45 protein-coding genes and 1 rRNA gene (1 of these 46 running past the window's edge) are annotated in these 57,671 nt (G+C 73.5%); 16 read left to right on the top strand and 30 right to left on the bottom strand.

What is annotated here, in order from left to right; all coding sequences use genetic code 11:
- Window positions 1-291: the 5' portion of a GNAT family N-acetyltransferase gene (locus ACFV1L_RS16055; protein WP_380366289.1), read on the bottom strand. Its footprint begins 279 nt before the window's first position; the window shows 291 of its 570 coding nt (coding positions 1-291); it begins with the start codon at window positions 289-291; the stop codon falls past the left edge of the window.
- Window positions 288-2,051, bottom strand: coding sequence for an IucA/IucC family protein (locus tag ACFV1L_RS16050; RefSeq protein ID WP_380366287.1), 1,764 nt, complete (start codon window positions 2,049-2,051; stop codon window positions 288-290). The genes ACFV1L_RS16055 and ACFV1L_RS16050 overlap by 4 nt, the downstream gene beginning before the upstream one ends.
- A 254-nt stretch (window positions 2,052-2,305) precedes the next feature.
- Here ACFV1L_RS16050 and ACFV1L_RS16045 point away from each other — a divergent pair, with 254 nt between their 5' ends.
- Together ACFV1L_RS16045 and ACFV1L_RS16040 are read left to right on the top strand one after the other, a co-directional pair.
- Entirely contained in the window at window positions 2,306-3,439 is a 1,134-nt protein-coding gene (locus ACFV1L_RS16045; protein WP_380366286.1) for a trypsin-like serine peptidase, read from the top strand.
- 56 nt (window positions 3,440-3,495) lie between these two features.
- Window positions 3,496-4,647 carry a trypsin-like serine peptidase gene (locus ACFV1L_RS16040; RefSeq protein WP_380366285.1) on the top strand — a complete coding sequence of 384 codons (1,152 nt, stop codon included), beginning with the start codon at window positions 3,496-3,498 and terminating at the stop codon, window positions 4,645-4,647.
- Window positions 4,648-4,714: 67 nt separating this feature from the next.
- On the opposite strand, the gene hflX is transcribed toward ACFV1L_RS16040, so the two are convergent.
- The 5 genes from hflX to miaA all read right to left on the bottom strand — a co-directional run bounded on the left by hflX (window position 4,715) and on the right by miaA (window position 11,362).
- Window positions 4,715-6,214: a GTPase HflX gene (gene hflX, locus ACFV1L_RS16035; protein ID WP_380366284.1), complete on the bottom strand. Its 1,500-nt coding sequence runs from the start codon at window positions 6,212-6,214 to the stop codon at window positions 4,715-4,717.
- A 1-nt stretch (window position 6,215) separates the two neighbouring features.
- Entirely contained in the window at window positions 6,216-8,570 is a 2,355-nt protein-coding gene (locus ACFV1L_RS16030) for a RelA/SpoT family protein (RefSeq protein ID WP_380366282.1), read from the bottom strand.
- 176 nt (window positions 8,571-8,746) lie between these two features.
- Window positions 8,747-9,607 (bottom strand): diaminopimelate epimerase, encoded by an 861-nt coding sequence (dapF, locus tag ACFV1L_RS16025; RefSeq protein WP_380366393.1) that lies wholly within the window; start codon window positions 9,605-9,607, stop codon window positions 8,747-8,749.
- A 47-nt stretch (window positions 9,608-9,654) separates the two neighbouring features.
- Window positions 9,655-10,095, bottom strand: coding sequence for a hypothetical protein (locus tag ACFV1L_RS16020; protein ID WP_244305428.1), 441 nt, complete (start codon window positions 10,093-10,095; stop codon window positions 9,655-9,657).
- Between the two features lie 298 nt (window positions 10,096-10,393).
- Window positions 10,394-11,362 carry a tRNA (adenosine(37)-N6)-dimethylallyltransferase MiaA gene (gene miaA, locus ACFV1L_RS16015; protein WP_380366280.1) on the bottom strand — a complete coding sequence of 323 codons (969 nt, stop codon included), beginning with the start codon at window positions 11,360-11,362 and terminating at the stop codon, window positions 10,394-10,396.
- A 109-nt stretch (window positions 11,363-11,471) separates the two neighbouring features.
- Here miaA and ACFV1L_RS16010 point away from each other — a divergent pair, with 109 nt between their 5' ends.
- Window positions 11,472-11,693 carry an antitoxin gene (locus tag ACFV1L_RS16010; protein WP_035866759.1) on the top strand — a complete coding sequence of 74 codons (222 nt, stop codon included), beginning with the start codon at window positions 11,472-11,474 and terminating at the stop codon, window positions 11,691-11,693.
- A 30-nt stretch (window positions 11,694-11,723) separates the two neighbouring features.
- Here the strand turns inward: ACFV1L_RS16010 and ACFV1L_RS16005 are convergent, their stop codons facing one another.
- Both ACFV1L_RS16005 and miaB read right to left on the bottom strand, forming a co-directional pair.
- Window positions 11,724-12,416: a hypothetical protein gene (locus tag ACFV1L_RS16005; protein WP_380366278.1), complete on the bottom strand. Its 693-nt coding sequence runs from the start codon at window positions 12,414-12,416 to the stop codon at window positions 11,724-11,726.
- Window positions 12,417-12,583: 167 nt separating this feature from the next.
- Window positions 12,584-14,065 (bottom strand): tRNA (N6-isopentenyl adenosine(37)-C2)-methylthiotransferase MiaB, encoded by a 1,482-nt coding sequence (gene miaB, locus ACFV1L_RS16000; protein WP_380366276.1) that lies wholly within the window; start codon window positions 14,063-14,065, stop codon window positions 12,584-12,586.
- 74 nt (window positions 14,066-14,139) lie between these two features.
- Here miaB and ACFV1L_RS15995 point away from each other — a divergent pair, with 74 nt between their 5' ends.
- A complete protein-coding gene (locus tag ACFV1L_RS15995; RefSeq protein ID WP_380366274.1) occupies window positions 14,140-15,177 on the top strand; it encodes a TAXI family TRAP transporter solute-binding subunit in 1,038 nt (345 codons plus the stop codon).
- A 40-nt stretch (window positions 15,178-15,217) separates the two neighbouring features.
- On the opposite strand, the gene ACFV1L_RS15990 is transcribed toward ACFV1L_RS15995, so the two are convergent.
- On the bottom strand, window positions 15,218-16,651 hold the full coding sequence (locus tag ACFV1L_RS15990) for a sensor histidine kinase (RefSeq protein ID WP_380366273.1): 1,434 nt from the start codon (window positions 16,649-16,651) through the stop codon (window positions 15,218-15,220).
- Window positions 16,652-16,657: 6 nt separating this feature from the next.
- Window positions 16,658-17,389 (bottom strand): response regulator transcription factor, encoded by a 732-nt coding sequence (locus ACFV1L_RS15985; RefSeq protein WP_380366271.1) that lies wholly within the window; start codon window positions 17,387-17,389, stop codon window positions 16,658-16,660.
- Window positions 17,390-17,772: 383 nt separating this feature from the next.
- Between ACFV1L_RS15985 and ACFV1L_RS15980 the strand changes: the two genes are divergently transcribed.
- From ACFV1L_RS15980 to ACFV1L_RS15960, 5 genes are all read left to right on the top strand, one after another.
- Entirely contained in the window at window positions 17,773-18,540 is a 768-nt protein-coding gene (locus ACFV1L_RS15980; protein ID WP_380366269.1) for an amino acid ABC transporter ATP-binding protein, read from the top strand.
- A gap of 89 nt (window positions 18,541-18,629) precedes the next feature.
- The gene (locus ACFV1L_RS15975) at window positions 18,630-19,547 is read left to right on the top strand and encodes a glutamate ABC transporter substrate-binding protein (RefSeq protein WP_380366391.1); all 918 of its coding nucleotides are present in this window, start codon (window positions 18,630-18,632) and stop codon (window positions 19,545-19,547) included.
- A gap of 41 nt (window positions 19,548-19,588) precedes the next feature.
- Entirely contained in the window at window positions 19,589-20,239 is a 651-nt protein-coding gene (locus ACFV1L_RS15970) for an amino acid ABC transporter permease (protein WP_380366267.1), read from the top strand.
- A complete protein-coding gene (locus tag ACFV1L_RS15965; protein ID WP_380366265.1) occupies window positions 20,236-21,063 on the top strand; it encodes an amino acid ABC transporter permease in 828 nt (275 codons plus the stop codon). Before ACFV1L_RS15970 ends, ACFV1L_RS15965 begins: the two co-directional genes overlap by 4 nt.
- Before the next feature lie 107 nt (window positions 21,064-21,170).
- The gene (locus ACFV1L_RS15960; protein ID WP_380366263.1) at window positions 21,171-22,844 is read left to right on the top strand and encodes an FAD-dependent monooxygenase; all 1,674 of its coding nucleotides are present in this window, start codon (window positions 21,171-21,173) and stop codon (window positions 22,842-22,844) included.
- A 168-nt stretch (window positions 22,845-23,012) separates the two neighbouring features.
- Here the strand turns inward: ACFV1L_RS15960 and rny are convergent, their stop codons facing one another.
- From rny to ACFV1L_RS15920, 8 genes are all read right to left on the bottom strand, one after another.
- Window positions 23,013-24,416 (bottom strand): ribonuclease Y, encoded by a 1,404-nt coding sequence (rny, locus tag ACFV1L_RS15955; RefSeq protein WP_380366262.1) that lies wholly within the window; start codon window positions 24,414-24,416, stop codon window positions 23,013-23,015.
- A gap of 193 nt (window positions 24,417-24,609) precedes the next feature.
- Window positions 24,610-25,473 carry a regulatory protein RecX gene (locus tag ACFV1L_RS15950; RefSeq protein ID WP_380366260.1) on the bottom strand — a complete coding sequence of 288 codons (864 nt, stop codon included), beginning with the start codon at window positions 25,471-25,473 and terminating at the stop codon, window positions 24,610-24,612.
- Window positions 25,474-25,540: 67 nt separating this feature from the next.
- A complete protein-coding gene (recA, locus tag ACFV1L_RS15945) occupies window positions 25,541-26,638 on the bottom strand; it encodes a recombinase RecA (RefSeq protein WP_380366258.1) in 1,098 nt (365 codons plus the stop codon).
- A gap of 296 nt (window positions 26,639-26,934) precedes the next feature.
- A complete protein-coding gene (locus tag ACFV1L_RS15940) occupies window positions 26,935-27,858 on the bottom strand; it encodes a hypothetical protein (protein WP_380366256.1) in 924 nt (307 codons plus the stop codon).
- Window positions 27,855-28,388, bottom strand: a complete 534-nt coding sequence (locus ACFV1L_RS15935) for a SigE family RNA polymerase sigma factor (protein WP_380366254.1) — start codon at window positions 28,386-28,388, stop codon at window positions 27,855-27,857. The genes ACFV1L_RS15940 and ACFV1L_RS15935 overlap by 4 nt, the downstream gene beginning before the upstream one ends.
- A 103-nt stretch (window positions 28,389-28,491) precedes the next feature.
- Window positions 28,492-29,787: an AI-2E family transporter gene (locus tag ACFV1L_RS15930; RefSeq protein WP_380366252.1), complete on the bottom strand. Its 1,296-nt coding sequence runs from the start codon at window positions 29,785-29,787 to the stop codon at window positions 28,492-28,494.
- Between the two features lie 34 nt (window positions 29,788-29,821).
- A complete protein-coding gene (locus tag ACFV1L_RS15925; RefSeq protein ID WP_380366250.1) occupies window positions 29,822-30,016 on the bottom strand; it encodes a DUF3046 domain-containing protein in 195 nt (64 codons plus the stop codon).
- A 25-nt stretch (window positions 30,017-30,041) separates the two neighbouring features.
- Window positions 30,042-31,577, bottom strand: coding sequence for a S8 family serine peptidase (locus ACFV1L_RS15920; RefSeq protein ID WP_380366248.1), 1,536 nt, complete (start codon window positions 31,575-31,577; stop codon window positions 30,042-30,044).
- 148 nt (window positions 31,578-31,725) lie between these two features.
- Between ACFV1L_RS15920 and ACFV1L_RS15915 the strand changes: the two genes are divergently transcribed.
- A complete protein-coding gene (locus ACFV1L_RS15915) occupies window positions 31,726-36,342 on the top strand; it encodes an ATP-dependent helicase (RefSeq protein ID WP_380366246.1) in 4,617 nt (1,538 codons plus the stop codon).
- A 34-nt stretch (window positions 36,343-36,376) separates the two neighbouring features.
- Here ACFV1L_RS15915 and ACFV1L_RS15910 read toward each other — a convergent pair whose 3' ends face one another.
- The 9 genes from ACFV1L_RS15910 to ACFV1L_RS15870 form a co-directional block, all read right to left on the bottom strand.
- Window positions 36,377-36,604, bottom strand: coding sequence for a hypothetical protein (locus tag ACFV1L_RS15910; protein WP_380366244.1), 228 nt, complete (start codon window positions 36,602-36,604; stop codon window positions 36,377-36,379).
- 52 nt (window positions 36,605-36,656) lie between these two features.
- The gene (locus tag ACFV1L_RS15905; protein ID WP_380366242.1) at window positions 36,657-37,025 is read right to left on the bottom strand and encodes a helix-turn-helix domain-containing protein; all 369 of its coding nucleotides are present in this window, start codon (window positions 37,023-37,025) and stop codon (window positions 36,657-36,659) included.
- Window positions 37,026-37,340: 315 nt separating this feature from the next.
- Window positions 37,341-37,826: a CinA family protein gene (locus tag ACFV1L_RS15900; RefSeq protein ID WP_380366240.1), complete on the bottom strand. Its 486-nt coding sequence runs from the start codon at window positions 37,824-37,826 to the stop codon at window positions 37,341-37,343.
- Window positions 37,819-38,451, bottom strand: coding sequence for a CDP-diacylglycerol--glycerol-3-phosphate 3-phosphatidyltransferase (pgsA, locus tag ACFV1L_RS15895; RefSeq protein WP_380366238.1), 633 nt, complete (start codon window positions 38,449-38,451; stop codon window positions 37,819-37,821). The genes ACFV1L_RS15900 and pgsA overlap by 8 nt, the downstream gene beginning before the upstream one ends.
- Complete coding sequence (gene rimO / locus ACFV1L_RS15890) at window positions 38,448-39,902, bottom strand: 30S ribosomal protein S12 methylthiotransferase RimO (RefSeq protein ID WP_380366236.1); 1,455 nt, start codon at window positions 39,900-39,902, stop codon at window positions 38,448-38,450. The genes pgsA and rimO overlap by 4 nt, the downstream gene beginning before the upstream one ends.
- Before the next feature lie 72 nt (window positions 39,903-39,974).
- A complete protein-coding gene (locus ACFV1L_RS15885; RefSeq protein ID WP_380366234.1) occupies window positions 39,975-40,841 on the bottom strand; it encodes a helix-turn-helix domain-containing protein in 867 nt (288 codons plus the stop codon).
- A 157-nt stretch (window positions 40,842-40,998) separates the two neighbouring features.
- Entirely contained in the window at window positions 40,999-43,680 is a 2,682-nt protein-coding gene (locus tag ACFV1L_RS15880) for a DNA translocase FtsK (RefSeq protein WP_380366232.1), read from the bottom strand.
- Between the two features lie 121 nt (window positions 43,681-43,801).
- Window positions 43,802-44,443, bottom strand: a complete 642-nt coding sequence (locus tag ACFV1L_RS15875) for a two-component system response regulator (protein WP_380366389.1) — start codon at window positions 44,441-44,443, stop codon at window positions 43,802-43,804.
- Window positions 44,444-44,645: 202 nt separating this feature from the next.
- Complete coding sequence (locus ACFV1L_RS15870) at window positions 44,646-49,121, bottom strand: HAMP domain-containing protein (protein WP_380366388.1); 4,476 nt, start codon at window positions 49,119-49,121, stop codon at window positions 44,646-44,648.
- Window positions 49,122-49,627: 506 nt separating this feature from the next.
- On the opposite strand from ACFV1L_RS15870, the gene ACFV1L_RS15865 reads away from it, so the two are divergent.
- The 6 genes from ACFV1L_RS15865 (at window position 49,628) to ACFV1L_RS15840 (ending at window position 56,541) form a co-directional block, all read left to right on the top strand.
- Window positions 49,628-52,177, top strand: coding sequence for a SpoIIE family protein phosphatase (locus tag ACFV1L_RS15865; RefSeq protein WP_380366231.1), 2,550 nt, complete (start codon window positions 49,628-49,630; stop codon window positions 52,175-52,177).
- Between the two features lie 304 nt (window positions 52,178-52,481).
- Window positions 52,482-53,036, top strand: a complete 555-nt coding sequence (locus ACFV1L_RS15860; RefSeq protein WP_380366229.1) for a GPR1/FUN34/YaaH family transporter — start codon at window positions 52,482-52,484, stop codon at window positions 53,034-53,036.
- Between the two features lie 196 nt (window positions 53,037-53,232).
- The gene (locus ACFV1L_RS15855; protein WP_380366227.1) at window positions 53,233-53,622 is read left to right on the top strand and encodes a GntR family transcriptional regulator; all 390 of its coding nucleotides are present in this window, start codon (window positions 53,233-53,235) and stop codon (window positions 53,620-53,622) included.
- Window positions 53,619-54,503 (top strand): ABC transporter ATP-binding protein, encoded by an 885-nt coding sequence (locus ACFV1L_RS15850; protein ID WP_380366225.1) that lies wholly within the window; start codon window positions 53,619-53,621, stop codon window positions 54,501-54,503. Before ACFV1L_RS15855 ends, ACFV1L_RS15850 begins: the two co-directional genes overlap by 4 nt.
- Window positions 54,500-55,501, top strand: a complete 1,002-nt coding sequence (locus tag ACFV1L_RS15845) for an ABC transporter permease subunit (protein ID WP_380366223.1) — start codon at window positions 54,500-54,502, stop codon at window positions 55,499-55,501. Before ACFV1L_RS15850 ends, ACFV1L_RS15845 begins: the two co-directional genes overlap by 4 nt.
- Before the next feature lie 173 nt (window positions 55,502-55,674).
- A complete protein-coding gene (locus ACFV1L_RS15840) occupies window positions 55,675-56,541 on the top strand; it encodes an ArsR/SmtB family transcription factor (protein ID WP_380366221.1) in 867 nt (288 codons plus the stop codon).
- A gap of 74 nt (window positions 56,542-56,615) precedes the next feature.
- On the opposite strand, the gene ACFV1L_RS15835 is transcribed toward ACFV1L_RS15840, so the two are convergent.
- Both ACFV1L_RS15835 and rrf read right to left on the bottom strand, forming a co-directional pair.
- Complete coding sequence (locus ACFV1L_RS15835; protein ID WP_380366220.1) at window positions 56,616-57,500, bottom strand: phosphatase PAP2 family protein; 885 nt, start codon at window positions 57,498-57,500, stop codon at window positions 56,616-56,618.
- A gap of 80 nt (window positions 57,501-57,580) precedes the next feature.
- Window positions 57,581-57,671, bottom strand: a 5S ribosomal RNA gene (rrf, locus tag ACFV1L_RS15830); the annotation flags it as partial.

Here is a 57,671-nt window from a genome sequence, read left to right as displayed (position 1 = left end):
CGGGTCGAGGTCGGCGCGGTACAGCTCGAAGTAGCCGGTGGGCTGGCCGTCGAGCAGGGCGATCACGGGGCGGCTGCGCCCGTCGCCGGCGAGCTGCCCGGCGACGTGCGCGGCGGTGGTGGCGGGCGGGCCGGCGAGGGCCCACCAGCGGTCGGTGTCGGGGTCGTTCATCCAGCCGGTGAGCAGGTCGAGGTCCTCGTCCAGCCGCACGGCGCGCAGGACGAGTTCACCGGCGGGGGTGGCGATCGGGCCGAGCGGCGGCCCGCCCGGCCCGTCCGGTGGTGCTGTCACGCCCGGGCCACCGGGTTGTCGATCTCCACGTACACCGACTGGGTCTCCACCGGGCCGACCAGTTCGTCCAGGCCGTGCAGCCGGGTCAGCAGGTTGGCCTTGCAGCGCAGGGTGGGGGCGTCCAGCAGGTGGGCGGGCAGCGCGGAGCCGGTGGCGGTGGCGGCGGGGCCGGCCAGGAAGCGGCGCAGCGCGGCCAGCAGCAGTTGCTCGTCGGCGAGTTGCTGGGAGCCGAAGGCGCCGATCAGGCCGAGCACGTGGTTGATGCCGAGGTAGTAGGCGAAGCGTTCGTCGGCGACCTGGTCGGGGACGAAGGTGTCGCTGTGCGCGCCGAGCCCGGGCAGCAGGCGGTGCAGCCGGTCGGCGTGCGAGGCGCGGAAGTAGTAGCCCTGGTTGTCGCGGTAGCGGCCGCCGACCGGCCAGCCCTGCCGGTCGAGCAGCACCAGGCTGTTCTGCTGGTGGGCCTCCAGGGCGATGCCGGCCTGCCCGTCGAGCCACAGGACGGGCAGCACCACGGCGTCCAGGTAGCGCAGGAACCACTCGGTGGCGACGGTCGCGGTGGGGCGTCCGCTGCGGGCGGCGAGTTCGCCGAGCACCTGGGCGAGTTGCGAGCCGGAGCGGTCGACGGGCTGTTCGGCGACCAGGCCGGCCACGCACAGGGCGCGGTCGGCGGGGCCGAACGGCATCTCCCGGAGCACGGTGTCCAGGCCGTTGGGGTCGCCGAGGGCGGGGTGGTCGACGCCGATCCAGGCCGGGTCCCGGACGATGTCGAACCCGGGGTGGGCGGCCCTCCACCGCCGGGACAGGCCGGCTTCCAGCAGCCGGTGCACCTCGACGCCGCGGTGGAGCTCCTTGCGGAGGTTCTCCCGGCGGGAGTTGGTGATCCGCAGGCCCAGCGAGAGCTTGAGCATCCACGGGGTGCCGGGCCGGCAGACGGTGCGCACCGAGCTGGTGGGGTGCCAGGGCTCGCCGTGCTGGCCGAGGTCGGTCAGCAGGCCCTGGTCGAGCAGTTCGGCGACGGCCGGACGGAGCGTCAGCTCGCGGGCCTGCCAGGGGTGCAGCGGCAGGGCGGCGGTGCCGGCGGGCAGCGGGCGGCCGTACAGCTCGGCGGTGATCCGCTCGGCGGGCACGCCGGCGCCGGAGTCCGCGGCGAGCAGGCCCCGGTCGACGGCCCACCAGTGCAGCCGGAACGAGCCGTGCAGTTCCGGCGAGTACGCGGCGGACTGGGCGGGGCCGAGGCCGTCGCGGCTCTTCGGGGTGGGGTGCAGCGGGTGGCCGAGCAGCAGCGACTGCTCGGCGCGCAGGAACGGATCGGCGGGGGCCGCGGTGAGCACCCGGCGGTGGGCGAGGATCTCCGCGGTGCGACCGACCGAGTCGGCGACCCGGGAGGTCAGGTCGGCGAGCTGGCCGGGTTCGGGGCGGCCGGTGGCGCCGGCCACCAGGGCGGCGACGGTGACGGCGTCGACCGGGTGCTCGGCGGTGCCGGTGGAGAGGGTGGCGGGGCCGAACCGGTGCCAGCCGCAGGCCGACCAGTGGCGCACCGGCGCGGTCAGCCGGGCGGTGCCGCCGAGCACCGGGATGCGCAGCAGGTCGCCGTCGGGGCGGGCGGCCGCGGTCTCCCGGGCCCAGCAGCGCAGCAGGCTCTCGGCGGCGGCGTGTTCGGCGGCGATCGCCGGGTCGGGGTGGAGCAGCAGGTCCGGGGTGGGGTGTCCGGCCGACGACGGCCGGGGGGCCGGGATGACGTCGGTGAGGATGGTGGCCAAATCCGCTCCTTGAGCCGCGCGATTGCCTTCGGGTAAGGGTTACCTATCCCCGAGGGGCGGGCACAAGATCGGCTCACTCGTTCCGGTGAGCTTCCGGCGATCATGCACGGATCGGGCCCCGAGCTGGGATCCTGACGGACCGTCACCATCACGGTTCGATGACCGGACGCCAACAGGACCGCACCGCCCGCCGGCGGCCCGCCCCCGGATGAAAGACTGTCCCCGGGGGAACGGACCGTTTCAGGGGGTTGAGCGTGAGGGCACGGGGGGTGGTGGCCGCGCTGAGCGCGGTCGCGCTGCTGGCCGGGGTGACCGCCTGCGGATCGGATGCCGGCGACGGGGGCGGTAACCCGCGCAGCTTCGCCGAGTTGAAGCGCTGGGGGTTCTCCGACTGGGACCGCTGGGCGCAGCGGCACGGCTTCCGCAATCCGGCGGTGGCGGGCGTGTGGAGCGCCGAGACGATGGACCAGGCGCCGCCGCAGCAGCCCGCGCCGGCGCCCGAGGCGCCGCCGTCGGTGTCCGCGGCGCCCGCCTCGTCGGCCGCACCGTCGCCGTCCGGCGCACCGTCGCCGTCCGCGGCCGGCAGTCCGTCGCCGTCGGCCGGCGGCAGCCCGCCGGCGGTCGCGGCGCAGCCGGTGCCGCGCCCGTACACCAGCTACCCGGCGTCCGGGAAGGTCTTCCTGACCGCGCCGAACGGCGGCACCGGCCAGTGCTCCGCCACCGTGGTCGCCGATCCCGCGCACCCGGGGCACAGCAACCTGGTGTGGACGGCCGCGCACTGCGTCCACGGGGGCAAGGGCGGCGACTGGTACAAGAACCTGGTCTTCGTGCCCGCGTACAACAGCTCCGGCGCGGCCAGCGACCACCACCGGGCGACGCTCGCCGAGGTCGCCCCGCTCGGGCAGTGGTGGGCGGACAAGGTGATCACCTCGCCGCTGTGGACCACCGAGGGCACCCGGGGCGGCGACGCCGCGAACCAGTACGACTTCGCGGTGATGAAGGTGCGGGGGCCGGAGGGCGAGAGCCGCTCGCTGGAGGAGGTGCTCGGCACCGCCGTCCCGGTGTGGTTCGACGCGCCGCGCGAGCAGCTCGCGATCCAGGCCTGGGGCTACCCGGCCCTCGCGCCGTTCGACGGGCAGGAGCTGGAGCGCTGCGACTCCGGCCGGCCGGGCTCCCGCAGCTTCGACGCGGCCCGCCCGGCGATGCTGGTGATCGGCTGCACGATGACGGCCGGCGCCTCCGGCGGCGGCTGGTTCGCGGACGGCCCGGACGGCCGCCAGCGGCTGGTCAGCAACACCTCCATCGGCACCCAGGCGCACACCGCCCTGAACGGGCCCTACCTGGAGGGCGTGGCCCGTCAGGCCCTCGACTACATCTCCCGGAAGTGACCGTGCGTCAGCTTCCGCGACCCAACGACCGACCGACGACCACGGGGGAAACGCCCATGACCACCCAGCACCGGACCGCGCGCCGCGTGCGCGCCGCCGCCGCAGCCGCCCTGGTGACGGTTCTCGCCGTCACCACCGCCGCCTGCCAGAGCCAGGGCCCGAAGCCCAGCCCGGTGCCGCCGGGCAGCAGCAGCACGGCCGAGGGCATCGACGTGAAGGACATCCAGGGCGCCCTCGCCAAGGTCTCCACCTGGACCGCCGACGACTGGGCCGACTGGGCCAGCAAGAACGGCTTCAAGCCCGAGGACCTGGAGGCGATCAAGAACTTCTGGGACAAGAAGAAGCTCTCCGACGCGAAGGGCGTCACCACCGGCAAGCCGGACGCCCAGGCGCCCTCGCTGAAGGACGTGGTGTTCCCGAAGACCATCCCGGCGAAGCCGCAGCCGCACCCGTACAGCGCGGACACCGCCGTGGTCGGCAAGATCTTCTTCCAGAGCCCGGAGGGCAACATGGTGTGCTCGGGCACCGTGGTGAGCGACCCGAGCCACCCGGGCAAGAGCAACCTGGTGTGGACGGCCGCGCACTGCGTGCACGCGGGCAAGGGCGGCGACTACATGAAGAAGCTGATGTTCGTCCCCTCGTACAACAAGTCCGGCGCCACCAGCAACGGCAAGGGCGAGAACGCCACCCGCGAGCAGATCGCCCCGCTGGGCGTCTGGGCGGCCCGCTCGCTGCTGGTGATGCCGCAGTGGACCCAGGAGGCCGGCCACACCGGTTCCAAGGCCAGCCAGTTCGACTACGCGGTGGTCCGGGTGGTGAACCAGGACGGCTCCAGCCGCTCGCTGGAGGAGACCGTGGGCGGCTCGGTGCCGATCTGGTTCGGCGCGCAGCCGAGCGAGATCAACTCCCCGGCCGCGTACGGCTACCCGGCCGACGAGCCGTTCGACGGCGAGGAGCTGGAGCACTGCGACTCCGCGCCCAAGCCGACCCCGTTCGTCTTCGACCGCTCGCGCCCGCCGATGCTCGCCATCGGCTGCAACATGACCGGCGGCTCGTCCGGCGGCGGCTGGTTCACCAAGAAGGACGGGAAGACGGTGCTGTTCTCCGACACCTCGATCGGTGACGACACCTGGCTGGCCGGCCCCAACCTCGGCGCGGACGCCAAGCGGATGTTCGACGCCTTCGTCCAGGGCAAGGTGGGTCAGTAGGCGGCACGCGCGAACGGCCCGGGGAAGGGGTTCCTTCCTCGGGCCGTTCGGCGTTCCACGGGTCCGGCTACGCGGTGACGACCGCGTACCGCTCCAGCTCTCCGGCCAGCACCGCCGCGACCTTGGCGTGCAGCAGCGTGCCCTCGGCGGTGTGCTCAGCGGCGATCAGCTCGCCCTCCGCGTGCACCCGGGAGACCAGGTCGCCGCGGGTGTAGGGCACCAGGGCCCGGATCTCCACGGCGGGGCGCGGCAGTTCCTCGTCGATCAGGGCGAGGAGCTCGTCGATGCCCTGGCCGCTGCGGGCCGACACCACGATGGCGTGCGGCTCGCGGCGCAGCAGGCGCTGCAGGACCGCCGGGTCGGCGGCGTCCGCCTTGTTGATCACCACGATCTCGGGCACGTTCTGCGCCTCGACCGAGACGATCACCTCGCGCACCGCGGCGAGCTGCGTCTCCGGCTCCGGGTGGGAGCCGTCCACCACGTGCAGGATGAGGTCGGCCTCGGCGACCTCCTCCATGGTGGAGCGGAACGCCTCGACCAGGTGGTGCGGCAGGTGCCGGACGAAGCCGACCGTGTCGGCCAGCGTGTAGAGCCGGCCGCTCGGGGTCTGCGCCCGGCGGACCGTCGGGTCCAGGGTGGCGAACAGCGCGTTCTCCACCAGGACGCCGGCGCCGGTGAGCCGGTTGAGCAGCGAGGACTTGCCGGCGTTGGTGTACCCGGCGATCGCCACCGAGGGCACCTGGTGGCGCCGCCGCTCCTGCCGCTTGGTGTCGCGGCCCTTCTTCATGTCGGCGATCTCCTTGCGGAGCTTCGCCATCTTCTCGCGGATCCGCCGGCGGTCGGTCTCGATCTTGGTCTCACCGGGACCGCGGGTGGCCATGCCGCCGCCCGAGGTGCCGGAGCCACCGCCACCCATCTGCCGGGACAGCGACTGACCCCAGCCGCGCAGGCGCGGCAGCATGTACTGCATCTGCGCGAGCGAGACCTGCGCCTTGCCCTCCCGGGACTTGGCGTGCTGGGCGAAGATGTCCAGGATCAGCGCGGTGCGGTCGACGACCTTGACCTTCACCACGTCTTCCAGGTGGATCAACTGACCGGGCGTCAGCTCACCGTCGCAGACCACGGTGTCGGCGCCGGAGGAGGCGACCAGGTCGCGCAGCTCCTGGGCCTTGCCGGAGCCGATGTAGGTGGCCGCGTCGGGCTTGTCACGGCGCTGGATCACGCCGTCCAGGACTTCGGAGCCGGCCGTCTCGGCGAGGGCGGCGAGCTCGGCCATCGAGTTCTCCGCCTCCTCCAGCGTGCCGTCCGTCCACACGCCGACGAGCACCACGCGCTCCAGCCGGAGCTGGCGGTACTCGACTTCGGTGACGTCCTGCAGTTCGGTGGAGAGGCCGGCCACGCGTCGGAGCGCGGCGCGCTCGGAGCGGTCGTACTGCTCTCCGTCGTAGTTGCCGAGGCCCTCGTCGAACGCCGCGAGGTCCTCGTCCATCAGGGCTTCCGCCTTGAGGTCGGTGAGCCGGCTCGCCGACTCGCTCGATCGGGTGCGGCTGTCGAACGTGGAGGTCATTTCATCCTTGGATAGATCGGGTCGTGCTCTCGGACAACACGGCGGAGCCGCCGTGAATTCCCCACGATGGTCGCACGCCCGCTGTGCCCGAGTCATCCCTTTTACCAGCCGCCGCGCCGGCCCCGGACACCGGCCCGGGCACCGCCGCCGCCGGCTCCGGATCCGGTGACGGCCCGGCCGGCTCCTCCCCCGCCTCCGGGGCCGCGGCCGCCGCCCCGGCCCGGCCCGGCGCCTCCTCGGGCCCGCCCGGCCGGTACACGTCGTACACGCCGGAGACCCGGAGCATCGCCCGCATCACCGCGGGCAGCACGGTGGCGTCGGCGAGTTCCAGGGTGTAGCTGTGCCGCACCCGCAGCTGGCGGGGGGGCTCGACCTCGGCGGAGTGGATCGACACGCCCTCGCCGGAGATCGCGGCGGTCAGGTCGGCCAGCAGCCGGGGCCGGTTCAGCGCCTCGGCGCGCAGCGTCGCCCGGTAGCCCCACTGCGGGGCGCCGCCGGGCAGCCAGCGGACCGCGACCGGCCGGCGGCCGCCGCCCAGCATCCGGGTGCCGGTCGGACAGCCCGCCCGGTGCACGGCGACGGCCCCGCCGCGCAGCACGATGCCGGTCACCCCGTCGGGCGGCACGGGGGTGCAGCAGCGGGCCAACCGGACGGCGGCACCGGGCAGTTCGGGCACGTCCGCGGGTGCGGCGGCGGGTGGTGCGGGCGGCGCGGCGGGCACCGGGGCACCGGGCGCGGGGGGTTGTGCGGCGGCCGGCGCGGGCGCGGGCCGGACGGCCAGCCGGCGCTCCACGGCGAGCCGGGCGGCCGGGGTGCGGAGGTACTCCAGCCACTCCGGGTCGGGGCCGCTGTCCTCGTCGTCGGCGGGGGCGGTGAGCAGGCCGAGCACGTCGCCGTCGCGCAGTTCGGTGGAGAGCGCGGTGAGCCGGCCGTTGATCCGGGCGCCGATGCATCGGTGGCCGGTCTCCTCGCCGATCAGGTAGGCGGCGTCCAGGCAGCTGGCCCCGGCGGGCAGGTGCAGGGTGGCGCCGTCCTCGGTGACGGCGGTGATCTCCCGGTCGTCGCGCAGGTCGGCGGTGAGCGCGGACCAGAAGGCGTCCGGGTCGGGGGTGTCCTGCTGCCACTCCAGCAGCCGGGCCAGCCAGCCGGGCCGGGCCGGGTCGGTGCGGTCCTCGGGGTCGTCGGCGGTGCCCTGCCGGTCGGTGCGCGGGTCGCCGAGCGCGACCACGCCGGTCTCGGCGACCTCGTGCATCCGCCGGGTGCGGACCAGGACCTCGACCACCTCGCCGCCGGGCAGCGCCACGGCGGTGTGCAGCGACTGGTACAGGTTGAACTTCGGGGCGGCCACGAAGTCCTTGAACTCGCCGGGCAGCGGCGTCCAGCAGGTGTGCAGTTCGCCGAGCACGGCGTAGCAGTCGGCGTTCTCCTCGACCACCACCAGCAGCCGGCCGAGGTCGGCGGGCCGCAGCCCGGTGCCGTCCGGGCCGGCCCCGCGCTTGATCATCACCCGGTGCAGCGAGACCAGGTGCCGGGGTCGGACGGTGACGACGGAGGCGATCCCGGCCTCGGCGAGCTGGCGGCCGAGTTCCGCCGCGAAGGGGGCGAGCACGCCGTCCTCGGCGGCGGCCCGGGCGGTGGCGACGGCGTCGGTGTACGCGTACTCGTCGGGGTGCAGGGTGGCGAACACGATGTCCTCCAGCTCCGCCTTCACCACCTGGATGCCGAGCCGTTCGGCGAGCGGGATCAGCACGTCCCGGGTGACCTTGGCGATCCGCACCTGGCTGGCCGGCTTCATGTGCCGGATGGTGCGCATGTTGTGCAGCCGGTCGGCGAGCTTGATCACCATCACCCGGACGTCGTCACCGGTGGCGACCAGCATCTTGCGGAAGGTCTCGGGCTCGGCCGCCGCGCCGAAGTCGACCTTCTCCAGCTTGGTGACGCCGTCGACCAGGTACGCGATCTCGGGCCCGAAGTCCTCGGCGACCTGATCGAGCGTCACTTCGGTGTCCTCGACGGTGTCGTGGAGCAGCGAGGCGACCAGCGTGGTGGTGTCCGCGCCGAGCTGGGCGAGGATCATGGTGACCGCGAGCGGGTGCGTGATGTACGGCTCGCCGCTCTTTCGGGTCTGCCCGCGGTGGCTCTCCTCGGCGACCCGGTAGGCACGGGCCAGCAGCGCCAGGTCGGCCTGCGGGTGGTGCACCCGGTGGGCCTGCACGATCGGTTCGATGGCGTCGGGGACGGGCGTCCGCCCGGTGGCGAGCAGCGCCGCCCGGCCGGCCCGGCCGAGCGCGGCGCGGCTGAAGCGGCTCGCCTGCTGCTTGGACGGCGAGCCCGCCAACTCGGAGCGGATGGTCATCTGCACCTCCGGCAGCAACACCGGAGCGACGGCCGACCCGGTGGTCCATGCTACCGAGCACAGCACGTTCGGCGAGCCCCCGCTTCCGGTCTGCCACCCCTGTCACCCGAACGGGGGGATTAGCCGGACTGCGGCCTGGGAAGCGGGAGCTGACGGCCCGTCGGCCTGACCTGCCGTTACCTCAGCACGCCCTCGGCGACGATCACGGCGGGCCCGGTCATCTCGATCCGGCCGTCGGGGAACTCCTCGATCACCAGCCGCCCGCCGGGCAGGTCCACCGTCCAGCTGACGGCCCGTCCGGTGGCCGCCGGGTCCAGCCCGGCCCGGCGGATCGCGGCCACCGCGACCGCGCAGGCGCCCGTCCCGCAGGAGCGGGTCTCGCCGGAGCCGCGCTCGTGCACCCGCATCGCCACGTGCCGCTCGCCGCGGTCCACCACGAACTCCACGTTCACGCCCTGCGGGTACACGCCGGCGGGCGCGGTGACCGGCGCGTCGTAGAGGTTCCCGGCGTGCGCCAGGTCCGCCACGAACGCGACCGCGTGCGGGTTGCCCATGTTGACGTTCAGCGCGGGCCAGCTGCGGCCGTCGACGGTGACGGTGACGTCGTCCGGGCCGGGCAGCACGGCGCGGCCCATGTCCACGGTGATCTCGCCCGGGGTGCCGTCGGCGGCGTCCGCCGCGATCCGCACCGTCTTCACGCCGGCCCGGGTGGCGACCGCCAGCTCGCCCGGCTTCGCGTAGCCGGCGTGCACCAGGTAGCGGGCGAACACCCGCACCCCGTTGCCGCACATCTCGGCGATCGAGCCGTCCGCGTTGCGGTAGTCCATGAACCACTCGGCCTGCCCGGCCATCGCCGCCGCGTCCGGATCGGCCGCCGACCGCACCACCCGCAGCACGCCGTCCGCGCCGATCCCGGCCCGCCGGTCGCACAGTTCGGCGACGGCGGCCGCCGACAGCTCCAGCGCGCCGTCCGGGTCGGGGACGATCACGAAGTCGTTCTGGGTGCCGTGCCCCTTGAGGAAGGCCGTTCCGCTCATACCGCTGCGCTCGCTCACACCGCCGATGGTAACGGGCCGGCGGGGGCCTATCCGCGCAGGTGGTCGACCCGCCAGACGGCCAGCGCCACGGCGACGGCGACCAGCAGGGTGTAGACCACGATGGCCTTCCAGCCGGCCCGCTCGGAGCTGCCCCGACGGGGCACGCCCGGCCACTTGTACCCGGCCCGGCGGGCGGCCATCGCGCCCCAGCCGACCGAGGCGGCGGTGATCAGCAGGCCCAGCATCCCGATCATCGCGGTGGCGCCCTCGCTGCCGAAGGCCAGCGGGAAGGCGAACATCAGCGCGCCGAACATCACCGAGCCGGCGATCGGCAGGATCTGCCACCAGCGCAGCCGGCGGCGCGGCCGGATGTCCCGCTCGTGCACCACGCCCGGCGCGGCGGCCAGGTCGTCGATCGCGGGCAGCGCCACCGCGTACGAGGTGGTGGGAACGGCCAGTTCGGGCAGCGTCTCGGAACCGTCGGACACGTCGCCCGGCAGCTCATCGGTTTCGGGGCCGGTACCCGTTGACACGCGGCCTCCCCTGACGGCTCGACACGAGCTCCGGGGCTCGCGGGCGGTGAGGCCGGCCCGCGTGCCGGGCCTCGGTGCTACCGATGATGGCACGTGCCAAGACCCGGACAGGGCGTCCCACGGGGTGATCGGGTGATCCGATGCCAGGACGTGATCCTGCCGTGACCGCCGGTACCTCCTGCACCTGCGTCTGCCGGTGCAGCTGCCCGGGCGGCTGGCCGGATCGCGCCCCCGGACAGCCGAAAACCGCCGGTCAGCCGGTGTCGCCGGGACGTTCCGGGCGATTGATCAGTTCCATTGCGCGGCCCAGCAGTTCAACCGGATCGGCGCCCTCCGGACGGTCCAGCCAGTGGATCCGCTCGTCCCGCCGGAACCACGACTCCTGCCGTCGCGCGAACCGCCGGGTGGCCCGCACGGTCTCCTCCCGCGCCTCGTCCTCGGTGCACTCGCCGGCGAAGAACGCCAGCACCTGCTGGTAGCCCAGCGCCCGGCTCGCGGTCAGCCCCTCGCGCAGGCCGACCCGCTCCAGCGCCCGCACCTCGTCCAGCAGCCCGGCCTCCCACATCCGGTCCACCCGCAGCTCGATCCGCCGGTCCAGCTCGGGCCTCGGCACCTGGACGCCTATGTGCACCGCCTCGTACACCGCGCGCCGGGTCGGCAGGTTCGCGGTGAACGGCTGCCCGGTGATCTCGATCACCTCCAGCGCCCGGACGATCCGCCGCCCGTTGCTGGTCAGGATCGCCTCCGCGGCCGCCGGGTCCAGCTCGGCCAGCCGACGGTGCAGGGCGCCCGGCCCGACCCGCTCCAGCTCCCCCTCCAGCCGGGCCCGCACCTCGGGGTCCGTGCCGGGGAACTCCATCTCGTCGATCGCCGCCCGCACGTACAGCCCCGAACCGCCGACCAGCACCGGCACCCGGCCGGCCGCCAGCAGCCGGTCCATCTCGGCCCGGGCGAGGCGCTGGTACTCGGCGACCGAGGCGGCCTCGGTCACCTCCCACACGTCCATCAGGTGGTGCGGGATGCCGCCGCGCTCGGACTCGGTCAGCTTGGCGGTGCCGATGTCCATGCCCTTGTACAGCTGCATCGAGTCGGTGTTCACCACCTCCCCGCCGAGCTCACGGGCGATCGCCACCGCCAGGTCGGACTTGCCGGCCGCCGTCGAACCGACCACCGACACCACCCGGTGCGGACGTACAGGAGAAGAAGAGGAGGAACCGCTCACCCCACCAGTCTCCCAAAACCCGGGCACGTCCCGTGTCGCGGCCTCGTTGACCGGGGAGGATCCGCTATGTCTGGTGTGGATCTGACACGAAAAGCGAGGAATGCACCCCATGGGCCTGATGGACAACCTCAAGGGCAAGGCCGAGGAACTGAAGGACAAGGCCAGCGAACTGGCCGGCAAGCACGGCGACAAGATCGACAACATGGTGGACAAGGCCGGCGAGACCATCGACAAGGCCACCAAGCACAAGTACAGCGAGAAGATCGAGAAGGGCGCCTCCGCCGCCAAGCACGCCCGCGACGACTTCGCGGCGAAGCCGAAGGACGACTGACCCCCGGCCCGCGGTGGCCTGCTGGCCCGCTCAGCGCCAGGAGGCCACCAGGTAGCCGACGCCGTACGGGGCGTCCTCGTACCGCAGCTCGCCACCGAGACGCACGCCGTCCGCCGCGCCCGCCAGCACCTGCCACGGGGCCCGGCCGTCCGCAAGCAGCTCCGCCGAGAGGTCCGCGTCCAGCGCGGCCAGCGCCCGCGCGTCGGCCGCCGCCAGCGCCGCCGCCACCGCCCGGTCGTGGCCCTCGGCGCGCTCGTCCAGGTACCCCGGGGCCTTCACCGAGCGCCGCGCACTGCCGTCGCCCATCACCAACAGGCCCACCCGGTCGGCGAGTTCGGCCAATCCCCGGCCCAGGCCCAGCAGCCGGTCCACCGCCGTGTCCGGCCGGACCGCGACGGCGTGCGTCGGCACCCGGACGCCCGCCTCCTCCAGCAGCCACGCCCCGACCGTCAACGCCGGCGACAGCTCCGGGCCGTCCACCCCGCCCAGCGGCAGCTTCACCGCCTTCGGCACCCCGTACCGGCGGAACGACCCCGCCCCGCCCTCGGTCCACACCCCGGCCCGGTCGCCGGTGCCCACGACCACGACGAGATCCGCGTCCGCGAGCCCCCGCACCGCGTCCAGGCACGCCGTCCGCAGCTCCTCCGCCTCCCCCGCGGCCCCCACCGCGACCTCGGGCACGAGCAACGGCGGACACGGGCACACGGCGGCGGCAACAAGCATGCGGATCACTCTACGGGGTTTGGTTCCGAGAGCAGGCGGACGCGAAAACAGGGGCACGGGGAACTGCGCGACCGCAAGGTCGCGAAACCGTGCAGGTCATTGTCCTGCGTCGCGATCTTGCGGTTGGGTCCTTCCGCTTCGCGCAGTTCCTCGCGCCCCCAGGTTGTTCAGCCGCAGCCGCCCGGCGCAGCCGGCAGCGGAGCCGGCACGCCGATCGACGGCAGGCCGAGCATCACGCCGGCCGGCTTCGTCGCGGGTGCGGCCTGCCGCTTCTCCCACGCGTCGCCCGCGCGGGTGCGGCGCACGCCGAGTGCGGGGCCCTCCGCGAGGAGGTGGTGCGGGGCGGCGTAGGTGATCTCGACGGTCACCATGTCGCCGGGGCGCACGCCCCCCTCGGGGCGGGTGAAGTGCACCAGCCGGTTGTCGGGCGCGCGCCCGGAGAGCCGGTCGGTGCGGTCGTCCTTCTTGCCTTCGCCCTCGGCGACGAGGATCTCCAGCTTCCGGCCGACCTGCTTCTTGTTCTCCTCCCAGGAGATCTCCTCCTGGAGGGCGATCAGCCGGTCGTAGCGCTCCTGCACCACGGCCTTGGGGATCTGGTTCTCCATCTCGGCGGCGGGCGTCCCGGGCCGCTTGGAGTACTGGAAGGTGAACGCGTTGGCGAACCGCGCCTCCCGGACGACGTGCAGGGTCTGCTCGAAGTCCTCGTCGGTCTCGCCGGGGAAGCCGACGATGATGTCGGTGGAGATGGCGGCGTCCGGCATCGCGGCGCGCACCTTCTCGATGATGCCGAGGAAGCGTTCCTGCCGGTAGGAGCGTCGCATCGCGCGCAGCACGGTGTCGGAGCCGGACTGCAGCGGCATGTGCAGCTGGTGCATCACGTTCGGCGTCTCGGCCATCGCGGCGATCACGTCGTCGGTGAAGTCGCGCGGGTGCGGCGAGGTGAAGCGGACCCGCTCCAGGCCGTCGATCTCGCCGCAGGCGCGCAGCAGCTTGCCGAAGGCCTCGCGGTCGCCGAGGTCGGAGCCGTACGCGTTGACGTTCTGGCCGAGCAGGGTGACCTCGACGACGCCCTCGGCGACCAGGGCCTCGACCTCGGCGAGGATGTCGCCGGGCCGGCGGTCCTCCTCCTTGCCGCGCAGGGCGGGGACGATGCAGAAGGTGCAGGTGTTGTTGCAGCCGACGGAGATGGCGACCCAGGCCGCGTAGGCGGACTCCCGCCGGGTGGGCAGCGTGGAGGGGAAGGTCTCCAGCGAGTCGAGGATCTCGACCTGCGCGGTCCGCTCGATCGCGGCGCGCTCCAGCAGGGCGGGCAGGTGGCCGATGTTGTGGGTGCCGAAGACGACGTCGACCCAGGGGGCCTTGCGGACGATGGTCTCGCGGTCCTTCTGGGCGAGGCAGCCGCCGACGGCGATCTGCATGGCGCTGTTCGCCTGCTTGGCGGGGGCGAGCCGGCCGAGGTTGCCGTACAGCTTGTTGTCGGCGTTCTCGCGGACCGCGCAGGTGTTGAAGACCACCAGGTCGGGGTCGCCGTCGCCGGCGGCCTTGGTGTAGCCGGCCTCCTCCAGCAGCCCGGACAGGCGCTCGGAGTCGTGGACGTTCATCTGGCAGCCGTACGTGACGACCTTGTAAGTTCGCAAGCTCTCCTCCATACCCACAGGGCACAAGGGTACGGGCACCGGAAGGGGCCTCCCGCCGGGCGGGTTGGGCTGGCAGTATCCCTGCCATGGCTGTTTCGACCGACCCGCCCCGCGCCGGCACCCGGCTGCGCGCCGTGCTGCGTGCCGCGGTGCGCAGTCCGCTGGTGCGGGTGGCGGCGGTGCTGCTGCTGGTGGCGGGGGGTGCGGGCGGCTGGTGGGCGTCCTCGGCGCGGGCCGGGTCGGGGCTGCGCGGGGAGGCGGCGTTCGCGACGGGGGTCCCGCGCGGCGTGTACGACCGCTACGGGGTGCTGCTGAGGGAGTCGATGGGCGCGGCGATGCCGGGGGTGAAGGTCCGGCTGGACAACTCCGAGGGCTCCCTGGACAACCTGGAGCGGGTGGTGTCGGGCCGGGACGACTTCGCGATCGCGACGGCGGACGCGGTGGCGAGCTTCCAGAGTCCGCAGAAGCCGCAGCTGCGGGCGATCGCCCGGCTGTACGACGACTACATGCAGCTGGTGGTGCCGGCGGACTCGCCGGTGCGGCAGGTGTCGGACCTGCGCGGGCTGCGGGTGGGAGTGGGACAGCCGAAGTCGGGGGTGAACCTGGTGACCCGGCGGCTGCTGGAGGCGGCGGGCCTGGATCCGGACAAGGACGTGCGGTCGTCGATGCTGGGGGTGGGCGACGCCGCGGACCAGTTGCACGCCAAGAAGCTGGACGCGTTCTTCTGGTCGGGCGGCCTGCCGACGGCGGCGCTGACCGACCTGGCGGAGCACACCCGGATCCGGATCGTCCCGATGGGCGACCTGTCGGACCGGCTGCACCAGTTGGAGGGCGGCGGGATGGACGCGTACCGGGCGGCGACCATCCCGGCGGACGCGTACCCGCTGGTGGAGCCGTTGCGGACGCCGGTGCCGACGGTCGCGGTGCCGAACCTGCTGGTGACCCGGGCGGACGTGGACCCGGCGCTGGTGGAGGCGGTGACCCGGGTGGTGATCGACAGCCGGGACCGGATCGGCGGCGAGGTGCACGCGGCGCAGTTGGTGGACCTGCGCACGGCGGTGTACACGGATCCGCTGCCGCTGCACGACGGCGCGAAGCGCTACTACATGTCCGTGAAGCCCTGACGTCCGTCCGTCGGCCGCGCAGGACCGCCCCGAGGGCGGGTCAGCCGCGCTTGCGGCGGGGCACGGTGAGCAGCACGCTCAGCCCGTTCGGTTCGGCGGGGGCGAAGCCGAGGCTGCCGCCGCCGGCCAGCAGCAGGGTGCGGGCGATGGAGAGTCCGAGGCCGGAGCCGTCGACGTTCTGGTGGCGCGAGGAGCGCCAGAACCGGTCCCCGATGCGGGCGAGTTCCTCCTCGGTGAGGCCGGGTCCGGCGTCGGTGACGCTGGCGGTGACCTCGTCCCGGGTGATGGTGAGGCCGACCCGGACCGTGGTGCCGGCCGGGGAGAACTTGAGGGCGTTGTCGAGGACGGCGTCGAGGGCGCTGCCGAAGCCGATCGGGTCGGCCCAGGCGTGCGCCAGCGGCGGCCCCTGCCAGTGGAGTCGGACCTGCCGGCGGTCGGCGAGCGGCTGCCAGGCCTCGGTCCGGGTGCGGACCAGCTCGGCCAGGTCGACGGGTTCGGGTTCGGGCCGGGAGCCTTCGGCGGTGGCGAGCCCGAGCAGGTCGTCCAGGACCCGGGCGAGCCGGGCGCCCTCCTCGCGGACGGCGGCGATCTCGTCCTCGCTGCCCTCGGGGAGTGCCAGGCCGATCAGTTCGACCCGCAGCAGCAGCGCGGCCAGCGGGTTGCGCAGCTGGTGGGAGGCGTCGGCGACGAACGCCCGCTGCTGGTCGATGGCGAGCACCACGTGGTCGGCCATGTCGTTGAACGAGCGGGCCAGGCGGCGCAGTTCGGGCGGTCCGCCGCTGGGGGCGACCCGGGCGTTGAGCCGGCCGGTGGCGATGTCGTGGGTGGCGCGGTCCAGGGTGCGGACCGGGCGCAGCACCCAGCCGGTGAGGCGGACGGCGAGCAGGATGGCCACGATCATGGCGAGTGCCTCGCCGCCGGCCAGCACCATCCAGCGGTGCAGGATGCGGGCCCGCAGCGGGCCGGTGGGCGATTCGGTGAGCACCACGGCGACCACGTCGCCGTCGCGGACCACGGGCAGGGCGACGGCGAGCGTGCGGTCGGAGGTCCACGGCCAGACCTGCGGCGGGTTGTGGCTGCGCCGGCCGGCCAGCGCCTCCCGGTAGGCCTCGGCGCCGGGTCCGTCGGCGGGGGCGTGCCAGCCGTCGGGGGCGGCGGCGACGGAGCTCCCGTCGCGTTCGAAGACGCCGATCCGGGCGCCGTACAGCTCGTGGTAGCGGGCGGCTTCGCTGGTCAGGGCGTGCAGCCGGCCGGTGTCGCCGGGGCCCGGCTGCGGGTCGCCCTTGACGGCGGCGGTGGCGCTGGCGCGGCCCTGGGTGGGCAGGTCCTGGGCGAAGCGGGCGGCGTCGTCGATCCGGTCGACGACGACCTTGGACTGCTCGGAGGCGGCCGTCAGGTAGGCCAGCGGCACCCCGAGGGCGGCGAGGACGCAGGCCATCAGGGCGATCAGGATGCCGAGCAGGCGGTTGCGCACGGGTGGTCAGCGCTCCGCGGCGTCGTCGGCGGAGGGTTTGCCGGGCTGGTCGGGGATGAGCCGGTAGCCGACGCCGCGGACCGCCTCGACCAGGCCGGGCAGGCCGAGCTTGGTGCGCAGCGAGCCGATGTGGACCTCCAGGGTGCGGCCGTTGCCCTCCCAGCCGGAGCGCCAGACCTCGCTGAAGATCTGTTCGCGGCGGTAGACCACGCCGGGGCTCTGGGCGAGCAGCGCCAGCAGGTCGAACTCCTTGCGGGTGAGCGGCACGTCGCGGCCGTGGACGCTGACCCGGCGGCGTTCGCGGTCGATCTCGACGCCGCGGGAGGCCAGCGGGCCGTCCGGCTCGGGGCCGTGCTCGTCGGCGGTCCTGGGGGTGCCGCGGCGGGCCACCGCGTGGATGCGGGCGAGGAGTTCGCCCATGTCGTACGGCTTGACCACGTAGTCGTCGGCGCCGAGGTTGAGGCCGTGGATGCGGGAGCGGATGTCGGCGCGGGCGGTCACCATGATGACCGGGACGCCGCTGCCGGCCCGGATCCGGCTGCACACCTCGAAGCCGTCGCGGTCGGGCAGTCCGAGGTCGAGCAGCACCACCCGGTAGGGGTCGCTGCCGTCCGGGACGAGCGCGTCCAGGGCTTCGTGGCCGCTGCGGGCGTGCCGGACCTGGAAGCCGTGCCGGCCGAGCACCGCGACCAGGGCGGCGGCGACGCGGTCGTCGTCCTCGACCAGAAGCAGGCGCATCGGGGCTCCTTCCTGCGGGTTCGTGGTGGTGCGGCGGGGCCGGCGGCGCGGTCGCCGCCGGCGGGTGGTCGGCATGGCACGGTCCGAGCGGAACCGGGCCATCCTGGCATCCACTCCCATCGGGCGCCTCCAGGTCAACCGCATCGGCCGGTCCGTTACCGCTCCGGTATTCGCTACCCGGTGACTACCCGGCGTAGCCGAACCGTGATCCTCAAGTTCAGCTCAGATCGGCTGACGGGGCGGCGTGTACCTGCCTAAAGTCACCCGAGTTCGGGGGCCGAGGGCTCCGCCGGCTCCGGCCCCCGAGCATCAGACGGACCATCACCGGCTCTGCGGACCAAGCGAGTTGGCCCCGGGTTCGGAGGACGAGGGAGCGGACGGCGATGACCGAGAACAGTGCCGAGCTGCGCGATGCCGCGCCGCTGGTGGCCCTGCGCGGGGTGAACAAGCACTACGGCGCCCTGCACGTACTGCAGGACATCGACCTGGAGATCGCCCAGGGCGAGGTCGTGGTGCTGATCGGCCCGTCCGGCTCCGGCAAGTCGACGCTGTGCCGCACCATCAACCGGCTGGAGACCATCGACTCCGGGTCGATCGAGGTGGACGGCAAGCCGCTGCCCGCCGAGGGCCGCGAACTGGCCCGGCTGCGCGCGCAGGTGGGCATGGTGTTCCAGTCGTTCAACCTGTTCTCGCACAAGACCGTGCTGGAGAACGTGATGCTCGCCCAGGTGAAGGTGGGCAAGGTCGCCAAGGCGGAGGCCGAGAAGACGGCCCGCGAACTGCTGGAGCGGGTGGGCGTCGGCGCCCAGGCCGACAAGTACCCCTCGCAGCTGTCCGGCGGCCAGCAGCAGCGGGTGGCGATCGCCCGCGCGCTGGCGATGAACCCGAAGGTGATGCTCTTCGACGAGCCGACCTCCGCCCTCGACCCGGAGATGGTCAACGAGGTGCTGGAGGTGATGCGTTCGCTCGCCGCCCGGGGCATGACCATGGTCGTGGTCACCCACGAGATGGGCTTCGCCCGCTCCGCCGCCAACCGCGTGCTGTTCATGGCGGACGGCCGGATCGTCGAGGAGAACACTCCCGACGCCTTCTTCACCGCGCCCCGCACCGACCGTGCCAAGGACTTCCTCTCGAAGATCCTCCAGCACTGAGTCCCGTAGCCGACCAAGCGTCAGTAGCGTCAGTCCGCAAAGGCCCGGAGCCCTTGCCCGTGGCCCCTACCGAGGAGAAGAACGACCGCATGAAGGCCCGTCGCACTGTTGCCGCCGCCCTGTCCGTGCTCGCCCTGACGGCGGTCGCCGCCTGCGGCAAGGACGGTTCCCCGAGCGACAACGCCGCGGGTGGCGGCTCGTCCGCCCCGCAGCTGCCCACCTACACCGTCAAGAGCGACGTCAAGCTGGACGCCTCGCCGACCTGGACCGCCGCCAAGAAGGCCGGCAAGCTGAAGATCGGCGCCAAGGCCGACCAGCCGTTCCTCGGCTTCGAGGACGTCCAGACCGGCAAGCGCAGCGGTTTCGACATCGAGATCGCCAAGATGATCGCCGCCGACCTCGGCTTCTCGGCCGACCAGATCGAGTGGCAGACCATCAACTCCAGCAACCGCGAGACCGCGATCACCGGCGGCCAGATCGACTACTACGTCGGCACCTACTCGATCACCGACGGCCGCAAGGCCAAGGGCGTCGCGTTCGGCGGCCCGTACTACATCGCCGGCCAGTCGCTGCTGGTGAACAAGGACAACACCGAGATCACCGGCTCCGACACCGTCAAGGACAAGTCGGTCTGCACCGCCACCGGCTCCACCTCGGTCGCCGGCATCCAGAAGTTCGGCGCCAAGGTCACCCAGTTCGAGAGCTACTCGCTCTGCGTGGAGAAGCTGCTGACCAAGGAGGTCGACGCGGTCACCACCGACGACTCGATCCTCAAGGGCTTCGCCGCGAAGAACCAGGGCAAGCTCAAGGTCGTCGGCACCCCCTTCTCCGAGGAGCGCTACGGCGTCGGCCTGAACAAGACCGACCCGGCGCTGCAGAAGGCGATCAACGACGCCCTGAAGGCGCACGAGGACAACGGCGACTGGAAGAAGGCGTACGACGCCACCCTCGGCCTGTCCGGCTCCGCCGCCCCGAGCGTCCCGGCCCTGGACCCGATCGCGGGCTGACGCCCGGACAGACCGACTACTGAGAGAGGAGGGCCGCCGGCATGGGACTGATATTCGAGGGTGACAACTTCTCGGCATTCGCCGAGGGTTTCCTGCGAACGATCGAACTGAGCGCGCTCAGCGCCCTGTTCGCGCTGCTCCTGGGCTTCGTGCTGGCGGCCTTCCGGGTCTCCCCCGTTCCCGTCCTGCGGTGGTTCGCCACCGCCTGGGTGACGATCTTCCGCAACACCCCGCTCACCCTGCTGTTCTTCGCGGTGACCTTCGTACTGCCGCAGCTGGACGTGCACTTCGAGAGCTTCACCGTCGCGGTGATCGCGCTCAGCGCCTACACCGGCAGCTTCGTCTGCGAGGTGCTGCGGGCCGGCATCAACACCGTGCCGCTCGGGCAGGCCGAGGCCGCCCGCTCGCTCGGCATGGGCTTCGGGCAGACCCTCGGCCTGGTGGTGCTCCCGCAGGCCGCCCGCTCGGTGGTCGCCCCGATGGGCTCGGTGTTCATCGCGCTGCCCCGCAACTCGGCCATCGCCGGCGCCTTCAACGTGCCCGAACTGTTCAGCGTCCAGAAGCACTTGACCGAGCAGAGCTACGGCATCTTCGAGATCTTCATCTGGATCGCGCTGGCCTACCTGGCGATCAGCTTCGCCATCAATGCCCTGTTCTCCACCCTTGAGCGTCGACTGGCGGTGGCCCGATGAGCACCCGTAGCGCCTCCGTCCTGTACGACGTCCCCGGCCCCCGGGCCCGGGCCCGCAACCTGATCCTCGGCGTGGTCGGCGCCCTCGGCATCGCCGGGCTGCTCTGGTACGTGTTCAGCAGCCTGAACGACGCCGGGCAGTTCGACTCGCTGCTGTGGTCGCCGTTCGAGTACACCGCCGTCCAGCAGCGCATCCTCAACGGCGTCCTGGCCACCCTGAAGGTCTTCGGCCTGGCCGCGGTCGGCTCGCTGGTGCTCGGCTCGCTGCTCGCCGCCGGCCGGCTCTCCGACCACTTCCCGGTGCGCATCGCCTCCACCGTGGTGGTCCAGTTCTTCCGGGCCATGCCGCTGGTCATCATGATCTTCGCGCTGTACCAGGCGGCGTTCGGCGCCCAGCCGATGTGGGCGCTGGTGATCGGCCTGACCCTCTACAACGGGTCCGTGCAGGCCGAGATCATCCGCTCCGGCATCAACGCCGTCCCGCGCGGCCAGGCCGAGGCCGCCTACGCCCTGGGCCTGCGCAAGACCCAGGTGATGGGTCTGATCCTGGTGCCGCAGGCCGTCCGCTCGATGCTCCCCGCGATCATCGGACAGCTGGTCGTCACCCTCAAGGACACCTCGCTCGGCTACATCATCACCTACCCCGAGCTGCTGTGGGAGATGAAGCTGATCGCCTCCAACTCCGACGGCTACCCGTACATCCCGGTCGTGCTCGTCGGCACCCCGCTGTACATCCTGCTGTGCCTCGCCCTCACCGGCCTCGCCCACTGGATCGAGTCGCGCGGCCGCCGCGGCGCGAACCGGCGCACGACACCCGCTGCTTGACGGACACCCAGGTGATCTGTTGCATTGCTCTTCGTGACACCACCTGGGACCTCCCACCCGGCATATGACGCAGCGGCGGCCGGCGCCGCCCGCACGAAGGCCCCGACATGGATCCAGTGATCATCGTCGGGGCCGGGCCGGTCGGTCTGGCCCTCGCCCTCGCCCTGGCCCGCAACGACGTTCCCAGCGTGGTCCTCGACGAGGGCACCGGCGTCTGCCCCGAAGGCCCCCGCACCGTCGTCCTCGGCTCCGACACCGCCGCCTTCCTCTCCCGCATCGGCTACACCCGGGTCGGCTCCGACGCCGCCCGCTGGAACGCCTTCACCATCTGGCGCCGCCGCGCCGAGGTGCTGCGCCTGCCCCTGGACGACGAGCCGGTCCTGCACCTCGCCCAGCACCGCCTCCAGCGCGGCCTGCGCGACGCCGCCACCGCCACCCCGCTGATCCGGCTCACCCCCCGGCACCGGGTGGTCGACCTCGCCCACGACCGCGACGGCGTGACGGTCCGCACCACCTCCGCCGACGGCGAGACCCGCTGGCGCGGCAGCCACCTGGTCGGCTGCGACGGCGCCCGCTCCACCGTCCGCAAACTCCTCAAGGTCCGCTTCCCCGGCCGGCCCGCCGTCGACCGGCACGCCGTCGCCACCGTCCGCGTCGACCTGCCGTTCCCCGGCGAGGCCCGGCTGCACCGCGAACCCCCGTGGCGCGGCGACCGCGAAGCCTCCGCCCGCCCGCTGCCCGACGGCCTGTGGCGGCTCGACTGGCGACTCCCCCCGGGCCGCCCCCAGCCCGCCGAACCCGTCGACCCGCACGCCACCTGGCCCGGCATCGTCACCGGCGACACCCTGCTCACCCGGGTCACCTCCGCACTCACCGGCTGGTGCGGCGAACTCCCGCCCCACCAGCTGCTCGCCGCCGCCGACCACACCTACCAGCAGCGCCTGGCCGGCCGGTTCCGCACCGGCCGCTGCTTCCTCGCCGGCGACGCCGCCCACCTGCACGGCGCGCTCGGCATGCAGAACCTCGCCGACGGCCTGCGCGACGCCGACAACCTCGCCTGGCGGCTCGCCCTCGCCTGGCACCTGCCGCCCACCGGCGGCCCCGCCGACAGCGCCCTGCTCGACGGCTACGAGAACGAGCGCCGCGGCGCGGTCGGCGCCCGGCTGCGCGCCGTCGACCAGACCATGCCGCTGCTCCGTCCGCTGCGCGGCTGGGCCGAGACCCGGCGCTCGCTGATCTCCGGCTCGTTCCGCAAGCACGCCCCGCTGCTCGCCGACGGCCAGCTCGGCACCGGCCGGTTCGGCGGCGCCCCCGCCTACCCCGCGACGCCCTCCGGCGTCGTCGTCCGGGTCCCCGAGCAGCGCGGTTCCGGCCGCGGCACCTCGCTCACCGAGCAACTGCCCGCGACCGCCCCCGGCGTCCTGGTCCCCGACCTGCCCGTGGTCACCGCCGACGGCACCGCCGACACCCTCCGGGCCCGCCTCGGCACCGTCTTCCTGCTCGTCCTGGTCGCCCCCGGCACCACCGTCTGGTCGGCCGAGCACTGGATCGGCGCCGGCCTGATGCCCCGCCTCGCCGAACTCGCCGCCGCCCTCCCCGTCCCCACCGAGGTCCTGGTCACCGACAGCTACCCCGGCGCCACCCCGCACACGGTGCTCCTGGTCCGCCCCGACGGGCACCTCCTCGGCACCACCCCGGGCCTCCACCCGGAAACCCTCCACACCCTCACGGCACCTCTGAGCTCCAAGCCGGGTCTGGAGCAACAGGACGCGCGAGGGTAGCGAACCAGGGACAGCATCGGGGGCGCGGGGAACGGCGCGAGACGGAAGGCGCCGGTCGGCAAGATCGCGGCGCAGGGCGATCGCTCGCCCGCGAACGCGACCCGACTGCGGGTCCGGCGCTTGTCGCGCAGTTCCCCGCACCCCGGCTGTGCGCCCGTCCTCCCCGCTCTACCGGGCGACCTCCGTCGCGCGCGACTCCCGCACCACCGTGATCCGGATCTGCCCCGGGTACGTCAGCTCCTCCCGCACCTGCCGGGCCACCTCCCGGGCGATCTCCTGGGCGCGCAGGTCGTCGACGGCCTCCGGCTGCACCATGACCCGGACCTCCCGTCCGGCCTGCATGGCGTACACCTTGGTGACCCCGTCGTGGCCGAGCGCGATCTCCTCCAGCCGCTCCAGCCGCCGCACGTACGCCTCGACGGACTCCTTGCGGGCCCCCGGCCGACCCGCCGAGCAGGCGTCCGCGGCCTGGGTGAGCACCGCCTCGACCGTCTTCGCCTCGACCTCGCCGTGGTGGGCCGCTATCGCGTGGACGACCTCCGCCGACTCGCCGTGCCGCCGGGCGAACTCCGCGCCGATCAGCGCGTGGCTGCCGGCCACCTCGTGGCTGAGCGCCTTGCCGATGTCGTGCAGCAGCGCGGCCCGCCGCACCGGCTCCGGGTCCACGCCCAGTTCCGCGGCCATCATCCCGGCCAGGTGCGCGGACTCCACCAGGTGCCCCAGCACGTTCTGCCCGTAGGAGGTGCGGTACCGCAACGTGCCGAGGGTGCGCACGAGTTCGGGCGCCATCTCGCCGGCGGTGCCGATGCCGACGGTGAGCAGCGCGTCCTCCCCGGCGCGGACGCACAGCCGCTCGACCTCGCTGCGGCTGCGCTCGTGCGCCTCCTCGATCCGCGCGGGGTGGATCCGCCCGTCGGCGAGCAGCGATTCGAGGGTGAGCCGGGCGCTCTCCCGCCGGACCGGGTCGAAGCAGGAGAGCTGCACCAGCCCGGGGGTGTCGTCGACGATCAGGTTGACGCCGGTGACGGCTTCGAAGGCGCGGATGTTGCGGCCCTCCCGCCCGATCACCCGGCCCTTCATGTCCTCGCTGGGCAGCCGGAGGGTGGTGACCACGGTGTCGGCGGTGTGCTCGGCGGCGAGCCGCTGGACGGCGGAGGCGATGATCTCCCGGGCCCGGCCCTCGCCCTCGGTGACGGCCTGCCGTTCGATCTCCCGGACCGTCAGTGCGGCCTCCCGGCGGGCCTCGGCCTCGGCGGCGCGGACGATCTCGTCGCGGGCCTGGGCGGACGTCAGCCCGGCGGTGCGCTCCAGCAGCAGCCGGCTCTCGGTGCTGCGGGCGGCGAGTTCGTCGCGCACCCGCTCGGCCTCGGCGGCGCGGGCGGCGAGTTCGTCCTCGTGCTGGTGCAGGCGCTGGAGCTCGGCGGTCAGCCGCTGCTCGCGCCGGTCGAGCTCGGCGCGGCGCTGACGGAGCATCAGGAAACCGGCGATCAGGACCAGGCAGAGCGCGCCGATCAGCACCCCGCCGGCCAGCACCAGGGAGGAGCCCGTTCCGGTGTCCTGAGCGATCCCCATCCGGCCACTCCCCGTCCTGCGCACGCTGCCGCTGAGGCGACCTCCGCGATCGTCCTGCCACTGAGTGTGAGGCTAGGCGGAGGTTACGAAACGGTCAAGATGCGATCGAGAACTGGCTCCGATGATCTGATCAACAGTCATCACGTCGCATTTCCTGCTGAACAGCGCGAGTTGAGGCCGGTGCGGAACCCGCTCACCGACCGTCCGGCTCCGCGTCCAGCGCCTCCCGGACCACCCGGTACGCCAGGCCCTCCGAATAGCCGCGCCGGGCCAGCACGCCGACCAGCCGCCGGGTCCGCACGTCCCGGTCCAGCCCGGCGGTGGAGCGCAACTTCCGCGCCACCAGCGCCCGGGCCGCCTCCGACTCGTCCTCGGCGTCGACCTGGAGCAGCGCCCGCTCCGCGGTCTCGCCGGTGACGCCCTTGGTGCGCAGCTCCTGGGCCAGCGCCCGCCGGGACAGTCCGCGCACCGCGTGCCGGGACTCCACCCAGGCCTCGGCGAAGGCCGCGTCGTCGATCAGCCCGACCTCCTCCAGCCGGGACAGCACCTGCTCGGCGACCTCGTCCGGGATCTCCTTGCGGCGCAACGCATCGGCCAGCTGCTTGCGGGACTTGGCGGCTCCGGTGAGCAGCCGCAGGCAGATGTCGCGGGCGCGCTCCGCCGGATCCCCCTGCTCCGCGGCGGCGGTCCGCCCGCGCCGCCCCGCGCGCGTCCCAGGCTCGGACTCCGGCCCGCCGGCCGGCCGTTCGGCCCCGGCCCCGGCCCCGGCCCGGCGCTTCGGCCGTGGCCGTTCCGGCGCCGGTTCCGGTGCCGCGACCGGCAGTTCGCCCAGTGCGCTGCGCCGCCGGCGCCGCCCCCCGGCCAGCTCGGACGCCCGCATCAGCCCGGGCAGCTCGCCGACCGGCACCGGCTCCCCCGCCGGCGGCCCCCCGACTGCCGGGGGCTCCTCGGCCACCGCCGCGAACCAGTCCGGCGGCCCGGCGGGGTCGTCCTCCTCGGCGACGGCCGCGAACCAGTCCGGCGGGCCGGAGCTCTCCGGCGGTTCTTCTCCCCACACGCCCGCACCGGGCCCGTCCTCGGACGGACCCGGTGCCGGGTGGTCAGCGTGCTGGTGCGTCAACGGTTCAGCCCTTGGCGGCGGCCGCCGTCTTCTTGGCCGCGGCCTTGGCGGGCGCGGCGGCGGCCGGGATCTCCACCGCGGGGGCGTCGCCCTCGGCCTCGGCGGGCTTCGGGCCGATGCCCAGCTTGCCCTTGATCTTGACCTCGATCTCGTCGGCCAGCTGCGGGTTGTCGCGCAGGAAGTTGCGGGCGTTCTCCTTGCCCTGGCCGAGCTGGTCGCCCTCGTAGGTGTACCAGGCGCCGGACTTGCGGATGAAGCCGTGCTCCACGCCCATGTCGATCAGGCCGCCCTCGCGGCTGATGCCCACGCCGTAGAGGATGTCGAACTCGGCCTGCTTGAACGGCGCGGCGACCTTGTTCTTGACGACCTTGACGCGGGTGCGGTTGCCGACCGCCTCGGTGCCGTCCTTCAGGGTCTCGATGCGCCGGATGTCGAGGCGGACCGAGGCGTAGAACTTCAGCGCCCGGCCACCGGTGGTGGTCTCGGGGGAGCCGAACATCACACCGATCTTCTCGCGCAGCTGGTTGATGAAGATCGCGGTGGTGTTCGACTGGTTCAGCGCACCGGCGATCTTCCGCAGCGCCTGGCTCATCAGGCGGGCCTGGAGGCCGACGTGCGAGTCGCCCATCTCGCCCTCGATCTCGGCGCGCGGCACCAGCGCGGCCACCGAGTCGATGATCACCAGGTCGATCGCGCCGGAGCGGATCAGCATGTCGGTGATCTCCAGCGCCTGCTCACCGGTGTCCGGCTGGCTGACCAGCAGGGCGTCGGTGTCCACACCGAGCTTCTTGGCGTACTCGGGGTCGAGCGCGTGCTCGGCGTCGACGAAGGCGACGGTGCCGCCGGCCTTCTGGGCGTTGGCGGCCAGGTGCAGGGTCAGGGTGGTCTTGCCGGAGGACTCGGGGCCGTAGATCTCGATCACTCGGCCGCGCGGGATACCGCCCACGCCCAGCGCCACGTCGAGGGCGGTGGACCCGGTGGAGATCACCTCGACCGGCTCGTTCGCCTTCTCGCCGAGGCGCATCACCGAGCCTTTGCCGAACTGCCGTTCGATCTGGGCGAGTGCGGCCTCCAGGGCCTTCTCGCGGTCCGTTCCTGCCATGGCTTCCACCCTCGGGTTCTGTGCGTTGCGCTTCATCGTCATCGACGCTAGCGCGTCCCACCGACAATCGGGCCCGGACGGGCTCGGCCTGTGGAAAACTCTGCGCCGAAGCGTACAAAGAACACACGTTCGAATCCAGTCGACGCCCCCGACCCACCGCCCGACGCACCGCGGCACTCCGTTCCCGGCCCGCCGTCCGGCCCTGCGGCACCCGACCCGACCCGCCGCCCGACGCACCGCGGCCCCGCACCCCGGACCGTGGGGGCGGGGCCGCGAGTGGGGCCGTCCTGCGGCTGCTAGCCCAGCAGCTTCGTGCCGGCGTCGGGCAGCTTGGCGCCGTTCTTGTCCCAGAACTGCCAGGACACGGCCTTCTTGCCGGGCTGCTCGGCCACCACCAGCCGGTGGTACGGCGAGTCCCCCACCGAGACCAGCGGCGGCTCGACGACGGAGCCGTCCGACCAGGTCACCAGCACCTTGCCGACGTCCGGGCCGAGCGACATCACGGCGAGCCTGATCGGCAGCGGGCCCGGCGTGCCGGACTTGTCCGACGGCCCGAGGACGCCGCCGCCGAAGGTGTCCGCCATCCCCGGCTCCACGTGCCCGGGCGCCGGGTAGCTGCCCTGGGTGTCGTACTTCTGCCGCACCCCGTCGAGCGTGACGTACTCGTTGACGACGTCCTCGTTCGCCTGCCAGTACTGCTGGACGAACGCCTCCGTCGGCTTCTCGATCGACGGGTCGACGGCGTGGCGCTCCTGCCAGACGGCCACCGCCTGCTCGTAGGCCCGCTCCTTGGGGGCGACCGGCCAGAGCGCCTCCCAGAGCTTCCACTCCTTGCCGTCGACGGTGCCGTGGCCGATCTCCACCCGGACCGGGGTGAACGGGTCCCGCGCGGCGGCCGGGGCGTCGCCCGGCGTGAGCGCGGGGGCCCCGCCGGTTCCGCCGCCGGTCCCGCCGCCGGGCGGGACGAGCGCCTGCACGGTCCGGTCGTTCCCGGCGAAGCCGTGCAGGCCCGCGGCCGTGCCGCTGCCCAGCGCCACCACGGAGGCCAGCGTGAGCGCGCCGACCACCGTGCGCCGGCGGCGCCGGATGCGCCGGCCGCCGGCGATGATGCCCTCGACCGGCACGGAGCCGATCTTCACGTCCGCCGCCGCCGCGGCGAGCCCCAGCTCGACCGACAGGTCCCCACCGGCACCCGGGATTCCGTTGCCACCCGCAGTCACACCGCACCTCCGATACGCGTCATCTCGGTCAGTTCCCGCAGCCCTGCGGTCTCCCGCAGCTTCGCTATCCCCTTGGCCGCGTGGCTGCGCACGGCCCCCGTCGAGCAGCCCATCGCGGCGGCCGCCTGGCTGTCGCTCAGGTCCTCCCAGTGCCGCAGCACCACGGCCTCGCGCTGCCGGGGCGGCAGGGCCGCGAGTGCGGCGATCAGCATCCGGCGCTGGTCCGAGCGGGCGTACCCGTCGTCGGCGCCGGCCGTGTCCGGCACGGCCTCCACCAGGACCTCGGGCGCCCGGCGCCGCCAGCGGCGGGCGTGCTGGTTGACCATGATCCGGCGCACGTAGCTGTGCGGGTCGTCCGCCCGGCGCACCTTCGACCAGGCCGCGCAGGTCCGCTCCGCCGCCGACTGCGCCAGGTCCTCGGCCGCGTGCTGCTCGCCGGTCAGCAGGTACGCCGTCCGCAGCAGCCAGGGCCAGGCTCCGACGATGAAGGCCCGGAACTCGTCGTCCGGGCTTGTCTGTTTGTCGCCCATGAACACCTCCTCGCCCATCAAGAGCCCGGCGGCGGGGCAAACCGCTTACCCGTTCCGGAAAAGGGGTGCTCGGGACGCCCGGTTCGTGGACGGGGCGCGGGCGTCAGTCCCCGGACCGGTCCTCCGCCCGGTCGTCGGCCGCGCTGCCGGAGACCATCCGCCGCAGCCGCCGCACGGCGTGCCGTCGCCGTTCCCGGCGCTCCTCGCCGCGGTCGATCCGCGGGTCGTCCTCGACCTCGTAGCGGCGCACGTAGGTGCCGACGAAGCCCTGCAGGGTCGCGGCGGCGGGGATGGCGATCAGCGCGCCGACCGCGCCGAGCAGCGCGGCGCCCGCGATCACCGCGCCGAACGCGACGGCGGGGTGCACGTCGACGGTCTTGGCGGTGATCCGCGGGTGCAGCAGGTAGTTCTCGATCTGCTGGTAGACGGTCACGAAGACGAGCACCCACAGCGCGTCCACCGGCCGGTCGGAGAGGGCGACCAGGACGGGCAGGGCGCCCGCCAGGTAGGTGCCGATGGTGGGGACGAACTGCGACATGACGCCGACCCAGACGGCCAGCGCGGCGGCGTACGGCAGTCCGATGATCTGGAAGAAGGCCCAGTGCGCGAGGGTGGAGACGAACGCGAGCACGGCCCGCGAGTACAGGTAGCCGCCGGTCTTGGCGAGCGCGATCTCCCAGGCGCGCAGCACCTCGCCCTGCTTGGCGGGCGGCAGCATCGAGCAGACGGTGCGCCGCACCCGGGGGCCGTCGGCGGTGAAGTAGAAGGTGAACAGGCCGACGGTGAAGGCCTGGAAGAGTCCGCCGACGACGGTGCCGGTGACGCCCCAGACGTTGTCGGCGGCCTGCTGGGCGTACTTCTCGATGGTTCCGGAGTCCTGCAGCACCTGGTGCTGGAGCTGGTCGAGCGACAGCTCGGTGTGGAACGTGCGGTTGACCCAGTCGATCAGGTCGTGGAGCATCTGCGGCAGCTTCCCGGCGACCTGGGTGACCTGGTCGACGAGCAGGGTGCCGAGCGCGGTGAGGAAGCCGGCGACGGCCAGGCCGACGCCTATGAACACCAGGAAGGTGCCGAGCCCGCGGCGCACGCCGCGGGCGGCCATCCGGTCCACGGCGGGTTCCATGGCCAGCGACAGGAAGAACGCCACCAGCAGCATCACGAACAGGTTGATCAGCTGGTGGAAGGCCCAGTCGGCGAGCTGGAAGAGGCCGACGCAGACCAGTGCGAGGAGCATCGCCCGGGGCAGCCAGCGCGGCATCGCGCGGCTGTTCCAGTCGCCGCGGCGCGGCTGCGGGCCGGCGGGGTCGGCGGTGTCGCCGTCGTCGCGCCGGCCCGCAGGGGTGCTCGCGGGGAGGTGTTCGTCGGACAGTCGGTCGGGGGTCTCTGCACTGCTGGCCACCGGCCAAGTCTCACCCACCGTCCGGCGAATCGGGTCACCTCAGCCGATCCGACACTCCCTGGGTGACGCAGACCACGCGCCAGACGTCCTTGGCCTCCCAGCCGGCGTCGAGCGCCTGGCGGACGGTGCGGCCGCCGAGTTCGGACATCACGTGGTCCTGGGCGAACGACTCCGCGTAGGTCTCGCCGAAGTGCAGGTGCATGCGTCGCCAGAACTCGGTCAGCCTCATGCGCCCAGTATCCGGCACCGGCCGGTCAGCTCGGCAGCGCGAGGATGCCGGCGCCGTAGCGGTCGTGGTCCTGGCAGCCGATCGGGAGGCTCTGGGTGCAGTTGGCGTCGGCGGCCCGGGCGAGCGCGGCGGCGATCCGGTCGGGGCCCCAGTCGGGGTGCTGGGCGGCGACCACGGCGACGGCGCCGGTGACGTGCGCGGCGGACATCGAGGTGCCGGCCAGTGCCGCGTACCGGCCGCCGGGCCAGTCGGAGACGACGGCGCCCTCGGTGCCGCCGTCGGGGTCGCCGCCGGGTGCGGCGAGCGAGATCCGGCCGTGGCCGTAGTTGCTGTAGGAGGCGGGCAGGCCGTTGCGGTCGACGGCGGCGACGGCGACGACGCCGGGCAGTTCGCCGGGCAGCCGGACGCACTCGGTGCCGAGTTCGCGGTCCTGCGGGGGGCCGGTGGTGCGGTCGTTGGGGCTGCGGTGGTCGGGGCGGTCGGCGGCGAGGTCCTGGGCGTCGTTGCCGGCCGAGGCGACCACCACGGCGCCCTTGCGCTGGGCGTAGGCGACGGCCCGGCCGACGGCGGCGATCAGGGCGGCCTGGTCGGCGTCCTCGGGGCAGTTGTACTTCCACGGGTCGGCGAAGTAGCTGTCGTTGATGGCGCGGGCGCCGTGGTCGGCGGCCCAGAGCATGCCGCAGACGATGTTCTCGGCGTAGTACTGGCCGAGCGGGCCGAGCAGCCGGACGGCGGCGATCCGCACGCCGGGGGCGACGCCGGTAACGCCGTGGCCGTCGCGGGCGGCGCCGACGATCCCGGCGACGTGGGTGCCGTGGCCGCTCTCGTTCATGGCCGGGTCGGGCCGCCAGGCGCCGCTGCGGGCGTCGGGGCGGCCGTCGGCGCAGGACGCGGAGGCGGCCGGGTCGACGGCGGCTCGCAGGTCGGGGTGGGTGTCGTCGACGCCGGAGTCGAGCACGGCGACGGTGACCTTGGCGAGCTGCTGGGCGGCGGGCACCGCGCCGGTGCGGTCGGCGGAGCTGTCCGCGGGGCGGTCGAGCGGCGGGCGCAGCAGGGCGGCGCGTCCGGCGGGGCGTTCGACGGCGCCGATCATGGCGAGGTTCCAGTCGCTGCGCTCGCCGGGGTCGGGGACGGTGGCGGTGGAGTCGTCCGGGCCGTCGAGGGCGTCGGCGGCGGGGGCGCCGGTTCCGAAGGCGGCGCCGGCCAGCGGGCGGGGCGGGGACGGCACGGGGACGGTCCGGGTGGCGCCGACGGCCGCTATCCCGGGCCGGCCGCGGAGCTTCTCGGCGAACCGGCCGCCGGCGTAGGCGAGCACGGCGCCGATCTGCGGGTAGCCCTGGACGACCTGGCCGCCGGCCGACCGGACCTGGTCGGCGGCGTGGTCGGCGCCCTGGGCGTCGGTGCGCTCGTCGAGCACCAGGTAGCTGAGGTAGGTGTCGTCGGCGCCGGTGACGTAGGGGACGGCGCCGCCGAGCAGCAGTCCGCTGAGCAGGGTCGCGCCGAGCATGCGGACGCTGCGGCGCCGGGGGGCGCTGTCGGGGGCCTGGCTCACCTGCTCCATCGCACGCTCTCCGCTCCTGGCCGGTTCGGACGCCGGGGGCCGCCGTCCGGTTCCTCACGATATGAGCGATTTGTACGATTTGCTGTTCGGGTTGCGGCAGACGGTGACCGTCCCGTGACCTGTCAGCACGTCGGGGCACCATGGGTGCATGGCCACCTCCGCCCCAGACGCATCCGGCACCCCGAACCCGCTGGACGGCTTCGCCCCGGCCACCCGGGCCTGGTTCACCGGCGCGTTCGCCGCCCCTACCGAGGCCCAGTCCCGGGCCTGGACGGCGATCGGGCTGGAGACCGACGTCCTGGTGGTCGCCCCGACCGGCTCCGGCAAGACCCTGGCCGCCTTCCTGTCCGCCCTGGACCGGCTCAGCTCCACCCCGCCCCCGGCCGACCCCAAGCGCCGCTGCCGGGTGCTCTACATCTCCCCGCTGAAGGCCCTCGCGGTGGACGTCGAACGCAACCTGCGCGCCCCGCTGGCGGGCCTGCGGCAGGCCAGCGTCCGGCTCGGCCTGCCCGAGCCCGAGGTGCAGGTCGCCATCCGCTCCGGCGACACGCCCGCCGCCGACCGCCGCCGCTTCGCCACCCACCCGCCGGACATCCTGATCACCACCCCCGAGTCGCTGTTCCTGCTGCTCACCTCCGCCTCCCGGGAGGCCCTGCGCGGCATCGACACGGTGATCCTGGACGAGGTGCACGCGGTGGCCGGCACCAAGCGCGGCGCCCACCTGGCGCTCAGCCTGGAGCGGCTGGACGAACTGCTGGACCGCCCCGCCCGCCGGATCGGCCTGTCCGCGACCGTCCGCCCGGTCGAGGAGATCGCCCGCTACCTCAGCCCGCAGCGCGGCGCGGCGATCGTCCAGCCCGGCAGCGACAAGCGCTTCGACCTGTCCGTGGTGGTGCCGGTCCCCGACCTCGCCGACCTGCCCGCCGCGCCCGCCGACCAGAACGACCCGCGACAGCAGGGCTCGATCTGGCCGCACGTCGAGGAGCGGATCGTCGACCTGGTGCAGGCGCACCGCTCGACCATCGTGTTCGCCAACTCCCGCCGCCTCGCCGAGCGGCTGTGCAACCGGCTGAACGAGATCGCCTACGAGCGGGCCACCGGCGCCCCGCTGCCCGAGGTGCACTCCCCCGCCGAACTGATGGGCGGCTCCGGCGCCGCCGCCGGAGCGCCGCCGCTGCTCGCCCGGGCGCACCACGGCTCCGTCTCCAAGGAGCAGCGCGCCCTGGTCGAGGAGGAGCTGAAGGCCGGCCGGCTGCCCGCCGTGGTCGCCACCTCCAGCCTGGAACTCGGCATCGACATGGGCGCCGTCGACTTGGTCGTGCAGGTCGAGTCGCCGCCGTCGGTGGCCTCCGGCCTGCAGCGCGTCGGCCGCGCCGGGCACCAGGTCGGCGCGGTCTCCACCGGCGTGGTCTTCCCCAAGTACCGGGGCGACCTGGTGCAGTCCGCCGTGGTCACCGAGCGGATGCGCTCCGGCGGCATCGAGGCCCTGCGGGTGCCCCGCAATCCGCTGGACGTGCTCGCCCAGCAACTGGTCGCGATGACCGCGCTGGACACCTGGGACGTGGACGAGCTGCTCGCCGTCTGCCGCCGCGCCGCCCCGTTCGCCACCCTCCCGCAGTCCGCGTTCGACGGCGTGCTCGACATGCTGGCCGGCCGCTACCCGTCCGACGCCTTCGCCGAGCTGCGCCCCCGCCTGGTCTGGGACCGCGTCGCCGGCACCGTCACCGGCCGCCCCGGCGCCCAGCGCCTGGCCGTCACCTCCGGCGGCACCATCCCCGACCGCGGCCTGTTCGGCGTCTTCATCGCCGGCGCCGACCCGAAGAAGGGCGGCGGCCGAGTGGGAGAGCTCGACGAGGAGATGGTCTACGAGTCGCGGGTCGGCGACGTGTTCACCCTCGGCACCACCTCCTGGCGGATCGAGGACATCACCCACGACAAGGTGCTGGTGACCCCCGCCCCCGGCATCCCCGGCCGACTGCCGTTCTGGAAGGGCGACTCGCTCGGCCGCCCGCTCGAACTCGGCCGCGCCGTCGGCGCGTTCGTCCGCGAGGTCGGCGCGATGGAGCCCGCCGCGGCCACCGCCCGGCTGCGCGCCGCGGGCCTGGACGACTGGGCGGCGGCGAACCTGCTCGGCTACCTCGCCGAACAGCGCGAGGCCTGCGGCCACCTGCCCGACGACCGCACCATCGTGGTCGAGCGCTTCCGCGACGAACTCGGCGACTGGCGGATCGTCGTCCACTCCCCCTTCGGCGCCCAGGTGCACGCCCCGTGGGCGCTGGCCATCGGCGCCCGGCTGCGGGAGAAGCACGGCCTGGACCCGCAGGTGATGCACGCCGACGACGGCATCGTGCTGCGCCTGCCCGACGCCGACCTGCTGGCCGACTTCCCGTCCGGCATCACCGCGCCGCCCGCCGAGGAGGCCCCGGTCGGCGCGGACGCCGCCGTCTTCGACTCCGGCGAGATCGAGCAGCTGGTCACCGACCAGGTCGGCGGCTCCGCCCTGTTCGCCGCCCGGTTCCGCGAGTGCGCCGGCCGCGCCCTGCTGCTGCCCCGCCGCAACCCCGGCAAGCGCACCCCGCTCTGGCAGCAGCGCCAGCGCGCCTCCCAACTCCTCGAAGTGGCGGCCGAGTACGGCTCCTTCCCGATCGTCCTGGAAGCCGTCCGCGAGTGCCTGCAGGACGTCTTCGACGTCCCCGGCCTGGTCGAGCTGATGGGCGACCTGGAGTCCCGCGCCGTCCGCCTGGTCGAGGTCACCACCCCCGAGCCGTCCCCGTTCGCCCGCTCCCTGCTGTTCGGCTACGTCGCCCAGTTCCTGTACGAGGGCGACTCCCCGATCGCCGAGCGCCGCGCCGCCGCCCTGTCGCTGGACTCCCGGCTGCTGTCCGAACTGCTCGGCCAGGCCGAGCTGCGCGAGCTCCTCGACCCGAAGGTGCTCGCCGACCTGGAGGACGAACTCCAGCGCCGCACCCCCGAGCGCCGGATCAAGGACGCCGAGGGCGTCGCCGACGCGCTGCGCCTGCTCGGCCCGCTCAGCGAGGCCGAGCTGACCGGGCGCGGCGCCGAACCGCTGTGGGCGCTGGAACTCGAATCCGCCCGCCGGGTCATCCAGGTCCGGATCGGCGGCGAACTGCGCTGGTCCGCCGTCGAGGACGCCGGCCGCCTGCGCGACGCCCTCGGCACCCCGCTGCCGGTCGGCGTCCCCGAGGCCTTCACCGAGCCCGTCAAGGACCCGCTGGGCGACCTGCTGGCCCGCTACGCCCGCACCCACGGCCCGTTCACCGCCCACGACGCCGCCGAGCGCTTCGGCCTCGGCACCGCCGTCGTCACCGGCGCCCTGCACCGCCTCACCGCCGCGGGCCGCCTGGTCCAGGGCGAGTTCCGGCCCGACAGCCAGGCCACCGTCCCCGAGTGGTGCGACGCCGAGGTCCTGCGCCGCCTGCGCCGCCGCTCGCTGGCCGCGCTGCGGCACGAGGTCGAGGCCGTCCCCCCGAAGGCGCTGGCCGCGTTCCTCCCCCAGTGGCAGCACCTGGCCGGCCACCGCCTGCGCGGCGCCGACGGGCTCTACCGGGTCGTCGAACAGCTCCAGGGCACCGCCCTCCCCGCCTCCGCCCTGGAGAAGCTGGTGCTGCCCGCCCGGCTGACCGACTACTCCCCGAACCTGCTGGACGAGCTGATGGCCGCCGGCGAGATCGGCTGGTCCGGCGCGGGTTCACTGCCCGGCAAGGACGGCTGGATCAGCCTCCACCTGCCGGAGAACGCCCACCTGCTGCGCCCCGAACCGCTGCCGCTCACCCCCGGCCCGGTCCACACCGCCCTGCTGGAGGCGCTCACCGGCGGCTACGGCGCATTCTTCCGCCAGCTCGCCGAACGCGTCCCCGACACCCCGGACGGCGAGATCGTCGAGGCCCTGTGGGACTTGGTCTGGGCCGGGTACGTCACCAACGACACCCTGGCCCCGCTGCGCGGCCTGCTCGGCTCCGGCCGCACCGCGGGCTCGACCGCGCACCGCGCGGCCCGCTCGACCCCGCGCGGCCGCTACGGCGGCGCGGCCCGCGGCCTGGCCCGTCCGACCTCCCGCTCCGGCCCGCCGACCGCGGCCGGCCGCTGGTCGCTGCTGCCGTCCTTCGGCGGCGACCCGACCGTCCGGGCCGCCGCGCAGGCACAGGCGCTGCTGGACCGGCACGGCATCCTGACCCGCGGCACCGTCGCCGCCGAGCGGATCCCCGGCGGCTTCGCGGGCGTCTACCGGGTGCTCGCCGCATTCGAGGAACGCGGCAAGGCCCGCCGCGGCTACTTCGTGGAGGGCCTCGGCGGCGCGCAGTTCGCCATGGAGGGCGCCGCCGACCGCCTGCGCTCCGTCAACTCCCGCCTGGAGCGGGCCAACGGCGACTGGTCGGCGGGCAGCCCCGGGGAGGCCCCGCAGGCCGTGGTGCTGGCCGCCGCCGACCCGGCGAACGCCTACGGCGCGGCGCTGTCCTGGCCGGAACCGCCCGAGGACACCACCGCCGCCCACCGCCCCGCCCGCAAGGCCGGCTCCCTGGTCGCGCTGGTCGACGGCGAACTGGTCCTCTACCTGGAGCGCGGCGGGAAGTCCCTGCTCGCCTGGTCCACCGACGGCTCCGTCCTGACCGCGGCCCTCGCCGCCCTGGCCCAACCCCTCACCATCGAACGCGTCAACGGCCACCCGGCCCTCACCAGCCCCCTGGGCCCCCACCTGGAAACGGCCGGATTCCACCCCACCCCGAAGGGCTACCGGAAGCGGTAGTCCGACGGGTGGCGGCCCACCGTCCGCGGGCAACTCACCGCCCCGGGGCGCGGCCTTCCCGACGGGTGCCGTCCGCATCGCCCGGTTCCTCGCGGCCCTGGTCGCGCACCCGTGCGTGGACCGGGATCAGCCCGATCCCCCACCAACCGGCCGCGAGCATGCCGAGGGCGGCACCGCCGTCTCTCGCGGTGCCGCCCGTAAGCAGCAGTATCAGACCCAGGCCGGCCAGTGCCGTCGCACCCAGCAGCAGCGCACTCCGCATCGCGACCCTCCTTCACCCGGCGCCCCGCGGGAGCGGAGCGGACGAGGTCCGGTCAGGCCGCCACCACGTCCATCGCCGCCTTCGACGAGATGGACCCGGACCGGTCGACACCGGGAGCCGGCAGCGGAACCGGTTCGAGCACCGGCCTCAGCAGATCACCCTCGGAGAGGGTGGCCATCGCCGCAAGTTCGGCGAGCGACAGTTCGTCGCTGACCTCGCGCATGACCTCGGACATCCGCACGTCCAGTGCGTCGCAGATGGCGGAGAGCAACTCGGAGGACGCCTCCTTCTGACCCCGCTCGACCTCGGAGAGGTACCCGAGCGAAACCCTGGCGGCTGCCGACACCTCGCGGAGTGTGCGGCCCTGGCGCTGGCGCTGCCGACGCAGCACATCGCCCAGCAGGCGACGGAGCAGAATCATCGGTGCCTCCCTCCTCGGACTGCGGATCGAGATGTCACGACCCCACCGTACCGCCTTGCCCGCGTCCCGTGCGGGGACCGGGGTCGTGTTCACTCTGGGCTGCAAGGCGCCCCCTCCCCTGTTCTTCCCCTTCCGTGCCGTCGAACCCCCCGTGACGGGTAGATGTCCGGCTCCGGACGTCCGGTCGACATCCGGTGGACGCACGGGCGGCCCGGCCGGGTTCCGCCCGGCCTGAGCATCCGGTCTAACACGTTCCTCCATCGGCTGCGGCGGGTTCGCGGGTTTCCACCCGGCCCGCCGGGTTCTCGGTACGGCTCAGCTGTCGGCCCCGGCGTCGGTCAGCCGGCGCAGCAGCAGGTCGAGCGCGGCCTCCACCGACCGTTGCCGGATGGTGTCACGCCCCCCGGACAACCGGAGCGGGAGTGCTTCTGTTCCCCGTTCCCCGGCGAGGCCGACGTACACGGTACCGACGGGCTGCCCGTCCTGCGGATCCGGCCCGGCGACGCCGGTGGTGGCCAGCGCCCAGTCGGCGCCGAGCAGCCGTCGCACCCCCTCGGCCATCTGCCGGGCCACCACCGGGTGGACCGGCCCGTACACGTCCAGCAGACCCTCGTCGACCCCGAGCACGGACGCCTTCAGGTCGGTGGCGTACGCGGTGACCGAGCCCCGGAACGCCTTGGAGGCGCCGGGGACGTCGACCAGGGCGGCGGCCAGCAGGCCGCCGGTGAGCGACTCGGCGACGGCCAGGGTGGCGCCGTCGGCCCGGAGCGCCGCCAGCAGGCGGGCGGCGGTCTCACTCACCGCGGCGCTCCCGGGCGATGCCCTCGCGGCGCAGCCGGACCGCCTGGATCAGGTAGTCGAGGCCGGTGCCGACGGTCAGCACCACGGCGACGGCCATCATCACGGCCCGGGCGGTGGCCAGCGGACCGGTGAGCACCAGGACGTACATGCCGACCGCGATGCCCTGGGTGAGGGTCTTCAGCTTGCCGCCCCGGCTGGCCGGGATGACCGCGTAGCGGATCACCCAGAACCGCATCAGCGTGATGCCGAGCTCGCGGGCCAGGATCACCACGGTGACCCACCAGGGCAGGTCGCCGAGGATCGACAGGCCGATCAGGCCGGCGCCCATGATCGCCTTGTCGGCGATCGGGTCGGCGATCCGGCCGAAGTCGGTGATCAGGCCCTTGCTGCGGGCCAGCGCCCCGTCGAACACGTCGGTGATCATGGCGACGGCGAACGCCGCCCAGGCGAACGCCCGCCACTTCGGGTCGTGCCCGCCGTCGGCGAACAGCAGCGCGGCGAAGACCGGCACCAGCAGCAGCCGGAACATCGTCAGCACGTTGGCGATGTTCCACAGGCCGGGCTGCGGCGGGACGGCGGCCGGGGCCGGCCGGGTCTCGGCCGGGGCCCCCGGCCCCTTGGTCATACGTCGGCTCCGAGCAGCGTGATCGCCTCGGCGACCAGGTCGACGCCTTCGGTGCCGACCACGGTGGCGCGGTAGAACCGGCCGATCTCGGCGTCGTCGGCGCCGAGCAGGGTGGTCAGGCCGTCCGTCTCGGGCGCCTGGTGGGCGGCGCGGCCCTCGACCACGCCGTCCTCGACCGACTCGACCAGCACCGTGACCTCGCTGCCGACGCGCTGTTCGGCGCGCTGCGCGGTGAGCTCCTCGGCGAGCTTGGAGAGCCGGGCGACGCGGTCGTCGACGATGTCCTGGTCGAGCTTGCCGTCGTACCCGGCGGCCTCGGTGCCGTCCTCGTCGGAGTAGCCGAAGACGCCGATGGCGTCCAGGCCGGCGTGCGTGACGAACCGTTCCAGCTCCGCGAAGTCCTCCTCGGTCTCGCCGGGGAAGCCGACGATGAAGTTGGAGCGGGCGCCGGCCTCGGGGGCCTTGGCGCGGATCGACTCCAGCAGGCCGAGGAACTGCTCGGTGGAGCCGAAGCGGCGCATCCGGCGCAGCACGGCGGGCGCGGAGTGCTGGAAGGACAGGTCGAAGTACGGCACGACCTTGTCCGTGCCGGTCATCACGTCGATCAGGCCGGGGCGCATCTCGGCGGGCTGCAGGTAGCTGACCCGGACCCGCTCGATGCCCTCGACGGCGGCGATCTCGCCGAGCAGGGTCTCCAGCAGCCGGATGTCGCCGAGGTCCTTGCCGTACGAGGTGTTGTTCTCGGAGACGAGCACCACCTCGCGGACGCCCTGGCCGGCCAGCCAGACGGCCTCGTTCAGCACGTCGCTGGGACGGCGGGAGATGAACGAGCCGCGGAACGCGGGGATGGCGCAGAACGAGCAGCGGCGGTCGCAGCCGGAGGCCAGCTTGATCGAGGCGACGGGGGAGTCGTCGAGCCGCTTGCGCAGGGTGCGCGGACCGGATGCGGGGGCGACGCCCTCGGGGAGGTCCTCGGGGGCGCCGTGGCCGGGCAGGGCGACCTCGGCGGCGGCGGCCTGCCGTTCGACGGGGGTGAGCGGGAGCAGCTTGCGGCGGTCTCGGGGCGTGTGGGCCTCGACGTGGCCGCCGGAGAGGATGGTGTTCAGGCGGCTGGAGATGTCGGCGTAGTCGTCGAAGCCGAGGACGCCGTCGGCCTCGGGGAGGGCGTCGGCGAGTTCCTTGCCGTAGCGCTCGGCCATGCAGCCGACCGCGACCACGGCCTGGGTGCGGCCGTGGCCCTTGAGGTCGTTGGCCTCCAGCAGGGCGTCGACGGAGTCCTTCTTGGCGGCCTCGACGAACCCGCAGGTGTTGACGACGGCGACATCGGCTTCGCTGGCGTCGTCGACCAGCCGCCAGCCGTCGGCCTCCAGTCGCCCGGCGAGTTCCTCGGAGTCGACCTCGTTGCGGGCGCATCCGAGCGTGACCAGGGCGACAGTGCGGGGTTCAGGCATGACGCCAAGATTAACGCGCGCCCCCCGGTGGAGTTCCCCCCGGAGGGCACGCGCGTGGTTCGAGGGGCCGGATCAGCCCGCCTGCGGGTCGCCCGGGGTGTAGGTGAGGTGCACGACCTGGCCGTCCTGACCGGCCGGACCGAGGTCCTTGCCGTTGACGAACAGGTGCACGGCCCCGGCGTTGCCGATCACCAGGGTGATCTTCTTCGGGTCGGTGAAGGTCTGGTCCTGGCCGGCTTCCAGGTTGTTGGAGAACAGCGACTTGCCGCTGCTGTCCTTCGCGGTCACCCAGCTCTTCTCGGCGCCGGCCACCAGCTTGACGGTGACCTTGTCGGCGGGGGCGGCGGCGATCGCGCCGGCGCTCGCCTCGGGGGCCGGCGGCTGCGCGGAGGGCGCCACGGTCGCCGGGGCGGAGACGCCGGAGGGCAGCGGGGCGCTGGCCGCGCCGGGGCCGTCGGCGGAGGACGAGGAGCCGACCAGGTTGTAGCCGATCAGCACGACCACCGCGACGATCGCGGCGACCATCGGCGCGGTCCAGTTCGGGCGGCGGTGGTCCTTGACCTTGATCGGCGCGGTGTCGAGCAGCCGGCTGGCGGGCGGGGCGGCGCCGCCGTGCTCGGCGTCGTAGCGGGCGACCAGCGCCTCGCCGTCGAGGCCGACCTCGCGGGCCAGCAGCCGCAGGTGGCCGCGGGCGTAGAAGGCGCCGCCGCAGCGCTCGAAGTCGTCGGCCTCGATGGCGTGCACGATCGGGACCCGGATCCGGGTGCGGGTGCTGACCTGGTCGACCGTCAGACCGGCGTCGAGCCGGGCCCTGGCGAGCAGCCGCCCGATGCTCGGCCCGTCGGTGGCGCGGCTGTGCTCCGCGAGACGCTCCATGTCGAAGGAGGCGGACGCGGAGGAGCCGGGGGCGGAGCGGCGGGGGGACTTGCCGATGGTCACTGGGCACGCCTTTCGAGCGGAGGCCATCTGCTGAGGAACCAGTCTAGGGGTGGTGCCGTAACGTTTCTCAACCGGAGGGGGCCCGAACGTGCCACAGTCTCGCTACAGAAGTTGACGGGCGGTCACCCCGCTGTCCGGCCGGGGGACCGCCCGCCGCTCACCCCCGCAGGGTGATCAGCACGCCGTCCAGCTCGTCGGGCTTGACCAGCACGTCGCGGGCCTTGGAGCCCTCGCTGGGGCCAACGATGCCGCGCGACTCCATCAGGTCCATCAGCCGGCCGGCCTTGGCGAAGCCGACCCGCAGCTTGCGCTGGAGCATCGAGGTGGAGCCGAACTGGGTGGTGACGACCAGTTCGACGGCCTGGACCAGCAGGTCGAGGTCGTCGCCGATCTCCTCGTCGATCTCCTTCTTCGGGCCGGTTCCGACCACCACGTCGTCGCGGTAGCGGGCCGTCAGCTGGTCCTTGCAGTGCTGGACGATCTTGGCGATCTCGGCCTCGGTGACGAACGCGCCCTGCATGCGGACCGGCTTGGAGGCGCCCATCGGCAGGAACAGCGCGTCGCCCTTGCCGATCAGCTTCTCCGCGCCGGGCTGGTCGAGGATGACCCGGGAGTCGGCCATCGCCGAGGTGGCGAACGCCAGCCGGGACGGCACGTTGGCCTTGATCAGACCGGTGACCACGTCCACCGAGGGGCGCTGGGTGGCCAGCACCAGGTGGATGCCGGCGGCGCGGGCGAGCTGGGTGATCCGGACCACCGAGTCCTCGACGTCGCGCGGCGCGACCATCATCAGGTCGGCCAGCTCGTCGACGATCACCAGCAGGTACGGATAGGGCGTCAGCTCCCGTTCGCTGCCGAGAGGAGGCTGGACCGTGCCGGCCCGCACCGCGGCGTTGAAGTCGTCGACGTGCCGGAAGCCGTAGGCCGCCAGGTCGTCGTAGCGCATGTCCATCTCGCGGACCACCCACTGGAGGGCCTCGGCGGCCTTCTTCGGGTTGGTGATGATCGGCGTGATCAGGTGCGGGATGCCCTCGTAGGCGGTCAGCTCGACCCGCTTGGGGTCGACCAGCACCATCCGGACCTCGTCGGGGGTGGCGCGCACCAGCACCGAGGTGATCAGGCAGTTGATGCAGGACGACTTTCCCGCGCCGGTGGCGCCGGCCACCAGCACGTGCGGCATCTTCGCCAGGTTGGCCATCACGGTGTGGCCCTCGACGTCCTTGCCCATGCCGACCACCATGGGGTGGCCGTCCTCGGCGGCGGTGCGCGAGCGCAGCAGGTCGCCGAGGGTGACCATCTCCCGGTCCCGGTTGGGGATCTCCACGCCGACAGCGGACTTGCCGGGGATCGGCGAGATGATCCGGACGTCGGGGGTGGCCACCGCGTAGGCGATGTTCTTCGCCAGCGCGGTGATCCGCTCGACCTTCACGGCGGGGCCGAGCTCCACCTCGTAGCGGGTGACCGTCGGGCCGCGGGTGAAGCCGGTGACCTTGGCGTCGACCTTGAACTCGGCGAACACGCCGGAGAGCTGGGCGACCACGTCGTCGTTGATCTGCGAGCGGGCCTTGGCGGGGGCGCCGCGCTCCAGCAGGTCCAGGGACGGCAGCGAGTAGGTGATGTCGCCGGACAGCTGGAGCTGTTCCATCCGGGCGGGGGCCGCGCCGTGGCCCTCGGGGGCGGCGTCGGCGGCCCGGGCGGCGGGCACCTCGGGCGCCCACGGCTCCTCGGGGGGCGCGGTGTTGTCCTTGACCTGGCCGACCATGCTGGCCACCGCGGGCGAGCCGGGCACCCCGTACAGCAGGGCCCCGTCCACCATCTCGGCGGCGACGCCGGCAGCCAGGTCCCGGGTCTCGTACGGGTCCTTGTCGAACGAGACCGGCGCGGCGGCCGCGTCCTCCTCGTCCGGCTTGCGGCGGCGGCGCCGACGGCGGGCGGACAGCTCGTCGCCCTCGATGGTGATCGGCAGCGCGTCCGGGTCGGCGTCCTCCGGCGGGGCGGTGGAGTACTCGCGGTCCTCCGCGCCGGGCTCGCCGTCCTCGAACTCGCCGGGCAGCGGTTCGACCACGCCGAGCCGCACGCCCAGCAGGCGCAGCCGCTGCGGGATCCGGTTGACCGGGGTGGCGGTGACCACCAGCAGGCCGAAGAAGGCGAGCAGCAGGAGCAGCGGAACGGCCAGCGGCGGGCCGGCGGCGGCCATCATCGGGGTGGACGCGGCCCAGCCGATCAGGCCGCCGGCCTGCCGGATCCGGGTGGCGCCGGTGCCCATCGCGGGCGCCCCGCAGCCGATGTGGACCAGGCCGAGCACGCCGACCACCAGCGTGGTCAGGCCGATCACTATCCGGCCGTTGGCCTCCGGCACCTCGGGGTGGCGCATCAGCCGGACGGCGACGGCGCCCAGCAGCAGCGGCACCAGCACGTCGAGCCGGCCGAAGAGCCCGGAGACCACGTTGGTGGCGGCCTCGCCGAGCCAGCCCTGCGGGCTGAACCAGGTGCCGGCCGCGGTGACCAGGGTGAGCGCCAGCAGCAGCAGCGCCACGCCGTCCTTGCGGTGCTCGGGGTGCAGGTTGCGGGCGCCGCGCCCGTAGCTGCGGAACACCGCGCCGACGGAGTGCGCGATGCCCAGCCAGACCGCGCGGACGGCGCGGAAGAGTATCGGCCGGGGCGGCGGCGGGGCGGGCGCGGCGGCCGCCTTCTTGGCCGGGGCCTTCTTCGCCGGGGCCTTCTTGGCGGCGGGTTTGGCCGCCGGTTTGGCGGTGGCGGCCTTCTTGGCGGGTGTCTTCCTGGCCGGCCCGGGCTTGCTGGTGCGTGCGGCGGCGCTTCCGGGCGATCGTGTGGCCATGGGAGGCAGCCTACCGGCGCGACCCGGCCCCGGACATGCGCGGGCGCACTTCGGCGGGTTGCGCCGCCGACGCGCCGTCAGCGGCCCGTGCACCACCCGGACGGGCGGCGCTGACGGCCGGTCAGCTCGCGCCGGGGCGCAGCGCGTCCAGGGCCCGGCGCAGGCCGGCGAGTTTGCGCTCCAGGTGCGCGGCGGTCGCTGCGGCGCCGGCGCTGTCGGCGGTGGCGTCGAGCTGCTTGGTGAGCGCCTCGGCCTGTTCCTCGACGGCGGCCAGCCGGGCCGACAGCTCGCCGAGCAGCGCGCCGCCGATGGCGGCCGGCTCCTCGCCCGCCTCCAGTTGCAGGCGCAGCAGCGCGGCCTGCTCCTTGAGCTGGGTGTTCTTCATGTAGAGGTCGACGAAGACGGAGACCTTGGCGCGCAGCACCCACGGGTCGAAGGGCTTCGAGATGTAGTCGACCGCGCCCGCCGCGTAGCCGCGGAAGGTGTGGTGCGGACCGTGGTTGATCGCGGTCAGGAAGATGATCGGAATGTCCCTGGTCCGCTCGCGGCGCTTGATGTGCGCGGCGGTCTCGAAGCCGTCCATGCCGGGCATCTGGACGTCCAACAGGATGACCGCGAAATCGTCGGTGAGGAGCGCCTTGAGCGCTTCCTCGCCGGAGGAGGCGCGCACCAGCGTCTGGTCGAGCGCGGAGAGGATCGCCTCCAGGGCGAGCAGGTTCTCCGGACGGTCGTCGACCAGGAGGATCTTCGCCTTCTGCACCAGGACCCGCCCTCCTGCCGGTTGTTTCCCGAGGGCGGGCACCTTCGTGCCGCCCATCACTGCCCCGGTCATGCTAGCCGTACCCCCTTGCCTGCCACAGGCCCGGTGCCGGGCGTCACCGTCCGGTCACTGTTGGCAACGACGGGTGACCTTACCGGGTTCCCGGCCGGGGCCGCCAGCGCGGGCGGCCCCGGCCGGGCGGCGGTTACCTGACGGGCAGGTGCTGGCGCATCACCGCCAGCAGGTGGTCGGTCTCCACCGGCTTGGTGATGTGGTCGGTGGCCCCGGCCTGCAGGCTCTTCTCCCGGTCGCCCTTCATCGCCTTGGCGGTCAGCGCGATGATCGGCAGCCCGGAGAACCGGGGCATCCGGCGGATCTGCTCGGTGGTCGCGTAGCCGTCCAGCTCCGGCATCATGATGTCCATCAGCACCAGGGCCACGTCCTCGTGCTGTTCGAGCATCTCGATGCCCTCGCGGCCGTTCTCGGCGTACAGCACCGTCAGGCCGTACTGCTCCAGCACGCTGGTCAGCGCGAACACGTTGCGGATGTCGTCGTCGACGATCAGCACCCGCTCGCCGTCGAAGCGGGCCGCGGTGGCCGCGCCGGCGCGCTGCGGCTCGCCCTGGCGCGGGATGGTGTCCTCGGCGGGGCGGGGGGCGTCCTCGGAGCGGGCGGCGCGGCGGCGCTCGACGGTGGAGCGGCGGCGTTCCTCGACCAGGCCTCGGGCCTCCTGGGTCCACTGCTCGGCGGGCGTGCGGGAGGGCTCCAGGGCGCGCGGGGCGGCACCGCGCTCCAGCGCGACCGGCTCGGGGCCCTCGCTGCGCAGCGGCAGGTAGAGGGTGAACGTGGAGCCGGCGCCGAGTTCGCTCGCGACGTGGATCTCGCCGCCGAGCAGCCGGGCGATCTCCCGGCTGATGGACAGGCCGAGGCCGGTGCCGCCGTACTTGCGGCTGGTGCCGCCGTCGGCCTGCTTGAACGCCTCGAAGATCTCCCGCAGCTTGTTGCCGGGGATGCCGATGCCGGTGTCGGAGACCGAGAAGGCGATCAGCTGCTCGTCGGGGTCGGCGATGGTGCCGGTCTCCAGCAGTTGCTCGCGGACGTGCTGGGGGATCTCCGGGCCGGACACCGGGCGGATCATCAGCTCGACCGCGCCGGCGTCGGTGAACTTCACCGCGTTGGACAGCAGGTTGCGCAGCACCTGCTGGAGGCGCTGCTCGTCGGTGTGCAGGGTGACCGGCAGGTCCGGGGAGACCCGGACCGCGAAGTCCAGGTTCTTCTCGGCGGTGAGCGGCCGGAACGCGGCCTCCACGTAGTCGACCAGCTGGACCAGGGCGATCCGGGCCGGGCGGACGTCCATCTTGCCGGCCTCGACCTTGGACAGGTCGAGGATGTCGTTGATCAGCTGGAGCAGGTCGCTGCCCGCGCCGTGGATGGTCTCGGCGAACTCGACCTGCTTGGCGGACAGGTTGCCCTCGTTGTTGTCGGAGAGCAGCTTGGCCAGGATCAGCAGCGAGTTGAGCGGGGTGCGCAGCTCGTGCGACATGTTGGCGAGGAACTCGCTCTTGTAGCGCGAGGCCAGCGCGAGCTGCTCGGCGCGCTCCTCCAGGATCTGCCGCGCCTCCTCGATCTCGCTGTTCTTGATCTCGATGTCGCGGTTCTGCTGGGCGAGTTGCTCGGCCTTCTCCTGCAGCTCCTCGTTGGTGCGCTCCAACTCCTCCTGCCGGGCCTCCAGTTCGGCGGAGCGCATGGACAGCTCGGCGGTCAGGCGCTGGGACTCCAGCAGCAGGCCCTCGGTCTTGGTGTTGACCGAGATGGTGTTGACGGTGACGCCGATCTGGTCGGCGATCTGGATCAGGAAGTCCAGCGCGACGGTGGTGAAGCTGGAGAAGGTGGCGAGCTCGATCACCCCGAGCAGCCGGTCCTCGAACAGCACCGGCATCACCACGACGTGCGCCGGGGACGACTCGCCGAGGCCGGAGGAGATCTTCAGGTAGCCGGGCGGGGTCTCCTTCAGCACGATCGGCCGCTTCTCCACCGCGGCCTGCCCGATCAGGCCCTCGCCGAGCCGGAAGGTGGTCGGCATGGTGCGCCGGTGGTAGCCGTAGGAGCCGATCAGGCGCAGCACGATGTCGTTCTCGTCGTCGTCCTCGGTGACGAGTTCGGCGGTCCGGCCGGCGGGCTGCGCGAGGAAGAACGCGCCGTGCTGGGCGGAGACCACCGGGGTGAGCTCGCTCATGATCAGCGAGGCGACGGCGGACAGGTCGCGGCGGCCCTGCAGCAGGCCGGACATCCGGGCCAGGTTGGACTTCAGCCAGTCCTGTTCCTTGTTGGTCCGGGTGGTCTCGCGCAGGTTGGCGATCATCTGGTTGATGTTGTCCTTGAGCTCGTCGAGCTCGCCGGACGCGTCCACGTTGATCCGGGGCGACAGGTCGCCCCTGGTGACGGCGGTGGCGACCTGGGCGATCGCGCGCACCTGCCGGGTCAGGTTGTTGGCGAGTTCGTTCACCGACTCGGTGAGGTCCTGCCAGGTGCCGGCCACGCCGGGGACGCGGGCCTGGCCGCCGAGGCGGCCGTCGGTGCCGACCTCGCGGGCGACGCGGGTGACCTCGTCCGCGAACGCGGACAGCTGGTCGACCATGGTGTTGATGCTGGTCTTGAGCTCCAGGATCTCGCCGCGGGCGTCCACGTCGATCTTCTGCGAGAGGTCGCCGCGGGCGACGGCGGTGATGACGAGCGCGATGTTGCGGACCTGGCCGGTGAGGTTGTTGGCCATCAGGTTGACGTTCTCGGTCAGGTCCTTCCAGATGCCGGCCACGCCCGGCACTCCGGCCTGGCCGCCCAGGATGCCGTCGGTGCCCACCTCGCGGGCCACCCGGGTCACTTCGACGGCGAACGCCGAGAGCTGGTCGACCATGGTGTTCAGGGTGTCGGCGAGCGCCGCGACCTCGCCGGCCGCGTCGATGGCGATCTTCTTCGACAGGTCGCCGCGGGCCACCGCGGACGCCACCTCGGCGATGTTGCGCACCTGGGAGGTGAGGTTGGACGCCATCAGGTTGACGTTGTCGGTCAGGTCACGCCAGATGCCGGAGACGCCGGAGACCCGGGCCTGGCCGCCCAGGATGCCGTCGGTGCCGACCTCGCGGGCGACGCGGGTGACCTCGTCGGCGAACGCGGACAGCTGCTCGACCATGGTGTTGACGGTGGTGACCAGCTCGCGGATCTCGCCCTTGGCGTCGACGGTGATCTTCTTGGAGACGTCGCCGCGGGCCACCGCGGTGGTCACCTCGGCGATCGAACGCACCTGGCTGGTCAGGTTGTTGGCCATCAGGTTCACCGAGTTGGTGAGGTCCTTCCAGGTGCCGGACACCCCGGGCACGCTGGCCTGGCCGCCGAGGATGCCCTCGGTGCCGACGTCCCGGGCGACCCGGGTGACCTCGTCCGCGAACGCCGAGAGCTGGTCGACCATGGTGTTGATGGTGTTCTTGAGTTCCAGGATCTCGCCGCGCGCATCGACCTGGATCTTCTGCGACAGGTCGCCCTTGGCGACCGCGGTGGTCACCTGGGCGATGTTGCGGACCTGCGAAGTGAGGTTGTTCGCCATCGAGTTGACGTTCTCGGTCAGGTCCTTCCAGACGCCGGCCACGCCCGGCACCTGCGCCTGCCCGCCGAGGATGCCCTCGGTGCCGACCGCGCGCGCCACCCGGGTCACCTGCTCGGCGAAGCCGGACAGCTGGTCGACCATGGTGTTGATGGTGTTCTTGAGTTCGAGGATCTCGCCGCGGGCGTCGACCTCGATCTTGCGCGACAGGTCGCCCTTGGCGACGGCCGTGGTCACCTCGGCGATGTTGCGGACCTGCGCGGTCAGGTTGGCGGCCATGAAGTTCACCGAGTCGGTCAGGTCGCGCCACACGCCGGCCACCCCCGACACCTGCGCCTGGCCGCCGAGCCGGCCCTCGGTGCCCACGTCGCGGGCCACCGTCGTGACCTGCGCCGCAAAGGAGTTGAGCTGGTCCACCATGGTGTTGACGGTGTTCTTCAGCTCCAGCATCTCGCCGTCGACGTCGACGGTGACCTTGCGCGACAGGTCGCCGCGGGCGACCGCGGTGGTCACCTCGGCGATGTTGCGGACCTGCGCGGTCAGCCGGCCGGCCATGGTGTTGACCGAGTCGGCGAGGTCCTTCCAGGAGCCGGAGACGCTGCGCACCCGGGCCTGCCCGCCGAGCTTGCCCTCGGTGCCGACCTCGATCGCCACCCGGGTCACCTGCTCGGTGAACTCGCTGAGCTGGTCGACCAGTCCGTTGACGGTGCGGCCGACCTTCAGGAACTCGCCGCGCAGCGGGTAGCTGGCCCCGGTGGTGTGCACCGAGCGCAGCTCCATGGTCTGCGTCAGGTCGCCCTCGGCGATCGAGGACAGCACCCGGCCGACCTCGGCCATCGGCCGGGCCAGGTCGTCGATCAGCGCGTTGCAGTTGTCGACGGCCGCCATCCAGGCGCCCTCGCCGACCCCGGTCTCCAGCCGCTCGGACAGCCGGCCCTCGCGGCCCACCGCCCGCCGCACCCGGGCGAGTTCACCGGTGAGGTGCTGGTTGCGCTCGGCGACCTCGTTGAACACCGCGGCGATCTCGGCCAGCAGGCCGTCGCCGGGGAAGGTCAGCCGGCGGCGGAAGTTGCCGTCGCGCATCGCGGTCAGCGCGGCGAGCAGCTTGCGCAGCTCGGCGGGCTCCGCGCCGCGCCCCGGGCCCTGGCGCCGGCCGCCGGCCCGCGAGGGCGGAGCCGACCGCGCGCCGCGCGCAGCGGCCGTCGTGGTACCGGACACGTCCTTGGTCGCCGAACTCAACGGGGCCCTCCCAGGTCCTGACTGTCACTGCGGCAGAAGGGCCGGCGAACGGCCCGCCGCTGCCGCGCCGTCCCCTCGACCGTACTGCGGTGGTGACGGCACGCGGACCCCCCAGTGTGACAGCACTGGCACCCGGTGTCGGACCGCTTGCCGAGGGTTTTCGCGGGTGACCGGGGAACGACCAGGGAAAGTCGTGAAGGAAATCACCCCCAGGGGCCTGTTTCGGCTCCCGGCCCCCGCGGGGTACCAACCGGAAAGTAGGGTGGAGGGCCGCACCGGGCCGAGGCGACCCCCGCCCCGCCCCGCCGCAGGTCCCCACCCGCCGTACCAGCAGCAGAGGAGACGTGGCCGTGGTCACCGCGCGCGCAGCCGCCACCTTCGAACCGGTCGACCGGTCGGCCGCCGCGGCCCGCGGCTTCGTCCGGGACGCCCTGCTCGGGTGGGACCTGCCCGAGGTGGTGGACGACGCGGTGGTGCTGGTCAGCGAACTGGTCACGAACGCCGTGGTGCACGCCGGGACGGCCGCCGAGGTGGCCTGCCTGCGCGAGGAGGACACCGTCCGGATCGAGGTCACCGACCGGCACCCGGAGCGCGGCCTGCCCTCGTTCGCCAACGTGACGCTGAACTCGGACCGGTACGCCGACCCGGACGGCGAGGGCGGCCGCGGCCTGCTGATGTGCTCGGCGCTGTCCAGCAGTTGGGGCGTGGAGTACGCGGCCGGCCGCAAGACCGTCTGGTTCCGCCTGGCGCTGCCCGAGCAGCAGGTCGGCACCCGGTACGCGCTGCCGAGCCTGCCCGGCGGCGAACTGCCCGCCGCCGACGGGCCGGTGCGGGTCGCCGTCGTCCAGCTCGACGACCACGGCCGGATCCGGCACTGGAACAGCGACGCCGAATCGCTCTTCCACCTCCCCGCCGACGCGGTGTTCGGCCGCCCCTGGGCGGAACTCGCCGTCTGGCCGCAGACCCCCGGCCTCGGCCTCGGCGACACCCTGCGGCTGGCCCGCTGGGAGGGCAGCTACACGGTGCGCGGCGGCGACGGCGCCGCCCGCGAGGTGTACGGCACGCACGTGCGGCTGCGCGACAGCGAGGGGTCGCCGGTCGTGCTGTGCCTGCTGGTCCGCGCCGCCGACCGGGCCGTGCTCCGCACCCCGGGCACCGCCTCCGCCGAGGCCGCCACCACCGCCGTCGAGCCGCTCGACCTGCTGGTCGGCCCGGTCTCCCCGGACGACCTGTCCAGCCTGCTGCAGCGGATCGTGGAGCGGGCCCGCGACCTGCTCGACGCGGACGCCGCGTACCTGATGCTCACCAGCGAGGACGAGACCGAGTTCGAACTGCGCGCCGCCACCGGCCTGGCCGGCCCGGCCCGCCGTTTCGCCCGGCTGCCGATCGACGGCGCGGGACGCTTCGACTCGGCCCGGCTGCCCGCCGTCCACGAGGACCTGGCGGTGCGGCCCGGCGCCGCGCCGCTGCTGGCCGGCACCGACCTGCGCTCGCTGATCACCGTCCCGTTGAAGGTCGAGGGCCGCCTGACCGGCTCGCTCGGGGTGGCCGCCGCCCCGCCCGGCCGCTACGACAACGAGGACGCGCTGCGCCTGCAGTTCGCCGCCGACCGGATCGCGCTGGCCCTGGAGAGCGCCCGGCTCGGCGAGCTGGAGCGGCTGCGGCGCGGCTCGCTGTCCTTCCTGGTGGAGGCCTCCGACCTGCTCGCGGGCACCCTGGAGCACGAGCAGACGCTCGCCCTGATGGCGCAGATGGCGATCCCCACCCTGGCGTCCTGGTGCGCCGTCTACACCACCGCGGACGCCGCCGCCGGCGCCGACCTCGCGTTCGTGCTCCACGAGGACGAGGACCGGATCGACGCGCTGCGCGCCCTGCTCGACAAGGCCCCCGCTCCGGAGGCCGTGCACAGCCCCGGCGCCCGGAACTGGACGGCGCCCGCCGACACCGCCCGCGCGCTGGGCACCGCGGACAGCCCCGAACTGGCCGGCCTGCTCGGCGAGACCGTGGTGCTGCCGCTGTCCGCCCGCAACCGGGTGATCGGCCTGCTGGTGCTCGGCACCCGGCAGGGCGTCCGGTTCCGCCAGGAGATCCTGGAACTCGGTGAGGACCTGTCCCGCCGGGCCGCCCTGGCACTCGACAACTCCCGCCTGTACTCGGAGCGCACCGCCACCTCGCAGGCCTTCCAGCGCGCCCTGCTGCCGCCGGAGCTGCCGAAGATCCCGGGCGTCGAGGTCGAGGTGTTCTACCAGGCCGCGGGCGAGGGCAACGAGGTCGGCGGCGACTTCTACGACCTGTTCCCGATCCGCGAGGGCACCTACGGCTTCGCCATCGGCGACGTCTGCGGCACCGGCCCCGAGGCCGCCTCGGTGACCGGCCTGGCCCGCAACTCACTGCGCCTGCTGGCCCGCGAGGGCCTGAGCGCCCCGCAGGTCCTCACCCGGCTGAACGCGGCGATCCTCGACGAGGGCAGCCGGGCCCGCTTCCTGACGCTGCTGTACGGCGAGTTGACGCCCCGTGAGGACGGCTCGACCGTCCTGTCGCTGGTCTGCGCCGGCCACCCGCTGCCGCTGCGGCTGCGCACCGACGGCCAGGTCGACCAGGCCGCCTCGCCGCAGCCGCTGCTCGGCGTGATGGACGAACTCGAACTGACCGCAGAGGAGTTGGTGCTCTCCCCGGGCGAGGTGCTGCTCTGCGTGACGGACGGCGTCACCGAGCGCCGGGAGGGCCGCCGGATGCTCGGCGACGACGGCCTGATCGAGGTGCTGACCGGCTGCGCGGGCCTGACCGCGGGCGCGGTGGCCGCCCGGGTGCACCGCGCGGTGGAGCGCTTCGCGCCCGAGCCGCCCTCCGACGACATGGCGATCCTGACGCTCCGCATCCCGACCCAGCGTCAGAACTAAGCCCTCTCTTCCGGATCCTGCCGGAAGGGAAGGCCCGGGCGCCATCGTCACGGTTTGCTCACGCTTGCTCGTTCCCGGCGGTTCACAAGGGTACAAAGCCGCGGGGCCGGGTAGACCATTGGCGCCGGGGGATTCCACCCCGGAGGGCATCGACCGGTGGCCGCGCCACCGGTTCTCTCATCCCGCCGCAGCCGCCCGCACCCCTCTCCGGTGCGCCCACGACCCGGCACCCGGCACCACCTCGCACACCCCACCCTTCACCGTGTTCTCGCCATGCCCTGGCGCAGAGTGAAAGGAGCCTCCGGTGAGCAATGACGCCTCCGGGGCGAACGCCCGATCCGCAGACGCGGGTCCGCTCGGTCATCTGGCCCTCGGTCTCACCCTGCTCGCGTACGGCCTGCTCGGCACCGGTGTCCTCAGCGGCACCTCGTCCGGCGGCGCCGCTGCGCTGGCCCACCTGGTCGGCGGCGTGACGCTGTTCGTCGCCGGCCTCTGGCAGTTCCGCGGCGGCGACCGCCTCAACGGCACCGCCTTCACCGCCCTCGGCGCCTTCTGGGCGACCTGGGCGGCGGCCGGCTCGGCCGGCAAGAACACCGCGGGCCTGTTCCTGCTGCTGTGGGCGCTGCTGGCGCTCACCCTGACCGCCGCCTCCTGGGGCGCCGGCCTGCTCGCCCGCCTGGTGTACGGCCTGCTGACGCTCTCCCTGCTGCTCGGCGCCGTCGGCGTCCTCGGCAGCAGCAGCGGCACCGGCAAGGTCGGCGCCTGGCTGGCCGCCGCCTCCGGCCTGGCCGCCTGGTACTGGGCCACCTCCGCCCTGACCGGCGGACGCTGGGGCCGGATCGCACTCCCGGTCAAGTAGCCCGCCGCACGCACACCCCGGGGCCCGGACGCCACCCCCACGGCGCCCGGGCCCCGGCATGTCCGCGTCCGGACGCGGCCCCGCCGGTGCCCCCGCCGGCGTTCTCGCTGGTCAACGCCCCGCAGAAATCCTTGACTTGACGGTCAGTCATGCAGCCAGTCCTATAGTGCTAGGAAGCTAGATAAATGAGGTTGTGGTGATCGAGTTCCACATCGAGCCCCGGTCCGGTGTCGCCCCCTACCTGCAACTGGTCCACCAAGTACGGCAGGCCCTCCGTCTGGGCCTGCTGCACGAGGGCGACCGGCTGCCGAAGGTCAAGGACGTCGCGGCCAAGGTCGCGATCAACCCCAACACCGTGCTCAAGGCTTACCGCCAACTGGAGAACGAGGGCCTGGTCTCCCCCAAGCCCGGCGTCGGCACCTTCGTCACCGGCACCCTCGGCGACCCCGCCACGTCCGAACACGAGCCGCTGCGGCAGGAGTTGCGCCGCTGGCTGGCCTCGGCCCGGGCCGCCGGCCTCGACCCGGAGTCCATCGAGGCCCTCTTCCAGCAGACCTTCCGAAGTACCGTCGAAGAGGAGCGATGACCGCGATCGTCGAAACCCGGGCGCTGACCAAGCGCTACGGACGCCGCACGGCCCTGGCCGACTGCACCCTGACCGTCCCCGCCGGACGCGTCGTCGGACTGGTCGGCCCCAACGGCGCCGGCAAGTCCACCCTTCTGCAGCTCGCCTGCGGCCTGCTCACCCCCACCAGCGGCACCGTCGAGGTGTTCGGCCGGCCCCCGGCCGCCGACGGCGCCCAGCTCGGCCGGGTCGGCTTCGTCGCCCAGGAAACCCCGACCTACGCCGCCCTCACCGTCGCCGACCACCTGCGCCTGGGCGCCAGGCTCAACCCCCGCTGGGACGCCGCCCTCGCCGAACGGCGCATCCGGCAGCTCGGCCTCGACCCCGCCCAGCGGTCCGGCCGCCTCTCCGGCGGCCAGCGCGCCCAACTCGCCCTCACCCTCGCCGTCGCCAAACGGCCCGACCTGCTGCTGCTGGACGAACCGGTGGCCGCCCTCGACCCGCTCGCCCGGCGCGCCTTCCTGCAGAGCCTGATGGAGTTCGTCGCCGAATCCGAGTCGCAGGCCACCGTCGTCCTCTCCTCGCACCTGGTCTCCGACCTGGAACGGGTCTGCGACCACCTGATCGTGCTGGCCGGCTCCCGGGTCCAGGCCGACGGCGAGATCGACGACCTGCTCGCCACCCACTTCCGCCTCACCACCGCTCGCCGCGACGCCGACACCCTGCCGGCCGGCATGCGGGTGGTGAACGCCGAACACACCGAACGCCAGAGCACCTTCGTGGTCCGCGCCGACCGCGCCGTCGACGACCCGTCCTGGGTGATGGAACCGCTCGGCCTGGAGGACCTCGTCCTCGCCCACCTCACCGCCGACCCCCGACCCGCCCTGGAGCCGCAGCGATGATCTGGCTGACCTGGCGTCAGTTCCGCGCCCAGTTCCTGGTGGCCGCGGCCGCACTCGCCGCCGCCACCGTCTACCTGGTGTACTCCGGACTCAGCCTGCGGGACGAGTACCACGACCTGACCGCCGGCTGCCCCGCCGGCGGCTGCTCCGACGCGAACCAGCTGATCGACTCCTACTCCCTGCCCTACTGGACCGGCTGCGTGCTGGTCCTGCTCGCCCCCGCTCTGATCGGCGCGTTCTGGGGCGCGCCCCTGGTCGCCCGCGAACTGGAGACCGGCACCCACCGCCTGGTGTGGAACCAGGGCATCGGCCGCGGCCGCTGGCTGGCCGTCAAACTGCTGCTGACCGGCACCGCCGCCGTCACCGTCACCGGGCTGCTCAGCCTGCTGGTGTCCTGGTTCGCCGCCCCGCTGGACCGGATCGGCCACGACCGCTTCACCCCGCTGCTGTTCGCCGCCCGCAGCGTCGTCCCGCTCGGCTACGCCGCGTTCGCGGTCGCCCTCGGCGCCTGCCTCGGCCTGTTCCTGCGCCGCACCGTCGCCGCGATGGCCGTCACCCTCGCCGCCTTCGCCGCCGTCCAGATACTCGTCCCGCTCGCCGTCCGCCCGCACCTCGAACAGCCCGTCCACCAGGTCGTCGCCCTCGACGCCGACACCCTGCGCTCCGCCCGGACGCTCGGCTTCACCGGCGCCCACGGCCCGTCCGCCACCTTCGTCGCCGGCATCGACATGCCCGACGCCTGGATGCTCTCCGACAGCTCACCCGTCCAGGACAGCGACAACCGCACCCTCACCTTCGGCACCCAGCCCTGCCGGGACAGCGGCCACGACCTGCCGTCCGAGGACTGCCTCGCCCACGCGAACCTGCACATCGCCGTCGACTACCAACCCGCCGACCGCTACTGGCCGTTCCAGTGGATCGAGACCGCGATCTTCCTCGCCCTCACGATCGCCCTCGCCGCCCTCACCACCTGGGGCCTGCACCGCCGCCTCGGCTGACCGGGGACCGACCGGGCGCGGCCGAAGCCAACGCAACTGGCTTCGGCCGCGCCCTCACCCTACGGCCCGCCACCGGCGCCCCGGACCACCGGGTGAACGCTCCGCGACCGATCCCGCAATCCCCTCCCGCCCCGGCAGCCGATTGCTAGGGTCTCCGTTCGGAGGCGATGCGCATGGGCCAGTGGCAGGTGAGCACGGAGACCCTCGCCGCATGCCGTTTTGCGTTCTCACCCCTGGTCGAGACCGTCGCCGCCCTCGGCATCCTCGCCGAGATACGCCCCGAACCCTGGCGCCGCGCCTGGCTCGCCACCCACCAGCCCGCCTTCCACCGCCACCTCGCCGGCACCCCGCACCACGCCGACTGGCTGGCCGAACGCCACCCCGCCCGGTGGCCCGCCGAGTTCCGGCTCCCGCCGCCCGACCCGGACGCCGCTCCCGGCCCGCTCGACCTCGCCGGACTCGACCTGCCCCCCGCGCTCGCCGACCTCCTCGCCTGGACGTGGCAGCACGTCGTCCACCCCGAATGGCCCGCCCGCCTGCGCGCCCTGCGCGCCGACGCCACCACCCGCCGCCGCTCCGCCGAGCAGCACGGCTGGCCCGGTGCCCTCCCCGCGCTCGGCCCGCAGCACCGCTGGCTCTCCACCGGCCGACTCCTGCTCGCCGTCCCCGACGACGCACTCCCCCGCACCGAGCTGCTGTTCGTCCCCACCGGCGCCCGGCACGGCTGGATCGCCCAGGACGCCGACCGCGTCGCCGTGATCTACCCGACCTGCACCGCGCCCGTCGCCGGCCCGCGCACCCCGCCCGCCAGCCTCGGCCGCCTGCTCGGCAGCGCCCGCGCCGAACTGCTCGCCGGACTCGACCGCCCCCGCGACACCGGCCAACTCGCCACCCTCACCGGCCTCAGCCCCGCCACCGTCGGCGACCACCTCACCGTCCTGCTCGACGCCCGCCTGGTCGCCCGCGCCCGCTCCGGCACCGCCGGCCGCTACTACCGCACCGCCCTCGCCGACGCCCTGCTCTCCGCCCAGCCAGGCTGACCGGCCGGGCCCGGAGACGCCGATGGCGGCTCCCGAGCGTCCGCTCCGAACCCGCCACCCAAACCGCCGGGCCGTCAGCCCTGCGCCGCGCTGCGCTCCCGCGCCGCCGCGGGCGCTTCCGTCCCCGCCTCCGCCACGGGCCGACGCCAGCCCGTCACGGCCGCCTGCACCAGGTACACGGTCAGCAGGATCGCCAGCGCCACCAGCCCGTCCGCCCAGAAGTGATTGGCCGTCACCACGACCACCCACACCGTCACCAGCGGATGCAGCACCATCAGCCACCGCCACGGCCCCCGCGCCACCGCGATCACCGCCACCGCCGTGATCACGCACCACGCGACGTGCACCGACGGCATCGCCGACAGCTGGTCCGCCACCACCCCCGCGACCGCGTTCCCGTACACCGACTGCCCGTACTGCGCCGCCAGGTCCATGAACCCGTTCCCCGGCAGCATCCTCGGCGGCGCCACCGGAACGAACTGGATCAGCAGGCACACCGCCGTGGTCGCCACCACCGTCGTCCGCACCCACGCGTACCGCTCACGGTGCCGCAGGAACAGCCACAGCAGCACCACCAGCATCACGCCGAAGTGCATCGTCGCGTAGTAGTAGTTCGCCGCCTGCGCCAGCCACGGATGCCCGATCACGGCCCGCTGCCAGGATGCCTCGTCCGGCAGGCCGAGATCCGTCTCCGTCCGGTGGATCCACTCCGCCCGCTCCAGCGCGTGGTCCGTACCCATCAACGACAGGTGCCCGACCACCTGCCACAGCGCGAACAGCGCCAGCAGCGTCCCCGCCTCCCGCAGCACGTCCGCCGCGACCCGGGCCCGACGCCGCTCCCCCGCTCCGTCGCCGGCCTCCGCCCGCTTCGCCGCGAGCCGCCTGACGGTGAACGCCGCCCCGTACAGCGCCGCGGAAGCGGCGACCGAGGTCTGCCAGGTCAACGTCAGGTTCTGCATTGGCGAAGGGTATCCGGAAATGTCCCCGAACAACAGAAAAGCCCCCTGACATCCCGTCAGGGGGCTTCTCCATAATAATTGTTCGGCGGCGTCCTACTCTCCCACAGGGTCCCCCCTGCAGTACCATCGGCGCTGTGAGGCTTAGCTTCCGGGTTCGGAATGTAACCGGGC

This window comes from Kitasatospora sp. NPDC059646, from assembly GCF_042734615.1.
Classification (GTDB): domain Bacteria; phylum Actinomycetota; class Actinomycetes; order Streptomycetales; family Streptomycetaceae; genus Kitasatospora.
This window is presented reverse-complemented; position numbering and strand designations above follow the sequence as displayed.

Bases quoted from the DNA above. Each gene is read 5' to 3' on its own strand.
- miaB (WP_380366276.1), bottom strand. From the start codon at position 14,065: ATGGAGGAGAGCTTGCGAACTTACAAGGTCGTCACGTACGGCTGCCAG.
- ACFV1L_RS15995 (WP_380366274.1), top strand. From the start codon at position 14,140: ATGGCTGTTTCGACCGACCCGCCCCGCGCCGGCACCCGGCTGCGCGCC.
- ACFV1L_RS15850 (WP_380366225.1), top strand. From the start codon at position 53,619: ATGACCGCGATCGTCGAAACCCGGGCGCTGACCAAGCGCTACGGACGC.
- ACFV1L_RS15845 (WP_380366223.1), top strand. From the start codon at position 54,500: ATGATCTGGCTGACCTGGCGTCAGTTCCGCGCCCAGTTCCTGGTGGCC.
- ACFV1L_RS16005 (WP_380366278.1), bottom strand. From the start codon at position 12,416: ATGCTTGTTGCCGCCGCCGTGTGCCCGTGTCCGCCGTTGCTCGTGCCC.
- dapF (WP_380366393.1), bottom strand. From the start codon at position 9,607: ATGAGCGGAACGGCCTTCCTCAAGGGGCACGGCACCCAGAACGACTTC.
- rimO (WP_380366236.1), bottom strand. From the start codon at position 39,902: ATGCCTGAACCCCGCACTGTCGCCCTGGTCACGCTCGGATGCGCCCGC.
- ACFV1L_RS15920 (WP_380366248.1), bottom strand. From the start codon at position 31,577: ATGGAGCAGGTGAGCCAGGCCCCCGACAGCGCCCCCCGGCGCCGCAGC.
- hflX (WP_380366284.1), bottom strand. From the start codon at position 6,214: ATGACCTCCACGTTCGACAGCCGCACCCGATCGAGCGAGTCGGCGAGC.
- pgsA (WP_380366238.1), bottom strand. From the start codon at position 38,451: ATGACCAAGGGGCCGGGGGCCCCGGCCGAGACCCGGCCGGCCCCGGCC.
- ACFV1L_RS15985 (WP_380366271.1), bottom strand. From the start codon at position 17,389: ATGCGCCTGCTTCTGGTCGAGGACGACGACCGCGTCGCCGCCGCCCTG.
- ACFV1L_RS15935 (WP_380366254.1), bottom strand. From the start codon at position 28,388: ATGGGCGACAAACAGACAAGCCCGGACGACGAGTTCCGGGCCTTCATC.
- ACFV1L_RS15915 (WP_380366246.1), top strand. From the start codon at position 31,726: ATGGCCACCTCCGCCCCAGACGCATCCGGCACCCCGAACCCGCTGGAC.
- ACFV1L_RS15975 (WP_380366391.1), top strand. From the start codon at position 18,630: ATGAAGGCCCGTCGCACTGTTGCCGCCGCCCTGTCCGTGCTCGCCCTG.
- ACFV1L_RS15880 (WP_380366232.1), bottom strand. From the start codon at position 43,680: ATGGCCACACGATCGCCCGGAAGCGCCGCCGCACGCACCAGCAAGCCC.
- ACFV1L_RS15910 (WP_380366244.1), bottom strand. From the start codon at position 36,604: ATGCGGAGTGCGCTGCTGCTGGGTGCGACGGCACTGGCCGGCCTGGGT.
- ACFV1L_RS15925 (WP_380366250.1), bottom strand. From the start codon at position 30,016: ATGAGGCTGACCGAGTTCTGGCGACGCATGCACCTGCACTTCGGCGAG.
- ACFV1L_RS15960 (WP_380366263.1), top strand. From the start codon at position 21,171: ATGGATCCAGTGATCATCGTCGGGGCCGGGCCGGTCGGTCTGGCCCTC.
- ACFV1L_RS16030 (WP_380366282.1), bottom strand. From the start codon at position 8,570: ATGACCATCCGCTCCGAGTTGGCGGGCTCGCCGTCCAAGCAGCAGGCG.
- ACFV1L_RS15835 (WP_380366220.1), bottom strand. From the start codon at position 57,500: ATGCAGAACCTGACGTTGACCTGGCAGACCTCGGTCGCCGCTTCCGCG.
- ACFV1L_RS15970 (WP_380366267.1), top strand. From the start codon at position 19,589: ATGGGACTGATATTCGAGGGTGACAACTTCTCGGCATTCGCCGAGGGT.
- ACFV1L_RS15980 (WP_380366269.1), top strand. From the start codon at position 17,773: ATGACCGAGAACAGTGCCGAGCTGCGCGATGCCGCGCCGCTGGTGGCC.
- ACFV1L_RS15840 (WP_380366221.1), top strand. From the start codon at position 55,675: ATGGGCCAGTGGCAGGTGAGCACGGAGACCCTCGCCGCATGCCGTTTT.
- ACFV1L_RS15870 (WP_380366388.1), bottom strand. From the start codon at position 49,121: ATGCGCGACGGCAACTTCCGCCGCCGGCTGACCTTCCCCGGCGACGGC.
- recA (WP_380366258.1), bottom strand. From the start codon at position 26,638: ATGGCAGGAACGGACCGCGAGAAGGCCCTGGAGGCCGCACTCGCCCAG.
- rny (WP_380366262.1), bottom strand. From the start codon at position 24,416: ATGGGGATCGCTCAGGACACCGGAACGGGCTCCTCCCTGGTGCTGGCC.
- ACFV1L_RS15905 (WP_380366242.1), bottom strand. From the start codon at position 37,025: ATGATTCTGCTCCGTCGCCTGCTGGGCGATGTGCTGCGTCGGCAGCGC.
- ACFV1L_RS16040 (WP_380366285.1), top strand. From the start codon at position 3,496: ATGACCACCCAGCACCGGACCGCGCGCCGCGTGCGCGCCGCCGCCGCA.
- ACFV1L_RS16010 (WP_035866759.1), top strand. From the start codon at position 11,472: ATGGGCCTGATGGACAACCTCAAGGGCAAGGCCGAGGAACTGAAGGAC.
- ACFV1L_RS15965 (WP_380366265.1), top strand. From the start codon at position 20,236: ATGAGCACCCGTAGCGCCTCCGTCCTGTACGACGTCCCCGGCCCCCGG.